We start from the raw sequence: 46,902 nt of genomic DNA, 5'->3' as shown, positions 1-46,902 counted from the left end.
CGTTGGTAATTGATGTAATTTAATAAATAAAGTATAATGTCCATGAGCAATAACCTCGTTTCTTGTTTTGTTGGTTTGGCGATTGACATTATACCAGAAAATAGGGGGGGATTGCTCTTTTTTGTTTGCAAACTCCCTAAAATAAAGGTTTTAGAACAAAAAAGAGGTAGTCTTTTGACACTACCTGATGAAAAGAGAGGAGAAGAAATATGAATGTGTATGAAATTATTGATCAGAAAAAAAGGGGTTTGGAGCTTAACCAAACAGAAATTGAGTATTTGATCAATGGATATGTAAATAATGAAATTCCTGATTATCAAATATCGGCTTGGTTGATGGCAGTTTACTTTCGGGGGATGACAGATCGTGAACTTTTGGCGTTGACAAATTGTATGACAAAATCCGGTGAAATTGTGGATTTATCAAGTATTATGGGAGTAAAAGTGGACAAGCATAGTACTGGTGGAGTTGGTGATAAAGTTACTTTAGTTGTTGCTCCAATTGTTGCAGCGTGTGGTGGAAAAGTTGCTAAAATGAGTGGTCGGGGGTTAGGATTTACGGGAGGAACGATTGATAAGTTAGAAGCAATTCCCGGCTTGAAAACTGCTTTGGCGGAAGAAGATTTTTTTAATATGGTGAATGAAATAGGATTGGCTGTTATGGGGCAATCTGCAGATATTGCACCAGCGGACAAAAAGCTATATGCGTTGAGGGATGTGACGGCTACAGTGGACAGCATTCCGCTGATAGCATCTTCTATCATGAGTAAGAAGCTGGCTGCCGGAAGCGATAAGATTGTTTTAGATGTTACTGTAGGTAGTGGTGCTTTTATGAAGGATAAAGAAAATGCAGTGCAATTGGCTGAAAAAATGGTTGCGATTGGAAATGGGGCCGGGAAGAAGACGGTTGCAATTTTGACAAATATGGATGTACCGTTAGGAAAAATGGTTGGAAATAACTTAGAAGTAGTTGAAGCAATCGAAACTCTTAAGGGAAGAGGTCCGGAGGATTTGATAGCGGTAGTTGTTGAAATAGCATCGACGATGCTTTATTTGGCACAGATAGGTACAAAAGAAGAATGTATGAAGAAAGTAAAACGAGTTATTGCAGATGGATCTGCACTTGAAAAATTAAAACTTATGGTAGAAAGACAGGGAGGAGACGGCAGTTATATTGAAAATCCGGATCAATTTGAAAAAGCAATATATCAGCATGAGATAATAGCAAATAATAGCGGATATATTGGAAAAATGAATACGGAAGAATGCGGAAAAGCTGCAGTTTTGCTTGGAGCAGGAAGAGAGGTTAAGGATGATCCAATTGATATGACGGCTGGCATTCAATTCAATAAAAAAACAGGAGATGCTGTGAAACAAGGAGATATAGTTGCAATAGCATATAGTTCCTCGAAAGAAAAACTGCAGCAGGGGGTGCAAAAAATTAGTGATATTTATGATATTGTGGACAAGAGACCGCAAGTAGTACCTGAAATTATTGGTTATATTGAGTAACATAAGCATATAAGAGGTAAAAGGCTGATCCGCACGAGATTGGGACGTTAGATGATGGTTATATTGAGTAACACTAGTATATAAGAGGTAAAAGCCCTCTGCTAGTGAGAAGTAAGAACCAAATTAATAAAACTTAGTATTTTTATAAGAGGCCTGAGTGGTTTTTATGGATTTGCCGGTTTCCATTTTATCAAAGAAAAAGATATTATGTGGACTTGTATAAAAAGAATGTCCTTCATTGGAATTGACATAACAGGCGGATATAATAGTTCCATTCTTATCGTAATCAACAAACACACAATCTTTCTTGTTCTGCGCATTTAGCAATACATTTTCTGCAATAATAATTTGTTTTATATTGTGGTGGTGTAGTGTTGCAGTATGGGAGGATGCTAATACTTCTTGGCACTTAAATTGCAGATTGGAAGTAGTATTATTGAAATTCCATGTTGTATTAATCTCGGCAGAATCAACAAAATCGATGTAGGGATTTCTAGAGCACAATTTGTATTGCTGTCCGATTTCTAGGACAGGAAGTGAGATGGAGGAACGATAAGTTTGATCGGAAATATGTTCAAATGAAGAACTTTGGAGCGAGGTAAGTGCAAACCATTTATTGTCCTGTTTTTGGTACAGTGTATAAGGAAGAGAGGAATAGACTTTGTTCGTAAAATTACCATACAATATTGCTGTTTTCGAAACACCCTTTTGAAAAAAGGCAGAGATAGGACAAATAGTATTATTGGTAATAGAGATCTTTGATAGAAATGCTGTCGCTATGGGAGAATGATCCTTATTAAGCGGCTGAATGGAAATATAGTATTTTCCATCCGGCAGACAGATATTATGGGTAGTAAAAAAGAAATTTAGTGCATTGGTCAATTGTACTTGATGAGAGGAAAATGATAGATTGACGAAGGGGATAGTTGTTGATGTGATCTGACAGCCATCCTCTTGATATAAACAGGTTCGAAAGCTTCCCTGTGAGTTATTTATTGTAGAATCAGTGTTTATATAAGAAGATATTGTGTCCGTATTTGCATACAACGATTTAATCTTTGTGGTGGGGATCTTTGATAAATTGCAGTCTATAAATAATTGTTCAGATGTACTATTATTAGGACAGAAAGAAATGGAAATTGTTTGGTAATTACTATATGACAATCGATCATCAGAGAGAGGAGAAGCAGGTGAAACTTCCAAATAATATAATTCATTAGGGGTGTAAGAAGAAAGTTTTATCTGCGATGATGTGTAGGCATCCGGCAAAGTATTATTGCAATAAATACCTTCTTTAATAGTATTTTTATACGTGATTTTGGTATAGTTTTTACGAGAAATATTCGTGTTATAAGAGAAAGTGATCATACCGTTACTGTCTGTCAGACCAGAGGTCAAGACAGTGTTAGATTCATCTTTCAGAGAAACAGAAACACCTTTCATATTTTGTTTAGCATTAGCTATTTTGCAGGAAAGACGAAGTTGCTTCTTTTTTAGAGTAATGTTTTGACATAAAACAGTTTGTGAAAGATTAAATTTTTGAGAATAGGAAGTAATATATTCGTCCTTTTGAAAAACGATGATGTATTGTCCGGAGTGAATGTCGGAAATACAGTAATGACCATTTTTATCAGTTTTTGCAGAGAATATATTTTTCATGATTTTATTTTGATCGTTGATTGAGCAAAGAGATACTGTTGTACCAAAAATAGGACGTTGCTCACTATCAAAAACAAATCCCTGTACTTTGTTTGGAGTTAGACGTTCTTTATAGTTTATGGAAAGAGGCTTAGAAAGAAAAGGTGCGGTAATTTTATAAACACCGTTTGCTGAACCATTTCCGGGACATAATTTTTCTTCACTATATTTGTCAAGCTGATATGTAATTTTTTTGCCATCAGAAGATAATGAATCGAAGTGTGCCTGTAGTTTAGGTGTGGTGGAATTTGATTTTCCGGTTAAAGTGATTTTGGAACTGCTTACTTCTTTTTGCAACAATATACGACTGCTGTATAACACAATAGAGTGATTCCATGGGTTGATTGCTGTACGAGTTTTAATAGTGGCGTTTGGCAAGAATTTGCCAGAAATTTTTGATGTTTTAGTCTGTTCGTAAATTTGGACAGATTTATGGAGTGATTTGTATTTCCTGTTTTTACTTTTAATGCGTACACGTATGGTGATTTTGCCAGATTTACGAGTGGTTAATTGCCCTGTTTTTTTGTTGATCTTGGCACGAGATGTTTTACTTAACGAATAAGATAATGTCGATTTTTTGGGACGATTTTTGACTTTTACATAATAAGATTTTCCAACAAATAATTTTTTAGAAAATGACTTGATCTGCGGTTTTTTTTGCTTTGCCTGTGCAGAAGCATTATTATGAAATGCAATAGAAAATAGCAGCAATGATAATAGAAAAAGTCGTCCTGTTTTTTTGAATAGTGTGTTCATAAAATCCTCCAATTCTGCACACTATATACAGAAAAATCTGTTTCAGTGTGCGCAGTGTTAATAATAACGGTAAATAGCAGCTTGCGTATGAAATGCAAAGTGCTAATGATGATAATGGCAGCTTGCGTATGAAGTGCAAAGTGCTAATAATGACAATAGCAGCTTGCGTATGCACAATGCTTGGTATTGATATTGTCAGTAAATAATGTTACACGTGGGGAGAGAAACTTGTAACTTTTTGATACTTGCGGGATCGACAGATGTATCCGAAAGGATAAGTGTTTGAAGTTTTGTCAGAGAGGCAAGGCAATCAATGGATGCTAATTGTTGGTTGCCTGACAAATCTAAAACTTTCAGTTGCTTTAAGTTACTGATCGGAAGAAGATCGGTGCAACTATTATCGGATATAATTAAAGTTTCCAGGGTGGTGAGGTTTTCTAATGGTTCTAAGGATGAAATTTTATTTCCACTAAGAAATAATTGTTTTGTATTAGAAAAGTCACTGAGTTCATCAACTGAAGAAAACCTGTTATTTTCACCGTAGAGGATGGACCAGTTTTGCTCTAACATCTTTTCATTACATAATTCAGCAATAGTAGATGCTTGCTTATTACTAATGTCTAAAATTTCGATGGAAGGGCCGGATGCTGTTTTTGCCGAAAAGTTATGTTCGGTTTCGGATTCCGGATATGTATTTTGTGAGGTTTGATTTCGAAAAGGATATAATAATCTGCTTCCGACAAAAAATAATAGGACAATAGCACAACAGATCGATATTCCTAGAATCTTGTGAATACAAGAAAATTTGAAAAATTGAGATTTAGGTGATCGAACCGGTCTTTGCCTTCGATGAAAGTCGAATCTTATCGGGAGAGTTATGTGTGGCTTCGCAAAATGAAATGGCGAATTAGCTGTGTTTTTGGGACAATTGGTATCCTTTAAGGACGATTTGGCTAGAGATGTGGTGCGAATATTGAAGAATGGTTCCGTAACTTTAATTAATTGGAGATGATAGGAGGAAAGTGCCAATAGAGGATGCAATAATTGTTCTAAATTATCTACAAAACTAGTAACATCGTGATAGCGTTGATGAACATCGGTGTGAAGTGCCTTTTGAAAACAAGAATATAATTCCATTGGATACGAAATTCCATGAGTTTCCATCTTTTTCTGATAATCAGCGTAATCGGAGAGAGATAAAGAGGCAATATTATCCGGAATCATTCCATTGTGAAGCAAACCAAATAGGAGAACGGCAAAGCTGTACAAATCCGATTGAATGGATGGCTTGAAAAGCTGATATTCAGGAGGTGCAAAATGTGGCGTGAAATAATTATCCCAATTGTTTTGAAAAACATATCTGGACGAGGAATAATCACCTAATACAAAAGAACCATCATAATCCACAAAGATATTATCCGGAGACACATCCAAGTGTAATATATTATGCTGGTGGAGAATTTCCAATGCAGAGCATAGTTGGTGAGCTAATGATAGGATATCCGACAAGGAAAGTGCATTTGAATGGATATAGTCTTTAAGAGGCGTGAGCATTGGAAAATAGACAAGACGCCATCCATGCTTTAACTGTATTTGTGATATTGGCAATAGATGTCTGTGCTTAATGTGGGATATGTCAAAATAAAGTTTGTGTTGAAAGTGTTCTTTGGCATATATGGATAAAACTTTAATTTCTCCAGAGTAAATATGCTGCACGGACAGCGTTGCATGACTATTAGAACAACGTATTACAGATAATATTTTCCAGTTGGAATCGAGTTTGAAGTGTATCATATCAAGTGCTCCTTTTTGAGATATTATTTGATCACATAGTTATCATATGATGGAAAAGCGTATTCCCATCTATGATTACTTCTTAGAAAGAGGAATACATAACTTTATGCTAATAACAGTTTAAGGATCAACCTTTACCGTACATGAAGAAGAATAAGATCCATCTTGAATAATAATATAAAACAATCCGGCAGAGGTTGCATACACGATACCGTCGGTGATATGAAGAGACGAGGAAGAGGGTGTAAACGAAATGGGATGATTTGGGACGGTTGTGTATATTCTTTCTGCTAATGCGATAGAAGTTCCTTTCTTGAGCCGAATATAGTGTATGGCTGGAGTAACAGGGGAAAGAGTGGTGCCGGAAGATACATATTTTTTGGAAGAGGTGGACGCATTATTCGTAGCAACCGTTTTTCCTTTTCGGGAAGAAGAGCTCTTAGTGTTTTTTTGTCGGCTGGCATTCCGGGAAGAAGAGTTATTAGCGGTTTTCTGTCGGCTGGCATTCCGGGAAGAAGAGCTCTTAGTGGTTTTCTGTCGGCTGGCATTTCGGGAAGAAGAGCTCTTAGTGCTTTTTTGCTGATGTCGCTTGTGAGAGGACGCAATATTGGTGGCGTCTTTGTGGCTTGTTTTGGGAGAAGCAGTTGTATCGGTGGTGTATCGAATATTAATAGAGCCGGAAGAACGTATATTACGCTGATTATGAATTTTTATAAAATAGCGGTTTTCTGCAATAAAAGCATTGTTCTTGAAATATAAGATATTTTTCTTTCTTGTGGTGGATATAGAGGATCCGTCGCTATTCATGACGGAGACGGAAAAATTAGAGAGATTACTAACTGTAACAGAAAGCGTATTTTTGGTGCGGGAGTAAGAGGACGGCACGGTGTAATAGGCATAAAAATGTTCATAGGCTTCTAACTGAAACTTCTTTGTGCTATTGAATGAAAGAGAAATAGAAGAAGTGAGAGAGTCACCGGCTGCATAGGCAGACATCGGAGTAAGTGCCACAAGGCAGAGTATGAGCGAGAGGTGCAATATCTTTTGAACAAAGGGACAAAGATCTAGAAGGTTGATTCGAGACAATAGTTGTTGTATATACTGCATAGAGACTCCTTTCTTGTAATGCAAGTTAATATAAATCTGTGAGTAATGAGTATTGTAATAAAATAATACGAAGTTGTCTATTGACAAACATTACAAAAAATACAACATATGTTTGTTTAAATACACAAAAAATATTAGATTAAATTTTTTCCGCATTAGCGTAGTAATCACTATGCTGTGGCTGCAAACAGCACCGCTCGAGCGCGAAAGAGTCGCAAGCGACTTTTGTTCTTGACCGAATACACAATATGTGGCTAGAACAGTAACTTTAGGTATGGGGAGCATTAGTAAGTAATATGTGACCCGATAGCAGTTTTTAATGAGTAAGATTTGAGTTAAAAAGCTCTACGCAAAATCTGCGTAGAGCTTTTGGAAATTATAGATCAATTTAGATTTCGATATCAATCGACATAGCTGACAAATACATATCCTGCCTGCTTAAACATGTGCTCTGCATGATTTAATGATACTTTGCGTTTACTATGTGTAGCAGGATCCATCCAAGTAACGGAGGAAGAATCATAGCCGATGATAAGGACGGCGTGTCCGCTGCTTTCCATCGCAATGACAGGTTTTTCACTGCTGACAAAATAGAGTATTTCATCGACAGTACATCCGGTGAGATTTACCGGAGTGTCGAGATGGGATCGCAGCATTTTCATAATGGTTGATCCTTTTAACTCGGAGACTGTTGTAGTTACTTGAGCGGCTTGCAATAACATTTGCGTGCTTGCTTTTATTGTAGAAATATTACCGGATGGATATGTGATTCCGGCAATTTCTTTGCTTAAAAATTTACCGCCACGTTCCCAGATGATATGAGAATCACTATCCATAACAACGCCCATCTGTTCATCAGCGAGAGTGATCGCTTTAGAAGCATCGGCATAGGATCCGGTAATTCCGCCATATGCGTAAATATAGTATTTCTTAGTGGCGTTTGTATCTTCTTCTTTAAGATGAAAAGTAGTATCTTCCGTGATCATTACACTCTTTGTTGCGTGAGTTTTTGGAAGAGACTGCATCACATAACCGGCTGGCAGGGAAATATATTTTTCGGTCAATGCTTTATCGGTAATACGCGTAGTTAGCTTGATCGCCTGCGCAGCTGTATTTTTCTGGTTCATGATACTATCATCAGATGCCTTTTTCCAGGCACCGGAAACACGTTTCAGTCGTTTTAGTCGGATGACATTTCCATCGACTACGGCATTTGTTACATAGGTATTTCGGGTATTATATTCGCGCAAAATGTTTCCTGTACAGTCGGAAATAACAAGCTTGTAAGCGGGACGAATAATGTCACCGGTCGTTGATTCGTGAATATCTTTGTTGCGTACAAATCCATATACGACGTTAGAGTCTATAGTTCCAAGGGCAACCAGACTTTGGCCGGAAGGAGCCTTTAACGTTAATTCTTTGGAGGAATTAAGGTCAAGAATAGTCAGCTTGCTTGCGTTACCGTTTGCCGATGCATTGGACCAGATAAAGCAGTGAGCCTGTTCCAACATTAAGAAATTATCAGCTGAGGCATTTTGTGTAAGGATATCATATCGCTTGGATGATATGTTATACGCATATACCGTGTCCTGTAACGAGAAGTAAAAGATGTTTTTGTTGTTAATATAACAAAAATCACCAAAGTCTTCTTTAAGCTGCTCGTAAGTCGTGGTGAGGGGCAGATATACACGCTCGGTAATTTGGTTATCAGCAACGCTGTAATCATAGAGGAGGATACCAACTCGGCCTTCATAATCACCACAGTTCATATAGCCATAAACGACAAAGCTGATATTTCCATCATCGTCTAAGTTTAGTATGCGAATATTATGCTGGTCGTAGTATTCGCGGATATAATCATTGTTGCCGGTTTCAAAACTAAATACATTATTCAGCTCATTTTTTTTGAGATCGTAATACCACAAAGAGCCATTGCGAACAAAAGCGAATTTTTTATTGGAGTCGCTGGAAGTAATATCCAGGTCTTCAGCAGAAGAAATACCAATTTTGACCTCACTTTTGTTGATTGAAATCAGGGAAGGATCAAAAATTGCTTCCATAGTTCGCTTGAAATATAACAAATAAATGCGTCCACCGGAATAGCGCACACGATAAAATTCCTTCACCTGATACGTCTCAGAACCGGATGCTGTTGTGGCAGACACAAAGTATGTCTGAGAGATGGCAGCAGTTTCAATGTTGAGCTCTTTGACAGTAGGCACGACATCCGTTAATTTTTTAGGTTTTAATTTTCCCCAAGTGATAAGCTTGCGGCTGGAATGAATATCAACGGATTCATAAGAAGAATCATCGTTTGTGCCACTTTCTAAATACTGCGAAAGATCCAGAGACTTACCCTGGTCAAAAGTTGCTGCATGAAATTTTGCTACAAAGTCCAATTTTTTGGACAGGAAAAAGTCATTGTCATAATATTTTATACGAGTATAAAAATGAATCTTTTTGCTATAATTGGTTATAAGTGTCATGCAGAATCCATACTCAGTACTCGTGTCCATTGCCTCTTTTAAGTGGACGGTAGCAACTTTATATTTTTTGTTTTTGTCAAAGGCAGTAATATCTCCGGTTTCAATGGATTTATTATTGGCAATATCGCGCAATTCATAAGAAAGTTTCTTGATCTTAGAATCGTTTTCGGCGATATTCACGGCAAAAGTTTTGCCGGTGTCCAGTGGTGTGATGGATTCTCGAACTGTGCTGCTGTTAAGCTCGCTGCTGTATCCGTGCAGTGGATTGATAAACGATTCTCCTACCTGCAGATAAACCATAGGAAATGTAGAATCCTGAATGCTGCTTGCAGTCGTTGTACTTACGGAAATCGATGGAATACTTTTGCTGAAAAAAGCAATCCCTATCATAAAAATAAATACTAAAGCAATAAATTTATATAAATGTTTCAATGGTATCCTCCTCAAGATTGAATGTCATAAGGAAAAGTTCCTATCACACTCAATTTTCTTAACTGAAATTCATTTTCAAAAAATATTCACTACAATAGTATAAGATGTTTGTCCATAAAAGGCAATGAACATATTCTTAAATTTTGGGGATCATAAACAAGTAAATATTGTGAAAATGTGTGTAGATCACTCAAAAAATGTGCATAACTTATCACGATTTACGAAAAATGTGCATAGGATAACTAGCAAAGAATGATTTTGGAGAATCGATCTATGCTGCATAAATATGGAAAAGGAACGATGATGACATTTCCACTGGAATTTACGGAGGTAACAGAAGAGCAAAAAGAATGGGATGATCAGTACTTAATGCCGATGGAAGCCAAAAAGATACAATTAGAAGTAATGGAGATGTGTGATCAGATGGAATATGATGGAAGTCCAATGTTTGACTGCTATCCTGATCGCATAATAATAGGGCGAATGGTGCAAAAAATCTGTGGAGAACGGTGTAATGATCCATATTACAATGCATTGGTACAGGTCATGTTGTGTAAGGAGATGAGATGCAGAAGAAATCGTCGTGATTGCCATAAAAAACGTATTCTGCACTAAGATTAAAAGTCATAATCGATCTGTGGTGATGCAAGGTATATGTGTCCGTTTTTTGTGACAGCAATATGCAGATTCTGACCAAAAGAAGACGCAGGGAAGCCAAGTTTATTTAGCTTTGTGCTATACAGATAATAGTCTGCATAATTGGTTTCTATGTGGGAGGAAAGTAATTGAAGTGAGGGATCATGAAGCAGAGTAGCAAAATAGGATCTAACCTGGGAACCTTCTGGGAATGCGTCAGAATTATTGAGTTTATTATTTGTTTTGACAGAGTCTTTCGGTGTTAGTTCATAGGTGTGTTCTGAAACAGCGTTTAAGCGGAAATTGGTATTAGAGTATACAGGGGAGTGGGATGAATAGGCGGGGACCGCAGATCCTGCGTTTGCAGAAGTATCAGATAACTGAAACAAGATGGCAGTTAAAGCGAGTATCCAACAGACACCTGCAAGCAAGCTGATCAATATATATGAATTTCGTATTCGATGTTTTTTGTCATACATGATAAAGTAACCTCCTTTAAAATAACATTTGTTACTTTATCATGTTTCCCGTTTTTACAGAATATATACTTAAGTGTCTTTATTTAATAATTGTTGATAAATTTCCCTTTTTGGGACACCGCGGTCTTTGGCTACTTGTTTCATGGCATCTTTGCGATCCATTCCTTCGGATAAATAGTGCTGCATATGTTCGTTAACGGAAAGTTGTGCCCAGGCATCACGTGATTCCTGTTCGAGATCTGCCATATTGCGTCCTTCGATGACGAGAACATATTCACCTTTTGGTGCGTTTTGCTCATAATAATAAATCGCTTCTGACAGTGTAAATTGCATTGCACTTTCGTGAATTTTTGTCAATTCACGACAGATAGTCAGTCTGCGGTCTCCGAGAGCGGCAAATAATTCCTGAAGAGTTGCACGTAAGTGATGTGGTGCTTCATAAATTATTACTGTCCGTGTTTCGGTACACAAAGAATCCAAAATTTTACGGCGTAATTTTTTGTCAGATGGCAGAAAGGCTTCAAATGCAAAACGTCTGGTCGATAAACCGGACAGAGTGAGTGCAGTAACACACGCACAGGCTCCGGGGAGAGAGGTGACGGGAATTCCCGCAGCATAAGCCTGTTTGACCAGTTCTTCTCCGGGATCCGAAATGGCAGGAGTACCCGCATCGGTAACTAAGGCAATATTTTTGCCGTTAGCAAGCTGTTCAACAAGATAGGCGGCTTTGTCCACTTTGTTGTACTCATGATAGCTTGTCATTGGAGTTTTTATTTCAAAATGATTTAATAATTTGATCGTATTGCGTGTATCTTCTGCCGCAATAACATCTACTTCCTGCAGGGTGCGAAGAACACGTAAGGTGATGTCTTCTAAATTGCCGATTGGAGTAGCACATAAATATAAAGTACCTGACATAATGAACCTCTTTTATTCTTGTAATTATTTTCTTGTCATGCCATATAATGCAAGCAGCTCGTCGGTATATGTTCCATCAGGGCGGTATACGATCAAAGGCGGCGTGATCTTTAACATCGGATTTCCATCTTTCACGCCTTCGATAAGCACCATGTTTGGTTCCTTGTCCGCAAAAGGGTACACCAGCTGCATTCGTTTTGGTTCTAATCGATAGCTATTCATGATAGCAAAGATTTCTGCAAGCCGAAATGGGCGGTGAACCATGTAAAAACGCCCTTTTGGTTTAAGAAGATTTGCGCTTTCGCGTATGACATCCTCTAAGGTGCATAGTATCTCATGTCTGGCAATCGCCATTGGCATATTGGGATTTTTGAGACCATGTCCCTGATTCATATACGGCGGATTGACGGTGACAGCATCGTAGCAATTTTTGCCAAATTGATCGGAAGCGGTTTTGACATCACCTTCGTAAATGGTAATCCTATTCGATAATTCGTTCAAAATAATGCTTCTGCGCGCCATTTCAGCACTTTCTTTTTGAACTTCTAAAGCATCAATGTGGTCAGCTTTTGTTTTGGCTGACAGCAAAATAGGCAAGATTCCGGTACCGGTACATAAATCCATAACGGTATCTTTGTTTCGCAGTGCAGCAAAAGAACTTAATAATACAGCATCCATACCAAAACAGAATTTACCGGGATGCTGTATTATTTGTAATCCTTGACACTGCAGATCATCCAGTCGTTCGCCCTCTCGTAGGAGACAATCTTTATTCTGCATCTTTGTGTTCTCTTGATTCTCTGCGTGGTTTGCGGTTGTGATATTTGCGTGTACGATCATTGCCACCATGCTCGTCACGGCGATGATCGTTATTATTTTTGTCACCACGGTTATTGTTACGATTGCCGCGGCCGCCGTTATTATTGTGGTCACGATTATTAGATTCGCGGTTATTGCTGCCGCCGTGATCGCGATTGCTATTGCCGTTACGTTCGCGATTATTTGGATATTCGTTACGGCGGTTACCGGAACTACGTCGACGGTTGTTTGATCGATTATTACGATTGCGTTTCGCCTGCTCCGGTTTATCTTCCTCATCGATCAATTCTTCTTCCTGAGAAAGTTCTTCCAGAGCGATCAGCTCCTCTTCATCCAACTTTTCATCCGGAAGAATCTGTTGCGGAATGTTTTTGCCAAAGTTTTTCTTTTGGTCAAACTGTAATTCGGCAACCGGATATTCGCGAACCTCTTTTTCACCATTGTCATTCGTAAAGACAACTTTTACGAGCTGGCGCAGTACACTGACACTCTGAACTTCTCCGGGATAGCCTTCCGGAGTTGTAGTTTTTGTTCCGATATGTGGCAGGGAACGATTGAGATATTCATAAGCTTCCTGCTCATTTTTCAGACAGCACATCAAACGTCCGCATACGCCGGAAATCTTAGCCGGGTTGAGGGATAAGTTTTGCTCTTTTGCCATTTTGATAGAAACCGGCACAAAGTCGGACAGATAAGAGTGACAGCAAAGCGGTCGACCACATATGGCAATACCGCCAAGCATTTTTGTTTCGTCACGAACGCCGATCTGTCGAAGCTCGATTCTTGTGTGGAAAACGGATGCAAGATCCTTTACCAATTCGCGAAAATCAATACGACCATCCGCTGTAAAATAAAACAATAATTTATTGCGATCAAAGGTATATTCCGAATCGATCAGTTTCATTTCCAAACCATGTTTTTTGATCTTTTCCAGACAGATTTGAAATGCCTCTTTTTCTTTCTCTTCGTTGGAAGCACATACGGCAGCATCTTCCTCGGTTGCCACGCGCATTAATGGCTTGAGTGGCTGCACGACCTGATCATCGGTTACTTCCTTGGGACCAAGAACAACAGTACCGTATTCAACACCGCGTGCTGTTTCCACAATGACGTGATCCCCTTTTTGTACCGTAAAGCCGGTTGGATCAAAGTAGTATACCTTGCCGGGCTTACGGAATTTAACGCCAATAATTTTTATCATAGAATTGTCTTGCCTTTCTTTTAGTCTATTATATTTAACACGTTTCCTTGATCACAAGCAGCATCAATTCGACGGCTAATTCAAAATTAACATTTGCGTCAAGACGAAGCTTTACTTTATTGATCGCTTCGATAATACGCTCTAATTCTTCATAGCTGCGTTTGCTTGCCTGCTTCGTGATCGTGCTGTATTCATCACGATATAAGAGCAGATTTGTGTCTTTCGTCGCCTTATACATTAAAATATCACGGTACCACAGAAGCATCAGATCTAAGTAATCGTAAAAATTACCCTTTTCTTTGGAAAAACCGTGTACAATCTCCATAATAGAAGATAATGGAAGATCATCGATCTGTTTTAATAATTGCATCACTTGATTTTTCATGATCTGAAAATCTTCCGACTGCGCAAAACGGATCGCCTGACCGATATTGCCCTGGCAAAATCCTGCAGCGATTTCGGCGACATCTTGTTCCATCTGCAATTTCTGTACCAGATAGTCAGCAATATCCTTTTCTGAAACAGGCTTCATCTGCAGTGTGATGCAACGGGATACGATCGTAGGTAGTAATGCAGATTCATTATCTGACAAAAGAATGATCACTGCGTAAGCAGGAGGTTCTTCCAACGTTTTAAGCAGTGCATTTTGAGCCTGTTCATTCATGCGGTGTGCGTCCGGGATAATATATACTTTATATTTGCTGCTATACGGTTTGATCTGAATGTCGTTATTGAGCTGTTCGCGGATCTCATCAACACGGATGTTGAACTTTTCGTGTGTAATGACACGGATATCCGGGTGGTTAGCAGAAGCAGCCTGTAGACATGATTTGCAGTGCCCGCAGGCATCGTGATCCGGAGTTGGCTGTTCACACAACAATGCTCTGGCAAAGGCTTTTGCCAGGGTATGCCGTCCGGAACCGGAATCACCGCAAAACAGGTATGCATGAGAAACATTATTTTGCGCCAATGCGGTCTGTAAATGTTTTTTAATTGGCTCCTGTCCTATAATATCATTAAAACGAATCATATCTGTCATCCTTTCTGTTGTGGTTGAAATATCAAGTGAAAATGTCCAGCAGTAATCCGCGTATCTCGTCTATTTTGCTAAGAATGGCGAGGTGATCCTGCTCTTCATTCATCAGTTCTTCGGCGAGCTCATCCAGTGCCTGATTGACCTGCTTTACAATGCCATATACGCGGTGTCTTCCGTGTTTATCCAAAAAGTTTTCACGGCTGAACTTGTGTGAATGGCTGACGATCTCGTTCATAAATTCCTGGATCAATTTGCGGTATTGTTTCATATCACGGATGTCTCTGCGTTTGCCAAGACGGTAACCCTGCTGCGTGATCTCTTCCATCATGCCGGAGAGGGCTGCCTGCAATTCGCTTTCCTCGATGTTGCTTAGCAGGGTAAAGCGAAAGCTGCCGTCTGCTTCCGGAGTCTGCGTAATGCGTTCCGGCTGACTGATCTGCTGCAGATTATGTATTTTTAAATCCATATGAATCCTCCAAGCCTTAGATCACTACGAGTACAAAGCTGATACTTGTGTCCAGATGTCATTGGCAATAGTATCTACCGGACGATTGCCGTCAACGATAAGAATACGCTCGGTGTCTTGAAATTGCTCAAACAACGATAAATACCTATCGCGTACTTTTGTAAGGCGATCTGATGTTTCGTAGCGTTCTGTGTGAAAACGACCTGCGGCCATGCGCTCCATAGCAGTGGTTGGATCTACATCAATGAATATATGACAGTCCGGGCGCAGAAGCTTAGCTGCCTGTGCATTTAATTGGACAAGCCATTCTAAAGGTACGGAGACACTTTGGTAAGCGTAGTTGGAGAAAACATAGCGGTCAGAGATGACGGATATGCCTTCTTCGATCTTGTGACATAAGCCATCTGTTTCATTCTGCAGATGATCAAGACGATCAGCTGCAAACATCGCGGAGATCGAGTATTCATCGATATTCATGCGGCCTGTCAAACATTGGCGCAGGAGAGATCCAATGGGACCATCAGTCGGCTCCTTGGTTTCCATACAGCGAACGCCCTGTTGCTCAATGCGCTTCTGTAATAGATGAATCTGCGTTGTTTTGCCACTTCCGTCGATACCCTCAAATACAAAAAAGTGTCCTCGCTTATTCATGATAATCCTCGTTTCTACTCATGCAAGAAAGCATGGCTTTTGTTGTGATCATGGAGTTCTGATATAAGAACCCAATATCCATATTATTTTACTCTTTTTTACGCTTCATTGCAAGCTGAGGGGCGTTGACTTTATAATATAATATAGATTATAATGAAAATCACAAATAGTAGAAGATAGATGGGAGCCACGAGTGTTCACAGGGTGGCATCGTGGAATGGAGTGAAAATGAAAAGATCTACCAATTTACCGGATGATATGCAGGTTATTGCTGATCTGCTTAGAAAATCCATAAGTTATAATAAATTTAATGAAAATGTGATCCAGTCAGCAAAGACGCTGGAAGATTCGCTTTCTATGTTTATCACGAATGCAGATGGGGATCTGAGTAGTAATGAATTGCTGAATCAGACGAAAGAGATCATAGTTATGAGCGAAAATCCGATTCGGACATTTCATATGATGCATAAGATCCGCAAATATGATGATGCAACTTTTATTCATAGTCTGAATGTGGCAATATTATGCAACATGTTTGGGCATTGGATCAATATGCCACAGGATGATCTGGATGTGTTGACGTTAGCGGGATTACTGCATGACGTTGGCAAGATGAAAATACCGGAAGAGATCATCAAAAAGCCCGGCATTTTGACGGAAGAGGAATATACAGAAATTAAGAATCATCCGAGACGCGGCTATAATCTATTGAAACCAATGAAGTTGGATGAGAGGATTAAAAAAGTTGCGTTGATGCATCATGAGCGTTGTGATGGAAGTGGTTATCCGGATGGCTTGCGGGGAGATCAGATTGATGAGTTTGCGAAGATCGTGCAATTGCCGATGTATATGATGCACTGACTTCTGCGAGGGTTTATCGTGGGGCATTGTGTCCGTTTGAGGTGATCAATATGGTTGTAGAACAGGATGGGGACAAGCGTTTTGATCCAAAGTATCTGCATCCGTTTTTAGAGGGTGTTGTAAAGTCCTTTATTGGATGCGAGGTAGTGCTTTCTGATGGGGAAAAGGGCACGATTGTTGCAATGCATGCGGATGAACTGGCGCGACCTTCCGTATGTGTCAGTGGGAAAGTGTTGGATCTACGCGAAATGTCCGACGTGACGATACAAATGATGTTATAATTTTATATTAAGATATTTTCAGATAGCAGTCACAGCTCGACTGCTAAAGCAAGGAATGTAAATTAGAACGAAATACAAAATAAAAAAGGATGTCGTCTTTTATTATCAGACGACATCCTTTTTATAGAGAAAATGAAATTCAATCAACCTACTTTGAGCTTAAACTTCTGAACTGCACGTTCATCGTCAACAGGAATTTTTTCAATATATCCACCTAAAGCGGCCAATTTATCTTCAAAGCATTCATAACCACGTTCAATGTAATGGATACAGTCTACGGTAGAGTAGCCTTCTGCTACTAACGCTGCAACGACCAGTGCAGCACCGGCACGAAGATCCGGTGCGCTAATAGCAGCGCCGGTAAAGCCTTCCACACCTTCTATGATTGCAACATTGCCACCCTCAACCTTGATGGAAGCACCCATACGCGATAATTCATCCACATATTTGAAACGATTCTCAAAAATGCTTTCTGTTACAATGCTTGTTCCATCGGACAAAGCCAATAATGTTGCGATCTGTGGCTGCATATCGGTAGGAAATCCCGGATAAGGTAGTGTCTTTATCTGGGTGTGTCCTAAACGATGATCACTTGTAACACGGATAGCGTCATCAAATTCCTCAACAGTAGCACCAATTTCCATCAGTTTTACAGAAATTGCCTCTAAATGCTTAGGAATTACATTTTTAATTAAAACATCACCGCGTGTTGCGGCAGCGGCAACCATAAATGTACCTGCCTCGATCTGATCCGGAATAATGGAATATTCGCTCGCATGCAGCGATGTTACACCAGTCATACGAATCTTGTCAGTACCAGCACCTTTGATATTGGCACCCATACTGTTTAAGAAGTTGGCTACGTCAACGATATGTGGTTCTTTGGCAGCATTTTCAATAACTGTTTTGCCCTCTGCCATACAGGCAGCCAGCATAATGTTGATCGTGGCACCAACAGAAACAGTATCCAAAAAGATATGGTTTCCTACTAATTCGTCAGCCGAGGTATTGATCATACCGTGTTCAATACTAACGGTAGCACCCAGTGCGCGAAATCCCTTCAAATGAAGGTCGATCGGACGACTTCCGATCTCACAGCCACCCGGCAAAGCAACCTGTGCCTTCTTGTATTTGCCAAGCAGTGCGCCAAGCAGATAATAAGATGCACGAATCTTGCGGATGGAGTCATAATCAATGGTCATATCATTGATCGTGCTGCCATTAATAGATACTACATGAGGACCGATACGCTTTACAGTAGCGCCGATGCTCTCAATTGCTGTTAACAAAACATTAATATCTCTAACATTCGGAAGATTATCGATGACAACGGTTTCATCTGCCATAATAGCAGCAGCTAAGATGCCTAACGCAGCATTTTTGGCACCGCCGATCGTCACCTCACCATTTAATGGTGTTCCTCCTTTGATTATATACTGATTTTCCATATTACACCTCACACAGTTTGTTAGGCTATTTCCAAATAAACAGAAGTCAACACATCACTATATTATAATTAAAAACGCTAACATGTCAACCAAAAAAAACGTTTATTACGAAAATTTACGAAAATTTACGAAAGTTACTTTCGGCGATTTTCGAAATACACGAAAGAGTCAATTGCATCAAAGATATCCTGAAAGGTTTCACGAGGAGCAGCATCAATGTACTTTTTGAGGATCGCCTGCTCATCACTACCATGATATCTGCCATAAAAAATGTCGAACAGATTGTGACCTCTCACATAAATTTTGATCGACTCAATATTGTCTTTGATGTCCTGCTTGCTGCGAATGCGGATGTTGAGAGTACGCTGCATTCGCTTTACGCTGTTAAGCTTAAACAGATAGTCCTTAAATTTCTTATACAATATATTGTAAAACTCTTCTTCATTTTTAATCACGCCAATCTTTGCCATAACCTTTGGATCCAAAAAATAGTTTTCAAATGAATAATATTTAAGGATCAGTACGTTTTTGGGTTCGACGCGCGGAAGATTACCAACATCTTCCGAAGAGCGTTTGCTATAATAGCTGCACAACTGCTTCTTGAGATATTTTGGATTTTTGCCATCGCTGTCACGTATCATCAAAAATTGGTCTTTTAAATACAATTTGTTGATATATTTCAAATTTGCATAAGTTTTGATGTTGGTGCAGCTATTGACGGGAACAATGGAAATACGCTGTAAATTGCCGTTTTCATCGTAAATTTCGGAGTAATATTTTTCTAAAAGAAGCGGCAGACGGTTGCTGTCCTGCTTGCCCTCCACGATAAAAACAAAGCTGACATTCATCAGATCATTCGCGGTATAGCCGAGATCGTCCAAAATCTCATCTACATCTGTTTCAGTATGAATCGTTGTGAAGTAACGCTCGTTCAAAACGACTTCCCGTATCTGCCGGGATGAAAAATTAAAAATGAGATTTGGTGAGTGTGTCGAAAAAATAACCTGATTTTTCTTGGAAAGGCGGTATAAAATTTCGCTGGCACTCTTTTGAAGCTGTGGATGGAGATAGATTTCCGGATCTTCCATCATAATAATGCTTGGAAGCGTATTTTCTTCATCAATATAGGCTTCAAGGAGGGAAAGTGCGTAAATACTGCGCAACCCTTCGCTCAGCATATTGAGTGGTCCGACGAGATTATGCCGATCCTTGTTATAAATTTGTGTGGAAACATGCAGAAGGTTGTCGGTGTCGTAATCGAGTACGTAGCGGACTTCCTGTGAAGGACTTCCGTTCGCATGGAAATAACGGTTGACTTTTTCTGCAAATTGCGTAAGGTTGGTGTGAAACAATTTGTATTGTAAGAGGCGCACAGTTTCGAAAACGGTCAGTTCCTCCGGTGTTTTTTTATTGATCAGCCCAATACACTGAAAACAGCGGTTGCAGGTACGGGCAGGGTCAAACGTACATTGATTATCTTTTAATTTCTGAAAAGATTCTTTGTCATAGAAACTGAATACATCATTCTGCAGCGCCTCGAGATTTCGGTTTTGGTCAATATGATAAATTTTGGGCAGTACTTCCGGGATATATTCGTTATGCTTTGAAAATCCATCGGAATATCGTGTTGCCATATTTGGTGTGACGATAAAAGTAAATGACAAAATACCATCCTGATAGGACGGGATCTTGCTCTGAAAATCTGCAAGCCATCGTTCATAATCTTTCACTTTGCACAATACACTCCGTGAGTGCAGCAGCATAATATCGCTTTCGGAATACTCGATATGAACCGAGATGGAGATGGGTTTGCCGGCATCTAAAAATTCATGTTCTGCACAGTTACGCATCCCCATTGCCAGTAAAATGGCATCGATTACTGCTGTTTTTCCGGTGTTATTCTTGCCGACTAAGATCAAAGCATTTTCAATATCAGTGATCTCAAGTTGTTCGATCGATTTGTAATTGCAAATCTTCAGATATGTTATTTTCATATTGCACTCCATTCTATCGCTATTTGCGATAAAGATAGGAATAAACGCTGCCTAAGCGCGACCTCCTAATACATTATATGTTCCCCAAAAAATTATGTTAATTATTTACCGTTTCTTTCGCTTTTGCTTTTTTCCGTGTGTCTTACGTACAGAATAACCAAAGTTCCCCATGGCTTTGGCTAATTCGTGGTAAGTGCCATGTGAATAGGCAAGCAGACCGGTATCATTCAAATGAAAGGTCCCTTTCTCATCAATGTAGGCATCGTCCACGTGTACGGCGGTGACTTTGGCCAAAAACATATGATGAGAACCAAGTTCGTTTATTTCTGTTACCTGACATTCAATGTTAACGGGCGATTCGGCGATCATCGGGCAGCGCACGGTATCTGCCGGGATCTTAGTTAGATGACATTCGTTCCATTTGTCAAGATCACGACCGGAACGTACCCCGCAAAAATCCGTTGCACGTGCAAGTTTTTTGGTAGTGAGATTGATCACAAATTCGCCTGTTTCGCGGATCATGGCATAGGAATATCGTTCGGGCCGCACGGAAATATAGACCATCGGTGGGTTGGTACAGATGGTACCGGTCCACGCAACGGTAAGGATATTAGACTCTTGTGCGATATCGCCGCAGCTTACCATAACCGCAGGAAGTGGGTAAAGCATATTACCCGGCTTAAAATTTATTTTGCTCAAAAAAATGCCTCCTGTATTGAAATTTGGAATCCGTTAGCCGGCGGAATTTACATGCTGGCAGACATATCCGATATAAGTAGTATTAGTATACCACATGATACCCGCCTTGGACTACACAAACTGCATGATTTGTGGTACACTTTAAATACAAAAACGATAACAAAAAGATGGGTGACTCCCAATGTTTGACGAGACCGTTAAGAAAGGTGGTAATGATATGACGGATTATTTATCGATAGAGGGGATGACAGAAGATTTAGAGGGAAAAGTAAAACAGGATCTGAAATACAAAACGGGAAATTTTCTTTGGAAGGTAAAGTTTAATGTTCCGTTGGATCCAAAAACCGTAAATAATGTAAATTTGTATGTCACAACGGAAAATCTGTCTCCGCTTAAGACAGCGATCCGATACAATTCATTAGAAAATATTATCGAAATTGAGCCACTTGAGCCATATGCACAAGATGAGACGTATGTCCTGAATATCACAACGAATGTGACATCTTTGTCTGGCAAGGCACTGCGAGAGCCACAGCAGTTACGTTTCAAAATATAATGGAGACGGAGCCGGTTCGCAGCATGGAGGATTGATGTGAAAAGCAGTTGGAGGACTAAATTATTTAAGAATATCCGATTTAGAGGGAAGATGATACTTGTCTTTGTGATAGGTGGCGTTATTCCCTTTTTTGGCGTAACTGTATATTTAAACAATAGAGCAGCCAACAGTTTGATCGAACAAAATAAGAAGGCGCAAAAACAAGAATTGCACTTGATGGCAAGTATTCTTGAAGATGCTGTGCCGGATATGGAAAAAGTTTGCGAAAACATGAATATAAATACGGTGCTGTCTAATATGATCACAAAAGATTATACCGATGAAAAGAAATGGCAGAAAGATAAGGGGAAATTGTGGGAGATTGATCGTTATATGCAGGATTATAAGCAGTCAATCTCGGATATAGTGATCTATGTCAGCAATGAAACCCTATGTTATGATCGGCCGTTTACTTATCTGGGGCCATCTGTCACACAACAGTCTTGGTATAGCGATGTATGTGATAAAAAAGGTGGATTGATCTGGTGTTATGGTGAAGACCGAGAAGAAAAGCAAAAGTGCATACAGGTCGCAAAACAGATCGTTAGTGCTGATGGGGAGCAGCTTGGCATATTGGCGGTGCAGATGAATATGGATTTGATCAATTCGGCAATTGCAGAACGGGAAGAAAATACGGTTCTTCTGTATAATGATGTAAATGTGTTGTATACGAACTATGAAGTTTCGGGAACAGAGGAGCTCGCGCTGGAAACATATTTGCGCGGTACGACAAGATGGACGGGAAATACGCGTTTTGGTGTTATCGGAAAAGACAGATTTGTTACGTATAAGAAAGTACATCCGCAAAATATGACCAATTACTACTCTCTTGTCAGTGTACAGGATTACTCCGGAATCACGGAGCAGATCAATCAGGTTACCTTTAATGCGTATTTGATCGTGGGAATTGGAATGCTAATCTCGTTTGCGATGATCATAGGATATTCGACCAGCTTTTCCAGCCGATTGAAAGAATTGCGTCATCAGATGCATTTGGTAGCAACCGGTCGTTATGATCGGGTAAAAATGGTGGGGGGAAACGACGAGATCGGGGAAATTTATGCCGAACTCGGAACGATGATGGACGATATCCAAGATCTGACAGAATCAATGGTAGAAGAAAAAGTGCAGAAAGAGAAAATGCATACACGGCAAAAGGAAGTTGAATTTAAAATGTTAGCTAGTCAGATTAACCCTCACTTCCTATACAATACATTAGAAACGATCAGAATGAAGGCGAGGGTTAATCATCAGCCGGAGATTGAAGATCTGGTCAAAATGCTTGCAAAGATCATGCGGCGGAATATACAAGTCAGTCATAAGCTGGTAAGTTTGCAATCGGAAATAGAACTGATTGATAATTATATGAAGATACAGGATTATCGCTTTGGGGATCGCATCCATTCCGAAATTATGGTAGATGATGACGTTGATATGACGCAGGAAGTGATGCCGCTCATCATTCAGCCGTTTGTGGAGAACGCTTTTATACACGGCTTGGAAAATAAACCGAAGGACGGAAGACTTGAGGTGAAAGTGTCTCAAGATGAAAAAGACATTATTATAGAAGTGATTGATAATGGAATTGGAATGAATTATTATCAATTGGGTGAATTGCGCCACTCATTGACACAAACAGATGGAAGCGGGGGGCATATTGGGATCAGCAATGTGAATCAGCGATTGATCATGCAGTATGGAAAAGAGTATGCGGTAAAGGTGGATAGCCGTTTGAATGAGGGGACGGTTGTGACAATACGGATCCCGAAGAATGCTTCGACAGCGATCGAGCAAAGTGATGAGCAGGAATTACCATAATAAATAGCGGTTATTGGCAAAAAGCGCATCCAAAACAGGACAATTATTTGGTAAAAATATGAAAAAAATATACGTGGCAAGGAATTTTTCGGGTAAATATGTCTAATAATTATGGTTTTAATATCACTTCGTTCTGCTAAAATAAGCAAGTAAGTAGTTTTGCAGGCAGCAAAACGAAAAGCAAACAAATATATTGATTAGGAGGAATGACAATGAGAAAATCAATGAGAAAAATCATTGCAATCGCTTCTGCGAGCGTAATGGCGTTAACATTTGCAGTAACATCTGCACCAAATGCAAGTGCAGGAACAATTAGCAAAGCAGCAAAGGAAGCAGCAAAGGCTGCATTCGATGCATCTGGTAAGACTACATATCATGCATACTTCGGTTTGCAGCAGTCAGAGTCTTGGATCTTTCGTGATGAATGGTATCAGAAAGAGAATGGTTTGAATGGTACAAATCTTCCAGACGGTGCTTATGAAGGTAAGTTGTATCATAGTGAAAACAATGCACTTACAGCAGTTCCGGGTGCAACAGTAACAGATGCTGAGATCAAAGGCAACGGCGTTTACACAGTTAGCGTAAAGGACTTGGGCGGCGTATTGACAAGTGCAGAGAGCAGCCAGCAGGCAAAAATGACCATGCTGTATGCAAGTACAGATATTCCGATGTCTGCATACAAAGACGGCAAGATCCAGGTAACAGACTGGAAGCTTAAGATCGATAATACATCTGTAACACTTCAGGACGACATCTTCGTTCCAACAGAGTACACAGATGAGAGTGGATTGTTCCGTCTTGATCCATTCAACTCATATCAGAAGGATCAGGGTGCTTATCCTAGTTGCCCAAGCATTAGAACACCTAATGATTCTGTAGAGATCACATTCAAGGTTAGCGGATTTGATGTTGATAACCCTGATGCAGTAGAAGCAACACCAACGCCTGCAGCAGACGCATCTTCTTCATCTTCTAGCAGCAGTAGCAGCTCTTCTTCTATCAGTGGTGGAGCAGTAGCAGCTATCGTAGTAGTTGCAGTTGTAGTGATTGCAGGTATCGTAGTAGTTGTTAAGAGAAAGAAAGACTAATGAAACGCATATCCCATTTGGGAGAGTGATCGTGTGGAGAGGTGAGACAATATTGTCTCATCTCTCCCTTTCTGTTTGATGAATTGCACAAAAATTTATATATTTTTTGTTAAAAGTGTGAAAAAATCGTGTATTTTTTCTTGAAAGATTATGGTATTTTTTAACGAATTCTTTAGGTATAATTACATGATGAAGTAACTACGTTGGTGTGATTTTGAGCAATTTTGCACTAAAAAGCACTTAGCGCACGATAAATAATACGAGGAGGTTATTTATGAAAGACAAAGAAAACAAGAAAGGAGCTGCTTCAGGACTGTACATCTGTCAGAGAATCATTACAATTCTGTTGATCGTTGGTGCATTTTTCCCGACATTTAATCCAACTAGAGTTGCTAAGATGATCAGTTCAAATGTATCCCTGTTTACATCAGCAGTATCCTACAACAGTTTGACAAGTGAGTTCGCCAGAGCGTTCCGTATGAACTGGGTCAGTGAAAGCAGCTTTGCCGTTGTAATGATTGCATCTATTATATTGGTGATCGGTATCATTTTACTCGGCGTGGGAGCTTGTATGTCCCTCGGTAATCTGAGAATGCAGAAAACAGGTGCTCAGTTTACGTTGGGTGGCGCAGTCGCTGAGACACTTGGATTAGTTGTAACTGTAGTGAGTTATATGCTGGTAAATTCTTCTACAGATCCGACAAAGGCTAACAAGATCTTACCTCAGATCCCAACAGCATTTTATGGTTATGCAGTATTAACAGCTATTATGCTTATTACAGCAATTGTTGTATTTATTTCTCTTCCTAGTGTTGACAAGGGTGAGAAGTACGAGATGGAATCAAAGTATAAGTTATTCCTTATGTTCCTTCCATTCATTGCATTAGCATTTGTATTCTGCTACCTGCCTTTGTATGGTTGGAGATATGCGTTTTTCGATTACAAATCAGGAGATACGCTTTCTATGAGCAGCTTCGTAGGATTCAAGTGGTTTACATATTTGTTCCAGAACTCAGCTACACGTACTGATATGATCAATACCATGAGAAATACATTGATCATGAGTTTCTTGGGAGTGGGTACCAGCTGGCTTCCTATGATCTTTGCAATCTTCCTTTGCGAGATGAAGAACTTGAGATTCCGTCGTTTTGTACAGACATTCACGACGATTCCTAACTTTATCAGCTGGGTACTTGTGTATGCGGTTGCATTGGCTATCTTCTCTACAGATGGTTTCATTAACACATTCTTGAAGGAGATTGGTGTTGTTGCACAGAACGCACAGGGTAAAGCGTGGTTGATGAGTTCTAAGCATACATGGCTTAAGATGTGGGCATGGGGAACATGGAAAGGTGTAGGTTGGAGTGCTATTATCTACATCGCAGGTATTTCCGGTATCGATCAGTCCTTATATGAGGCGGCAACAGTAGATGGTGCCGGTCGATTCCAAAAGATGCGTCACATTACTTTACCTGGTTTGCTTCCTACATTCTTCGTATTGCTGTTGATGGCAATCGCAGGCTGCTTGAGCAATGGTTTGGATCAGTACCTTGTATTCCGTAACCCGAACAACATGGATACGATCCGTGTATTGGATCTGTGGGTATACGACTTAGGTATTAATGGCGGCAGTATCCCGCTATCCACGGTAATTGGTATGGCAAAATCCATTGTCAGTGTAGCGTTGCTGTTTGGTGCCAATAGTGTATCTAAGGCATTGCGCGGCGAGAGTATTGTATAGGAGGTGAAATCGTATGGCTAAGACAGCACAGGAAAAGTTAGATGCTAAAAGAGAAAAAGAGTACAACAAGAAACATAAAAGAATGTACAAGAGATCTGTCGGAGACGTTGTCTTTGATGTACTCAACTATATATTCTTTACACTGTTTACATTAACATGTATCTTCCCATTCTATTACTTGTTTATCAATACGATTTCAAGTAATGATCTGGTTAAAAAGGGTATGATCAATTTCTACCCGAAGGGACTGAATATTGATAACTATTTGAAATTGCGTGAAGTTGGCGATCTGGGAAATGCGTTCTTGGTATCTGTCAGCAGAACGATTCTTGGTACTGCATTGATGGTACTTGCTTCTGCATTCGTTGGTTACTTGGTAACAAAGCAGGAAATGTGGCATAGAAGTTTATGGTATCGTTTCCTCGTTATCACAATGTATTTCAACGCTGGTTTGATCCCAACATACTTGAACTTAGTTATGTTAGGTCTTACAAATAACTACTGGGTATACATCATCCCAGGAATTGTTGCTCCGTACAACATTATCCTCGTTAAGACGTATATAGAGTCTATACCGAGCGAGTTGGAAGAGAGTGCATTTATTGATGGTGCATCATATATGGTAGTATTTCGCAAGTTGATCTGGCCTTTGAGTAAGCCGATTCTTGCTACAATCGCAATCTTCGGTGCGGTAGGTCATTGGAATTCCTTCCAGGATTCCTTGATTTACATGCAGGGTAACGCTAAGTTGTTTACATTGCAGCATAGATTGTATACCTACTTGAACACATCAAGTAACTTGGGCTCGATCATGAACTCTACATCCGGCGCACAGACATCAGATGCAGCAGCTGCTGCATTGAATACCAAGGTTATCAAGTACACGGTAGCCATGGTATCTGTTATCCCTATCCTTTGCGTATATCCTTTCATGCAGAGATATTTCGAAAAAGGTATTATGCTTGGTGCTGTAAAGGGTTAATGTATATTGGTACACTGATGGTTTAGTGAACCAAATCGTAAAGTGAATGAGTTCGAATGGTGTAATGCCATTCGAACTTAAAAATAAGAAGAATTAAAACACTTCAGAATGGAGGAAAATTATGAGAAAACTTTTTTCAAAGAAGTTACTTTCTGTACTGTTGGCTTCTAGTATGGTAATTGGTTCTGCATCTGCATTAACAGGTTGTGGAAGCAAAAAGAACGAAGTTATCAAATTGAACGTATACAGTCAGTTGGCAAACTTCTCCGGAAAGCAGATCGGTTGGTCTGCAGACATCCTTAAGAAGAAATTCAACGTAGAGTTGAATATCATTCCTGAGGGAGATGGCGTGTTTGAGACACGTATGACAAGTGGTAACTTAGGTGATATTGTTGTATGGGGTGCTGATAATGATAAGTATCCTTTGGCCGTAAAGAATAATTTATTATTCGGATGGGAAGATGACAATGTATTAGATGAGTACGGCCCATACATCAAGAAAAACATGCCGGATGCTCTTAAGAAAAACAAAGAGTTGACAAAGACGATCACAAATGGTGCCAGTGACAAGCTCTATGGTTTTGGTGCTAACGTGGCATTGAACAGTAAAGATCATGAGTCCTTCTTCTATACATGGGATACTCGTTGGGATCTTTACAAGAAACTTGGTTATCCAAAGGTTAAAAATCTTCAGGATTACCACAAAATGCTGAAGAACATGCAGAAGCTTTGCCCATCTGATGATTCCGGTAATAAGGTATACGCTGTATCCTTATGGCCAGACTGGGATGATGCAATGGTAATGTATGTTAAGGCTATGGCTACTGCATATTATGGATACGATGAGTTGGCACTTGGATTATATGATCCAACCAATGGTAAGTATCATGATGCATTGGAAGAGAATGGTCCATATCTTGAGATGTTGAAGTGGTTCAACGATCTGTATCAGGATGGATTGATCGACCCTGACTCTATGACACAGACATATGATGAGATGATCGCTAAGGTTCAGAATGGTGGTACATTGTTCTCCATCTTCAACTACAGTGGATCTCTTGGTTACAACACAAAAGAGCATACATCTGCCGGCAAGCTTATGTACTGCATGAAACCAGAAGATGCTTCACCAATCGTTTATGGTATGAATACACAGGGTGGAGATAGAGTTTGGTCTATCGGTGCTAAGACTGAGTACCCTGAGAAATGTATGGAAATTATCAACTATCTCTCTACTCCAGAGGGTCGTATGACAATGGAATATGGTCCAAAGGGTTATACTTGGGATTATGATGATCAGAAACATGCATACTTGACAGATGTCGGAGTAAAATGTCAGAACGATAAAAATACCACAATGGGTGGCGGTTATAAGGGATCTTACCATGATGGCGAGTTGCAGATCAACAACGTAACTTGGTCTCTCGATGCTTCTAACCCAGATTCTGACGGTGAGACATACAACAAAGAGAGCTGGGCAAGCTACAACGCTACTCCATCTAGCGATATCGAGAAAGATTGGCGTGATAAGACTGGTTGTACAACGATCAATGAGTACATGGAGAAAGGTAAATATACTGTAGCTCCTGGTACATCATTCTCCAAGGAGACTCAGGATACTACTCTTAAGACTACTTGGAATCAGGTTACAACTGAGATCAAGAACTCTTCTTGGAAAGCAATCTATGCTAAATCTGACAAAAAGTTTGACAGCGTTGTTGCAGGTATGAAGAAGAGCGCTAAGAAGTATGGTTATGATAAGTGCGTTGAGTGGTCACGTAACCAGGCTTCCAGAAGAAAAGCATTGGAAGATGCAATTACACGGTAAAATTTGAGTTCATATGAACTTGAAAATAATGGAACGGGCTGTTTGTTAATGCAAGCAGCCCATTCTGTATCTATGTATTAGATAAAAGTGTTAAGCGGCATTTTAACAGCTTAATCATAGAATGGAGATTAAATGCACATATAGTGTGCAGGAATGTGAAATAATATGAGTAAATTATTTAGTTTGGACAGCGGATTATATAAGTTTATGAGCCGTTTGTTTGATATGTTGAAGTTAAATGCGATGTGGATACTTTGTAGTATTCCGATCGTAACGATTGGAGCATCTACAACCGCAGCATTTACAATTACGCTGAAAATGGTGGATGAAGAGGAAGGTTATATTGCAGGACCATTTTTGAAAGAGTTTAAGGCAAATTTGTTTAAGGGAAGTGCGATCGGGCTTATACAATTGTTTGCTACGTATGCCATTTATTTAGATTTTCAGTTAGCACGTGTTAGTGAAAGGTATGGAACACTGTGCACCGTAGTCGGCGTGATCGCTATTGTAATGACCGTAATGCATTTTTTATATGCATATGCACTGTTAGCGAGATACGAAAATACGATCGTCAACACATTGCGTAATTCGTATTCAATTTGTGTAAAATATTTTTTGAAAACCTTGTTTTTGCTTGTGACATTGTTTGTAGAATATTTGGTATTCTATCAATTGCATTGGACATTATTGTTTTTTGGCATTATATTGGGACCGGCATGCTTTATATTGACGATCAGTGGTTTTGCCAGACAATTTTTCCGTAATATTGAGAGAGAAAATGATCTGCGTGAGGAAGAAAGTAAGCAGGAAAAGGCAAATGAGCGTCAGGGAATTTGGAAAGAGGCGTTTGAAGATCAAGAGGAAAGTGATCCTAAGTAATGAAAATAATGAATTGAGAATAGATGAGTCTGGCGTTAGATGAACGCCTTGTATAAAAGAGGACAGTTATACGGACAAGGAAAATTTGTTTGTATGGCTGTTTTCTTTAATTAAAAGGAAACTGCTGTTGTGTAGTGTGACATCATCGCACAGCGCTGGCTTTGCTTTTTTATTTGGACGAAGAAAGTAAATTTGTAAAAAGAAAGCGTGGATCGCGAGTTCTATTTCGTAGAGAGCATTCATAATAATAGGATAATAAAGGCTGTAGGTTATGTACCGTTATAAAGGTGCTGGCTGAGTGAATCGTTGTGGGGGATGGAAGGATGCATGGAACCAAAATTATTGTTTTGCGAATGAAAGAATTGATATATACAGCAATTTTTGCCGGTGTTGGAATTATATTACTGTTACTCATCGTATATTTGTTTGTTGGAAAAGGAAGATCAGAAGGTAAACAAGATACTGCTGACGCAAATGAAAGATATCAGGCAGGGATATATACGAAGGATATCACATTAGGGGAGAGTACTGCCAGTTTAGAGGTGGCATTAGATACGGATCATATTAAGTCTGTAAAGATTGTTCCATTAGATGAAAGTATTACAACGATGTATCCATTAATGGAGCCGGCAGTGAAAAGTGTATCCAACCAGCTCGCAGCGGGAGTTGCGCCAGAAGAGGTGGAGCTGACGAAAGAGTCCAAATACACGCAACAGATCATAGTTGATGCGGTAGAGGAAATTTTAGAGGAACAAGGTGCGGCAAACCAAACCGTAAAGTGATAGACCGCAATATTTTGAACGTGGTATACTATAAATCATGAAAGAAATAAATACGGAGGAAAATATGGGGTTACAATTTATATTAGGAAATGCCGGTGGAGGCAAAACATGGTACATAGAGCATCAGGCCGCAGCAATGGCGAGCAAAGATATGAAGAGGCAGATCTTTGTCGTTGTGCCGGAGCAGTTTACAATGCAAACACAAAGAAATCTTGTCGCATTGAGTGAGCGTCACGGTCTGTGGAATATAGAGGTGCAGAGTTTTCCGCGCCTTGCTTTTCGTGTGTTTGGCGAGACAGGTGCAGGAATGGCACCGGTTATCGATGATCTGGGTAAGACGATGATACTAAAAAAGGTATTAATGGGGCTGCAAGATCAGTTGACATATTTTGGGCGAAATATACATAAAAAGGGATATGTGGCGGAGATAAAATCATTTTTATCGGAATTAATGCAGTATGATATTGCATCGGATGGATTGGAACAGATGAAAGAATCGGCAAAATCGCACCCGGTTTTGCGGCAAAAACTGCAGGATGTAGAAGTGGCGTATGCCGCATTTTTGGATTATCTGCAGGATAACTACATTACCTCTGAAGAAATACTCACCGTATTTGCGGATGTAGCAGAGCGGTCCAATATTTTGAAAGACAGTATATTATATCTGGATGGATTTACAGGATTTACACCGGTGCAGTATAAGCTGCTGCGAAAGCTGTTGCGCGTATGTGGTCAGGTGAATGTTACAGTGACATTGGACAAGCGGGAACAGGTTTGGAAAATGGACAAGAAATATAAGCTCTTTTATTTGAGTCAGAAAACCATTTATCATTTAACAGAGATAGCAAGAGAAGAGCATTGCGACATTGCAGAACCAATTTGGACAGGTACCGTAAAAGAGGAGACGCGTTTCGCAGATAATATTGAGCTTGGATATTTGGAGCGAAATTTATTCCGTTATCCGGTCAGACCATATAAAGAAGAGGTGCAAAATATTACGGTCCATTGTTTGCGGCAGCCAGAGGACGAGGTGCATTTTATGATCGAGGAAATCATGGCACTTCGTGAACAGGAAAGCTTTCGATATCGCGACGTAGCGATCGTGACCGGAAATATGGACATATACGGGACGTTGATCAAAGGAGAAATGGAGCGCAAAGGGATGCCCTGTTTCATAGACCAAAAGAAGAGCATACTTGCAAATCCGGTTGTGGATACGATAAGCAGTATGTTAGATGTATTGCGTAAGGATTTTGATTATGAGAGTACGATCAAACTGTTAAAGAGTGGATTTATACAGCGTACAGGGTGTCCGACAAATGGGATAAAAGAGTGGGAAAATGCTGTGCAGCTTTTGGACAATTTTTTGCTGGCATCTGGAGTTCGAGGACACAAAAACTGGGAAAAAGAATGGGACACCGGATATGTTTTTCGAAGAAAGGCAGAAGATATAGCTACAGAAGCCTCGGAAACGATCAATTGGCTGAGACAGGAAACGTGGGATCGATTGTCGGATTTCTATGGACGTATTGCGCGTGGCAAGCATCGTGTGCGTGAATATGCGGAAACAATTTGTGATTTCATGGAGCGGGAGCAGATTTATTTGCAAATTCAGAAACGTATAGAGAGGTTTAAGGAAGAGGGAAATTTTGAAGCGGTCAAAGAATATGAACAGATTTATGATGTGATCATAGAAGTACTTGATCGCTTGGTGGCATTGCTGGGGGATGAAGAAATGCCTTTAGCAGAGTTTATTGAAATACTGAATACCGGATTTGATGAGGCGCGTATTGGTTTGATACCGCCTGGAGTGGATCAGATCATGGTAGGAGATCTGTCAAGAACCCGTTTGTATGGAATCAAGTATCTATTTTTGCTGGGTGTTAATGACGGAAATATTCCAATGACCGGAGATGGCGGCGGTATTTTATCCGATGCAGAACGAGAGTTTTTGGCGGGAGAAAGCTATGCATTGGCACCTACCGCAAGAGAGAAAATATATACCGAACAGTTCTATCTGTATTTATGTTTGACCAAACCATCACAGAGGCTGTATTTGACATATAGTGCAACTGCTAATGATGGAACTGCTTTACAGCCGGCGTATTTGATCGATCGGGTTCAGAATATTTTCCCAAAACTTCAGATTCAAAATGTAGCAGAGTCGCGAGGTAGATTGCGCGATATTTTGAGAGATGATTACGGCAGAGGGTATTTAATCCGAGGTCTGCGAATGGGATGGCAAGATAATGCTGCTTGGAACGAATTGTATCGACAATATCGCTTGCAGGAGCAGGAGTTAGCATGTGTCTCAAAAGACGGACAGAAGAAAGCGCTGTATCATCGTGGTGAGCTGGATCGTCTGATAGATGCTGCATTATATATCGCACCAGAGAGTAAGATCTCGAAAGAGGCTGCAACGGCATTGTATCACGAAGTGATCACCGGCAGCGTATCGCAGTTTGAAAAGTTCAGTGCCTGCCCATTTGCGTATTACATGCAGTATGGGCTGCAGCTAGAGGAGCGAATGGAACATGAAGTTCAGTTTTTTGATATTGGAAATATTGTGCATGAGGCATTGGAACGCTATACAAAGACGCTTCTTGACCGGCATATCGGGTGGGCAGATGTTGATGAAGAGCAGCAGCATATATTGGCAAATCAGTGTTTGAACCATACGGTGGAGGAATACAAAAACGGTTTATTGTACGATACGGAGAGGGATGCCAGTCTGGTAGAGCGATTGCGCCGTATTATGCTTCGGACTGTTTGGGCGATCACGGAGCAAATGAAACTGGGGAAGTTCGATACGGTAGACAGTGAGGTAAGCTTCCGGATGGACAAAGAAAAGCAGACGTATATTGGCCGCGTGGATCGTATTGATACGATGGAAACTGAGGAAAATATTTACGTTAAGATCGTGGATTACAAAACCGGCAAGAAGGATCTGTCACTGTCGGACCTTTATTATGGACTGCAATTACAGCTTATGGTGTATCTTCGGGCAGCAGTGGATAAACAGACACGTAGAAGTAAGAAAATGGTTATTCCGGCGGGTGTCCTATATTATCATATAGAAGATCCGTTTGTGACAAGCAGATTGGATTTCGAGGAGAAGAGAACATATCTGCTGAATGAACTGCTCATGCGAGGATTGGTAAATGAGGAAGATCCGGTTCTGCCATCATTAGATGCGACGTTGGCCGGAGAAGAGGGGACATTAGCGGCTTCTGCAAAATCCTTGGTCGTACCGGTCGGAACAAAAAAAGATGGAATGCTTAAGAAAAATGCGGCTACGATCACAACGGAAAATTTCAAGGAATTGATTGACTTTACAGAGCGTAAGCTGCAGGAGATCGGTGTACAGATCGGAGCAGGAGAGACGAGTGTGCATCCGTACCAAAAGGCGGACAGTATGAAATCTTGTGCCTGTGATTATTGCAATTATCATGGAATCTGTGGATTTGATGCAAAACTTGCCGGCAATTCATATCGAAAAATATGGCCAAAGACAAACGATGATGTAATTTCGGAGATACGCAGAGAGAGTGATGTTCCATCGGAGGATAGGAAAGGAAACGAAGTAAATGATGTTGTTCCATCAGAGGATAGGAAAGGGAACGAGGCATCAGGAAAGGAGGAGACGCGATGAAACCACAATGGACTGCGGATCAACAGAAAGTAATTGATTTGCGAGATAGTAACATACTAGTTTCTGCAGCGGCGGGATCCGGTAAAACAGCCGTGTTGGTAGAACGAATTATTGGGCGGATCACAGATAGGCAGGCGCCGGTTGACATTGACCGTCTTCTCGTAGTGACATTTACAAAAGCGGCTGCAGCAGAAATGCGTGGGCGAATCGGTGAGGCGTTACAGCAAAAATTAGAACAGACGCCGGATGACGATAATTTACAGCGGCAGATCGGATTGTTACATAATGCGCAGATCACGACGATTGACAGCTTTTGCCAACATATCATACGCAATTATTTTCACGTGATTGATCTAGATCCAATGTTTCAAGTAGGGGACGAGACAGATCTAAAGATTATGAAAGAGGCTGTTCTTGGTGAGGTGTTGGAGCAGAAATATGCGGATGCACGCCAAAAGGAAAATCAGGTATTTTTGGATGCGATGCAGATGTTTGCGACAGGAAGAACAGACAAAGAAATTGAATCCATAGTATTGAAGTTATACGAATTAGCACAAAGTTATCCGTTTCCGGATGAGCAATTGGAGCAATGGAAGAATTCATATGCATTGCGTTCTGTAGAGGAAATGGAACAAACGGAGTGGATGGAAAAATATATTGCAGATGTGCAGATGATTGTTGCAGAATGTGAAAAGAAAGCATTTGCGGCATATCAGATCAGTGTAGATGGGGTTGGTTTGGAAGCATATACGCCTACGATCCAGACAGAATGGCAGCAGATCAAAGAGCTGCGGGAATGCAAGACATTGCAGGAACTTTGTGATGGGATCGGAAAGATATCATTTGGAAGATTGAGTGCGATTCGCGGCAATAAGCATGATAAGGAACTTCAGGAGCAAATAAAAGCACTTCGGGCAAGCTATAGGGATAAAGGTATTGAACAGTTACAAAAAGAAATGTTAGCGGAACCCCCGGAAGAAATGCTCGCCATGATGCAGCAAATGGATGCACCTGTCCGTGAATTGGTACAGCTGACAATCGATTTTGGAAAGGCATTTGCCGAGAAAAAGAGAGAAGACGGCATCATTGATTTTGCAGATATGGAACATTTTGCACTGCAGATCCTGGTGACGAGAGACGAGGATGGAAATAGCGTGCCGAGTGCAACGGCGAAAGAATTGCAGGAGTATTATGAAGAGATCATGACGGATGAGTATCAGGATAGCAATTATGTCCAGGAAATGATACTGACCAGCATCAGCCGTGGTCCGGAGCAAAGTCCGTACTTGTTTATGGTGGGTGATGTTAAGCAGAGCATTTACCAGTTCCGCTTAGCGAGACCGGATCTGTTTATGGAGAAATACCATGCTTATGATACGGAAGAAGGCGGAAATCGTCGGATCGATCTGCGTCAGAACTTTCGAAGCCGTGCATCAGTATTGGAATCGGCCAATTATATTTTTGAGCGGATCATGCGTCAAGACTTTGGCGGCATCGCCTATGATGATGCGGCAAAATTGGTTCCGGGGGCAGTATTTGATCCATGCGAAGAGCGGACAGCGGATCAGACAGAAATTATTTTGCTTAATATGGATGCTCAGGAGGATAATGATTTTGGAAAGCGCGAATTGGAAGCGATGGCAATCGGACAGAAGATCCGCGACATGGTGCAGGGAGATCATCCGATGTATGTATCCGATAAAGGCGGGTATCGTCCGATAGAATACCGGGATATCGTCATATTGCTGCGCAGTATGAAAGGATGGACGGAAGAATTTCAAGAGACGTTGGCGGATATGGGTATTCCGGCGATGGCACCCAAAAAGACCGGATATTTTGCAACATTGGAAGTGCAGACAATGCTAAATTTGCTGCGGGTTATTGACAATCCGAGACAAGATATTCCGCTTGTGGCGGTGCTGCGATCACCGATCTATGGGCTGCAGGATGAGGAACTTGCCAAGATAGCAGCGGAGCGAAGTGGCTTGCAATACTTGGATAATATATGGGCGTATTGTGACCGACATGAGGACGTATTGTCAGAAAAACTGTCCGATTTGTTGGACACATTGCAGGAGTATCGGCGTAAAGCGGAAACAGTTTCTGTGTATGAACTGCTTCGTGAAATTTATGAAGAGACAGGGTATTACGCTTTGATGTCGGCAATGCCGGGGGGCGAGCAAAGAAGTGCAAATCTCGATATTTTGCTGCAGCAGGCAATTGAATTTGCTGAAAATGGACATCGTGGAATATTTGGATTTTGCCGGTACATTGAAATGCTCAAAAAATCAGATATTGATTTTGGTGAAGCAACCGTCGGAACGGCGGCGAATGCAGTCCAGTTAGTTAGTATTCATAAGAGCAAGGGGCTTGAGTTTCCGGTAGTGTTTGTTGCCGGTATGGGCAAACAATTTAATAAGCAGGATATGCGTAAGAAATTATTGCTGGACGTTGATTACGGAGTGGGTGCTAATTACGTGGATCTGGAGGAACGTCTGTACAAGCCTACAGTTATGAAACGTTTTATTGCAAGACAGATGTTAGAAAATTCTTTGAGTGAGGAAGTGCGCATTTTGTATGTTGCGCTGACAAGAGCCAAAGAGAAATTGATCCTTACAGGTACCGTGAAGGGGATTGAAAATAAATTGCAGAGCTGGGATCTTACGGGGGCATCGCTGCAGCATTCCGCATTGTTAGGTGCCGCGACGTATTTAGACTGGATCATGCCGGCACTGGCAGATAGACCGATCTTCGGACAGTGTATAAGTCAAGTGACAGATGGGAAAGGACAGGATCCATCGGATTTGCAGGAGAATGAAATGACGCAGGAAACGGAAGATCCGTCGGTGAAGGACCGCGTCTTATATGACAGCACAGATCAGGATCCGTTATTTCGACTGGAAGTGATCTGCGCAGGTGCGCAGATTGCCGGAGAGATGGAACAGTTAGAGCATATATTACTGCGTAGAGAAGCGTTGAAACATCAGGATATCACGAAAGAGTATGATGCAGAGCTTGCGGAACAGTTGCGTTGTCAGAGAGAATATCAATATCCATATGCAAATGAGCAGAAATTACCGGTTAAAATTTCTGTGACCGAGTTAAAACGAAGAGCGATGGAGCAGCAGAAAATGGCGGTGCGTGCGGAAGTGCCAGAGGATGAAGTTACAGAAACGGTGCCGGGTACTGCAGATCGGCAGACTGGCATAGAAGATGAGGCAGTCTACGATATTCCACAGCCAAAATTCCGACAGACGGAAGAATCTATCGGCGCTGCTGAGCGGGGTACATTATATCATTTCGTGATGGAACATTTGCCGTATGAACAAATGGGAGATCACTTTACGGCAGAGATGATGCTTGCGCAGATGCAAAAAGCAGGTTTGCTGAGGGAAGAAGAAAGAAACTGTTTAAAACCGCAAAAGTTTGATCGTTTCATGCAGTCGGTACTTGGAAAACGAATGCAGCAGGCGGCAAAACGAGGGGCATTACGCCGTGAACAGCAGTTTATGTTAGAAATACCGGTTATGGAATTGTACCCGGAGTTGGAAAGTGAAGAGACCGTTCTCGTGCAGGGAATCATTGATGCTTGTTTTGAAGAAGATGGCGAATGGGTGTTGGTGGATTATAAGACGGATTATGTCCGCTATGGTATGGAACAAACATTGGTGGACAGATACCGGGTTCAGTTAGAACAATACGCACGTGCCTTGGAGCAGCTCACAGGAATGAAAGTACGGGAACAGATCATTTATTCATTTGCACTCGATAAACATATTCCTGTCCCTGTTTGCGGACAAAAGAAATAGCGCCGACATGACGAAGTACATTTACGGCAGTGCGTGCATAACGTATCGCTAAATGGGATTCTTTGGCGTAATCTTTTGCGGTGAATTCTGCAGGGAGCGTGTCTGGGATCATGCATTGGTAATCGCCGGTACTGCCGATATAAATTTCATCGACAAGTGCTGTAGGAATACGGTCGTAGCGAGTCGATCCACGTTTGCGGTCCGTACTCCACCCGTTTAACAGTCGATACTCTTCGGCATCGATCAGGGGCAGACACAGGTGTAAATTAGGATGATTTAGAAACATTTTAATTTTGTATAATTCATAAAAAGCGTCGTAACGGCTTCCGGTCTTGGGAGACTTACGGCGTTTTGTTATTTCGCCGGTCTGCTCATCGATCCAGCAGATCCATTTGGTATGTATAATAGGATGAACGATTGTGACCGGATAATGGGATAGGAAGCAGTCCAGTTTACGGCGCATAGCATTTAGGCTGCGCGTTTGTATTTCAATAATTTCGTTGTCGCGCAAAATATCGGCAACATAATTTTCTATCGGAATTTCCTGATGAGAAGGATCCGGTTCATAGAAATTTTTTAATACAGCATGCACGGTCTTTTCGGATAAGGTACCGATGCCCTTTTGCAGGCATTGCTGCCGCATTACTTTATCGCAGGCTGCCTGAAATAACTGTTTGTCACACTCTGCTACACTCATTATAAATGCTCCCATTCTGTTCATAAATTCTGTAATCAGTATAAAGACTGTGCGAAAAAATGTCCAGCCGCGCCCAATAAAAAACCATACCAAGTATTGATTCCAAATATCGCTTTGCATAGAAGAAAGAAAATGGTAAATACTAACTTGACATAGAAAAGATGATAGCGATGAATGATCAATATGGAGGATAGCGATGCAGGGAAAGATCTTTGAAGGGGATTACAAGACGCGGTGCAAAAATATAGATTCGCTGCTGTGCGTTGGCGATACGTTTGATATGTTAAAAAGAGAGATCCGGTTAGGGAATCGCCATGCGGTATTTTACATGATCGATGGATTTTTGAAGGGGGAAGTGCTGGAAAAGATCATGGAATTTTTTTTGTCACTTGCACCGGAAGATGTTCCGGAAACCTATGAAGATTTTTTGAAAAAATGTACGCCGTATGGAGATATTGTGACGGTGACAACAGAACAGGATTTTTTGCATTATGTGCTGTCGGGTCTGACAGGCTTTGTCGTAGAAGGGTATGATGAAATACTGGTGATCGACCTAAGGGACTATCCGAGCCGAAGTGTGGAAGAGCCGGATAAGGATAAGGTGCTGCGAGGATCCAGAGATGGCTTTGTGGAGGCGATCATGCCAAATATTGCACTGATCCGGCGCCGTATTCGTGATGTGGATCTTAAGTTTGAAATTTACAGTATAGGAAGCAGTTCACGCACAGATATTTCCGTAGTATATATGAAAGACCGTGTGAATCAGAAAGCGTTATCTATTATACAAAAGCGGTTAAAAAAGATTTCTGTGGATTCCTTAACGATGAATCAGGAAAGTTTGGCAGAAGTGCTTATGCCACGCAATTGGTGGAATCCATACCCGAAGTTCAAATATACAGAGCGGCCGGATACGGCAGCAGCATGCATATTGGAAGGAAGTATTACGGTTCTGGTAGATAACTCGCCTTCTGCCATGATCATACCGACTTCTCTGTTTGATATAATAGAAGATCCAAATGATTACTATTTCCCGCCGGTCACAGGAACGTATTTGCGAATGACACGTATACTGACAAGTATAATGGCATTATTTGTCACTCCTGTGTATCTGTTATTGCTTCGCTATCCGGATTATGTCCCGGACTGGCTCGGTTTTGTTATGATCCAAGGTGAAATGAACGTCCCGCCGCTATTGCAATTGCTATTGTTAGAGCTGGCAATTGACGGACTAAGAATGGCAGCCGTCAACACGCCGAGTATGCTGACAACACCGCTCAGTGTTGTGGCAGGTATTGTGTTTGGAGATTATACCGTAAATTCGGGATGGTTTAACAGTGAGATCATGTTATATATGGCGTTTGTGGCAGTTGCCAATTATACGCAAAATAATATGGAATTGGGATATGCGATAAAGTTTCAGCGTATCATACTGTTGGTGTTGACCGGCGTGTTTGGAATATGGGGGTTTATTACGGGAATATTGTTAATGATCGTCGCTTTTTTTACCAATCGCACGATGGCGGGAAGAGGCTATTTGTATCCGCTGATCCCATGGGATGGACATCAGTTATTTAAGCGGGTTTTTCGTATTAGTCTGACACGCAATGAAAAGGTTTCCGCACAGGGACGCAATCGTTAATAAACATGCAGTGCGTCAGCTCATTTAATAATAATGTTTTCTGTATTTTGCTTGATTTTTTGGTGGATTGGATATACAATAGTTACGCCTAAAAGAGAGAGTAGGCCGTCAATAAAACAAAGGAGGCGTAATACAATGAAAAAGTTGCAAAGGGCGTTGTCGGTGTTTACAATGATGCTAACAGCGTGTTTAACACTGCCGTCCATGGCACAAGCAGCAGAAACGACAAAAAGTATAGGGGATAATTTATCGCTATTGTATTGTATTCCGTTCGCCGGAATCTTATTATGTATCGCGATCTGTCCACTTGTAGCTGGAGAATGGTGGGAAAAGAGAAAACCGATCGTTGTGGCTTTTTGGTCACTTGCATTCCTTATTCCATTTGCGATCGCGGTAGGTATGGGAACTGCTTGGGAAGAGCTTTTGGAAGCCATTATTGGTGACTATTTGACGTTTATTGTCCTATTATTTGGACTGTTCTGCGTGGCAGGAAATATATCGTTAGAGGGTGATCTGGTTGGCAAGCCGAAGTTAAATGTTTTGCTTTTGATGATCAGTACATTATTGTCAAGCTGGATCGGTACGACCGGAGCAAGTATGTTGATGATCCGTCCGATGATCCGTGCGAACAAATGGCGTAGACGTAAAGTACAGGTTATGGTATTTTTCATTTTCTTAGTATCTAATATCGGAGGATGTTTGACACCGGTTGGCGATCCACCACTTCTGATGGGATTTATGAATGGTGTGGATTTCTTCTGGAGCTTGAATTTGCTGCCGGTAATGATCCTGAATGTAGTTTTGCTGCTTGCATTGTTTTATGTGATTGACAGCAGAGCATATAAGAAAGATCTTGCAGAAGGTGCAAAACAGCCGGAAGTTGGTGGTGAGCACAAGAAACTCCGCTTAAACGGTGCACATAATATTATCTTTTTGGTAATGATCATCGTGGCAGTTATATTAAGTGGTGTTCTTCCTAAGACGGTGCCATTCTTTAAGGGATCGATTCATTTTTATGGAGAAGTAGAATTAGGATTTGCATCGATCTTGGAGATGGTTATGATCTTGGTAGCAGCGTTTTTGTCATACAAGACTACGACAAAAGAAGTGCGCGAGGCAAATCATTTTACATGGGATGCGATCCAAGAGGTTGCAACTTTGTTTATCGGAATATTTGTAACAATGATTCCGGCATTGCTTATTTTGAAAGCGAGAGGTGCTTCGCTGGGTGTAAATGAGCCATGGCAGTACTTCTGGATGACCGGACTCTTATCCAGCTTTTTGGACAACACGCCAACCTATTTGGTGTTCTTTACAACGGCAGCGTCGTCGGGACTTGCCGGAGCAAGCATGATCTCAACGGCAATCGGACAGATACCGAAGATATTCCTGATGGCGATTTCCTGTGGTGCAGTATTCATGGGCGCCAATACGTATATTGGTAATGCGCCAAACTTTATGGTGCGCTCGATTGCTGAGGAAAATGATATTAAAATGCCTTCTTTCTTTGGATATATGGGATGGTCGATCAGTTGTCTGATCCCGGTATTTATTATCGATATGCTTGTTTTCTTCATCTTTTAATTGTAGAGTATTTGAGCAAAAAGGCCGGCACACTACTTTTTCGGTGTGCCGGCTTCTCTTTTGCGATATTGATTTGGGGTACACCCATATTTTCTAAGAAAGCTTTTCGAAAAATAACTTAAATGATTAAATCCGCATGCAAGAGCAATCTCAGTAATGCTATAGGAAGTATTGCAGAGCAGATTACAGCTAATCTCCATACGGTAATCGTTGAGAAAAGAGACCGGTGATTGCTGCAAGTATGCCTGAAATATTTTACAGCATTTGCTTCGGCTGATATTGCCGGCGCTTGCAATATCATCTAATCCGATATCCTCTGCATAGTGCTCGTGAATATAAGTTACCATTTGCTTTTGCAGTGAAATATCCGGATTTTTTTGCAAATCGGCCGTCTGCAGTTCTTGCGTGCTATGCTGGTAAATACAGTGCCACAGACAGTGAAAAAGTCCATTTAACAGGCAGAGAACGCTATCTTCATGCTGCATGCGGGCAGCAAAAATCTGATCCACCAATGAAACAATCTGTTGATAATCCGCATCGCTCCAATGAAACAACCAGTATGAGATACTAGAGGAATGGATGATGGGGTAAACGCTTTCCTGGTAAATGTGCAGATTCGATTTAAAAATATTGGGATGAAACAATTCTACGCAAAATTTACAGTCTTCTTCTCCGTTAGCGTAGCCGTAATGCAGCTGACCGGAGTTGACAATAATGATGTCGCCGGCACGAAGCAATATCTGCTCGCCGTTTATTTCATAGTTCATAGATCCCTCGTATATATGGATACATTCAATGTCGGGATGCCAGTGACAAAGAGCTTTATGACCTGTAAATTGGGACAAAAGCCGTTCCTGTATGGCATAAGGAAGCTTATTGGAGTCATAGTGAATGATCTCAGAAGCGTCCTGCATAATTTCTATATCTATCATAAGTATCTCCTTGCCTATTAATTATCGCGTGTTTTCTGCGTTTGTTAAGGGTTATTATAGCAAACAAACACGATAATTACAACTTTTGTTATTTTTGTGTCAAAAAAACGGCAGAAAAATACAAAAGTTATAAAAAATCAGCTGAAAATGCTAGAGACAAAAAGAAATGTATACTATAATTATCATACAAACTATTTATAAGGAGGAGGAATTGTATCATGAAAAAGAGAGTAATGCGTTCCGTATGTGCATTTACACTTCTTTTCGCACTGCTTATGACATCGAATGGGGTTTCGAATGTTGCATCTGCAGCGGCTAAGAAGAGAGCAAAGGCACCAAAGCTTTCCGTTAAGACAGTGAAGTTAACTGCAGGAAAGAAGAAGACAGTGAAACTGAAAAACAAACCGAAGAAGGCAACAGTGAAGTGGAGCAGCAAAAACAAAAAAATTGCAACAGTTAGTAAGAAAGGTAAGATTACCGCTAAGAAGGCAGGTAAAACAAAGGTGATCTGCAAAGTTACCTACAAAAAAGGTAAGAAGAAAGTTACAAAGAAACTTTCTGTTACGGTAAAGGTTACAGCGAAGAAGAAAACTACGAAAAAACCAACCGTAACCGTTACAGCAAAACCAACAGCAACTCCTTACAATAAGGAAGCTGATATGAAGAAGAGCAATGTTACAACCGAACATAAGTCCAAGAATGGTATCGATTCTACCGATAATGGATTAATGCGTAAGAACATTTCCAACTTGGATCTGATGAAACTTATGGGCTATGGCTGGAACTTGGGAAATCAGATGGAGCAGTCCAATTACTCAGGCAAGATGACAACAATCGAGCAGTGTGAGACAAGTGCCGGTAATCCGGAAGCAACACAGAAGACATTTGATGGCTTGAAGAGCTATGGTGTAAATACTGTTCGTATTCCGGTTGCTTGGTCGAATTTTATGTCTCAGGATGGAAAGTATACGATCAATGAAGAATTGTTTGATCGTGTTGAGACAATCGTAAATTATGCATTGAACGATGAAATGTATGTCATCATCAACATCCACTGGGATGGTGGATGGTGGGGAATGTTTGGCGCAGAGGAGTATGATGCCAAAGAAACACCAATTCGTGACGAGGCTTGGAAAAAATATATTTCTATTTGGACACAGATCTCTGAGCGGTTCAAAGAGTACTCTGATCATTTGATCTTTGAGGGTGCTAACGAAGAAATCAGTGGTCGTTTGAACGATAACTACAAAGATCCGAATACAGCACAGCAGAATCAAACCGGTAAGCTTGGTAAGAAAGACCCTGAGACCGAAAAGATAGATGCTACTGAGATTTATGAGATGGCAAATGCCATTAACCAGAAGTTCGTTGATATTGTACGTGCTTCCGGTGGTAACAATGCTTATAGACATTTGTTGATCCCTGGAACCGGTAACGAGTCATGTGTTATCGAGGGAAATGAGAGTGAGACTTACGTTCAGAACGGAACTATTGATGATCGATGGAAACTTCCAAATGACCCTGCTGAGAAAGCAACGGGCGTAAAGAAGATGAGTGTTTCTGTTCATTATTATGATCCGGTTGATTACGGTTTGTCTGCAACATCGACGGCTTCTTATGGATATCGTGATAAGTGGGGCGTTGATTACACAGATGCAAACGGTAAGACATATAAAGGTCAGGATGATTATGACTTTATGGATAACATGCTTGGTAAGTTGAAGAAATTCACAGACCAGGGTTACGGTATTATTTTAGGAGAGTGTGGCGTTGTTAAGGGATATAAAGATAATATTCCAGACTTCATGACCTATCTCTTTACACAGTCTAAGAAATTAGGCATGACACCGGTATGGTGGGATGAGGGGCACTATTATAATCGTGGTGATGGTTATTTTGCTTATGATGATGTAGGACAGGTATATGCAAAACTGACAGGATCTAAACCAAATATACCTGCGAGCGCTGAGCTTGTTTATACCGGTATTAAGACAGTGCCTGCAGAAAAGAACGAGAATCCGAAAGTTGTTGCTACATGGAATGGTGAATTCCTTCGTCATACGAACGGTGACACCGCTGAAATTTTGAAAAAGGAAAGACCAGACAGCTTCGATGCCAACAACAATGGTATTGGTGTTACTAAGTCTTTGATTGATGGATCCGGTAATGTAACGGATGGAGATGTTGCCAAGTCTAACTATGACAAAATATTTGGAAAATGGTGGGAGAAAACGGAATTCTGGACGCCAGATACACACTATGGCTGGACGAATAGCACGACCGGTGTTAATGGAGAAGCACCAGATAATCTGATTGCTGAAATCGACAGAGAGTACTGGAATGTTCATCTTAATTATGACTGGTCGAAGCTGGAAAAACCTTGTATTCGCGTGACAGCCGCGGATGATCCGATAAGTCAGAGCCTTGATCTTCAGATTGGTTATCTTTCTAGCTGGACAGAGGATGATCTGAATGAAGAGGTTCAGGGAAAATTGAAACTGGAGGAGTATATTGAAAAACAGACTTCCAAAGATCCGAACTTCACAATGACAGAGCAGGAGAAGCAGGATAAGATTGCAACAGAAGGTGCAAAACAGGTTAAGAAGAACAAGAAGAAGGGTGCAGTTGTTGGTAAGACAACAGGTGAGATCCGTTTCGATGTTGACTACGATCAGGGTGTTGGTTTGTTCTGGAAAGGCAAATCCATCACAATTGATAAGTCCAAATTGACCGGTGGTTATCCATGGCTCTGGGTTACTACAAATACGTATACCGGCGCATCTATCGTTAAGATTGAGATTTGCGATGCAGCATACAATGCTGACGGTACCAAATTTGTAGAATCCGATAATCAGTAAGTAACGAATCCGCATATTCGTTCCTTATAAATAAAAGATAAAAGAGAATGACTCGGCATTGCCTTCGCCGGGTCATTTTCTTTTTGTTTAATTCAAACTTCGCACATCAAAAATTGTCATGCTGTCACGTATTGCTTATTATGTCAGAATACTAAGTATTTTGCAGCCACAACATAGCGATTTCTGCCGGCAGAGAACTATAGTAATTGCCTTGCCGCATTTACGTTTTTGATGATTTCTAGATTTTGTTGTCTCTGATGATTGATTTACATGCCCTTCGGAAACTCGAAGTCCCGGAAGCAAGGTATTCATCATTTTTGAAAGGGACTTTGCGCTCGTCGTTACTTATGTCTCGTATTTCAGAGACATTAAGTAACGTGACGTAGCGCATCGTAGCGAAAGCGTCCCGTCCAAAAATAGATGATACCTTGCTAAACCGGGACATCTCAGACATTCCTTCGGGCATGTATTCATCAGAGACTTAACAAAATAAGAAATCAACCAAAAACTCGCGTTCTGCGGCAATTATCTTAGTTCACTGCCGGCAGAACAAGTCAGCTTGTTGGCTGCAAAATAGCTATTATTTTTCTGACATAATAAGCAATACGTGATCTGGCAGTAGCTTTTGATGTGCGAAGACAATATGTAATGACCTCCACTTTGTAACTTCGTGGATTTACCTGTATACTAATGATTGTCAAAAGCAAATAGTAACAGGGATTACCGCATACAAAGGGAGGTCATC

Annotated in this window: 32 protein-coding genes and 1 pseudogene; 17 read left to right on the top strand and 16 right to left on the bottom strand. The window is 40.7% G+C overall.

Features of this window, described 5'->3' with window-relative positions:
* The first annotated feature begins 209 nt into the window (after positions 1-209).
* Positions 210-1,511 (top strand): thymidine phosphorylase, encoded by a 1,302-nt coding sequence (locus DW981_RS08060; protein WP_118507358.1) that lies wholly within the window; start codon positions 210-212, stop codon positions 1,509-1,511.
* Positions 1,512-1,634: 123 nt separating this feature from the next.
* Here DW981_RS08060 and DW981_RS08055 read toward each other — a convergent pair whose 3' ends face one another.
* The 4 genes from DW981_RS08055 to DW981_RS08040 form a co-directional block, all read right to left on the bottom strand.
* A complete protein-coding gene (locus DW981_RS08055) occupies positions 1,635-3,965 on the bottom strand; it encodes a carboxypeptidase regulatory-like domain-containing protein (protein WP_118507357.1) in 2,331 nt (776 codons plus the stop codon).
* Between the two features lie 195 nt (positions 3,966-4,160).
* A complete protein-coding gene (locus tag DW981_RS08050) occupies positions 4,161-5,759 on the bottom strand; it encodes a protein kinase (RefSeq protein WP_118507356.1) in 1,599 nt (532 codons plus the stop codon).
* Positions 5,760-5,879: 120 nt separating this feature from the next.
* Complete coding sequence (locus DW981_RS14900; protein WP_182434193.1) at positions 5,880-6,866, bottom strand: hypothetical protein; 987 nt, start codon at positions 6,864-6,866, stop codon at positions 5,880-5,882.
* A 401-nt stretch (positions 6,867-7,267) separates the two neighbouring features.
* The gene (locus DW981_RS08040) at positions 7,268-9,784 is read right to left on the bottom strand and encodes a hypothetical protein (protein ID WP_118507354.1); all 2,517 of its coding nucleotides are present in this window, start codon (positions 9,782-9,784) and stop codon (positions 7,268-7,270) included.
* Positions 9,785-10,057: 273 nt separating this feature from the next.
* Here DW981_RS08040 and DW981_RS08035 point away from each other — a divergent pair, with 273 nt between their 5' ends.
* A complete protein-coding gene (locus DW981_RS08035) occupies positions 10,058-10,399 on the top strand; it encodes a hypothetical protein (protein WP_022024729.1) in 342 nt (113 codons plus the stop codon).
* 2 nt (positions 10,400-10,401) lie between these two features.
* Here DW981_RS08035 and DW981_RS08030 read toward each other — a convergent pair whose 3' ends face one another.
* The 7 genes and pseudogenes from DW981_RS08030 to tmk all read right to left on the bottom strand — a co-directional run bounded on the left by DW981_RS08030 (position 10,402) and on the right by tmk (position 15,990).
* Complete coding sequence (locus DW981_RS08030) at positions 10,402-10,899, bottom strand: hypothetical protein (protein WP_118507353.1); 498 nt, start codon at positions 10,897-10,899, stop codon at positions 10,402-10,404.
* Positions 10,900-10,968: 69 nt separating this feature from the next.
* A complete protein-coding gene (gene rsmI, locus DW981_RS08025; RefSeq protein ID WP_118507352.1) occupies positions 10,969-11,817 on the bottom strand; it encodes a 16S rRNA (cytidine(1402)-2'-O)-methyltransferase in 849 nt (282 codons plus the stop codon).
* A 24-nt stretch (positions 11,818-11,841) separates the two neighbouring features.
* Positions 11,842-12,597, bottom strand: a complete 756-nt coding sequence (locus tag DW981_RS08020) for a tRNA1(Val) (adenine(37)-N6)-methyltransferase (protein WP_118507351.1) — start codon at positions 12,595-12,597, stop codon at positions 11,842-11,844.
* A gap of 328 nt (positions 12,598-12,925) precedes the next feature.
* Positions 12,926-13,837, bottom strand: a pseudogene (locus DW981_RS08015) (stage 0 sporulation family protein); the annotation flags it as partial.
* A 34-nt stretch (positions 13,838-13,871) separates the two neighbouring features.
* On the bottom strand, positions 13,872-14,867 hold the full coding sequence (gene holB / locus DW981_RS08010) for a DNA polymerase III subunit delta' (protein WP_022024733.1): 996 nt from the start codon (positions 14,865-14,867) through the stop codon (positions 13,872-13,874).
* Positions 14,868-14,898: 31 nt separating this feature from the next.
* Positions 14,899-15,339 (bottom strand): YaaR family protein, encoded by a 441-nt coding sequence (locus tag DW981_RS08005; RefSeq protein WP_022024734.1) that lies wholly within the window; start codon positions 15,337-15,339, stop codon positions 14,899-14,901.
* Between the two features lie 24 nt (positions 15,340-15,363).
* Positions 15,364-15,990 carry a dTMP kinase gene (tmk, locus tag DW981_RS08000; RefSeq protein WP_022024735.1) on the bottom strand — a complete coding sequence of 209 codons (627 nt, stop codon included), beginning with the start codon at positions 15,988-15,990 and terminating at the stop codon, positions 15,364-15,366.
* A 228-nt stretch (positions 15,991-16,218) separates the two neighbouring features.
* Between tmk and DW981_RS07995 the strand changes: the two genes are divergently transcribed.
* Both DW981_RS07995 and DW981_RS07990 read left to right on the top strand, forming a co-directional pair.
* Positions 16,219-16,851, top strand: a complete 633-nt coding sequence (locus DW981_RS07995; protein ID WP_182434192.1) for an HD domain-containing phosphohydrolase — start codon at positions 16,219-16,221, stop codon at positions 16,849-16,851.
* 50 nt (positions 16,852-16,901) lie between these two features.
* On the top strand, positions 16,902-17,132 hold the full coding sequence (locus tag DW981_RS07990) for a hypothetical protein (protein ID WP_118507348.1): 231 nt from the start codon (positions 16,902-16,904) through the stop codon (positions 17,130-17,132).
* Positions 17,133-17,275: 143 nt separating this feature from the next.
* Here DW981_RS07990 and DW981_RS07985 read toward each other — a convergent pair whose 3' ends face one another.
* The 3 genes from DW981_RS07985 to DW981_RS07975 all read right to left on the bottom strand — a co-directional run bounded on the left by DW981_RS07985 (position 17,276) and on the right by DW981_RS07975 (position 21,273).
* Complete coding sequence (locus DW981_RS07985) at positions 17,276-18,580, bottom strand: UDP-N-acetylglucosamine 1-carboxyvinyltransferase (protein ID WP_022024737.1); 1,305 nt, start codon at positions 18,578-18,580, stop codon at positions 17,276-17,278.
* 134 nt (positions 18,581-18,714) lie between these two features.
* Positions 18,715-20,574 (bottom strand): AAA family ATPase, encoded by a 1,860-nt coding sequence (locus tag DW981_RS07980; RefSeq protein WP_022024738.1) that lies wholly within the window; start codon positions 20,572-20,574, stop codon positions 18,715-18,717.
* Between the two features lie 105 nt (positions 20,575-20,679).
* Positions 20,680-21,273 (bottom strand): flavin reductase family protein, encoded by a 594-nt coding sequence (locus DW981_RS07975; protein ID WP_022024739.1) that lies wholly within the window; start codon positions 21,271-21,273, stop codon positions 20,680-20,682.
* Positions 21,274-21,454: 181 nt separating this feature from the next.
* Here DW981_RS07975 and DW981_RS07970 point away from each other — a divergent pair, with 181 nt between their 5' ends.
* The 10 genes from DW981_RS07970 (at position 21,455) to addA (ending at position 38,447) form a co-directional block, all read left to right on the top strand.
* Positions 21,455-21,829: an Ig-like domain-containing protein gene (locus DW981_RS07970; RefSeq protein ID WP_118507347.1), complete on the top strand. Its 375-nt coding sequence runs from the start codon at positions 21,455-21,457 to the stop codon at positions 21,827-21,829.
* A gap of 36 nt (positions 21,830-21,865) precedes the next feature.
* A complete protein-coding gene (locus tag DW981_RS07965; RefSeq protein WP_118507346.1) occupies positions 21,866-23,686 on the top strand; it encodes a sensor histidine kinase in 1,821 nt (606 codons plus the stop codon).
* A gap of 212 nt (positions 23,687-23,898) precedes the next feature.
* Positions 23,899-24,774: a hypothetical protein gene (locus DW981_RS07960; RefSeq protein WP_118507345.1), complete on the top strand. Its 876-nt coding sequence runs from the start codon at positions 23,899-23,901 to the stop codon at positions 24,772-24,774.
* A gap of 274 nt (positions 24,775-25,048) precedes the next feature.
* A complete protein-coding gene (locus DW981_RS07955) occupies positions 25,049-26,515 on the top strand; it encodes an ABC transporter permease subunit (protein ID WP_243034696.1) in 1,467 nt (488 codons plus the stop codon).
* A gap of 13 nt (positions 26,516-26,528) precedes the next feature.
* Positions 26,529-27,497 (top strand): carbohydrate ABC transporter permease, encoded by a 969-nt coding sequence (locus DW981_RS07950; RefSeq protein ID WP_118507344.1) that lies wholly within the window; start codon positions 26,529-26,531, stop codon positions 27,495-27,497.
* A 121-nt stretch (positions 27,498-27,618) separates the two neighbouring features.
* Positions 27,619-29,325, top strand: coding sequence for a hypothetical protein (locus tag DW981_RS07945; protein WP_118507343.1), 1,707 nt, complete (start codon positions 27,619-27,621; stop codon positions 29,323-29,325).
* Between the two features lie 165 nt (positions 29,326-29,490).
* On the top strand, positions 29,491-30,204 hold the full coding sequence (locus DW981_RS07940; RefSeq protein WP_118507342.1) for a DUF624 domain-containing protein: 714 nt from the start codon (positions 29,491-29,493) through the stop codon (positions 30,202-30,204).
* Positions 30,205-30,527: 323 nt separating this feature from the next.
* Entirely contained in the window at positions 30,528-30,986 is a 459-nt protein-coding gene (locus DW981_RS07935) for a hypothetical protein (RefSeq protein WP_118507341.1), read from the top strand.
* A gap of 64 nt (positions 30,987-31,050) precedes the next feature.
* Positions 31,051-34,638, top strand: a complete 3,588-nt coding sequence (addB, locus tag DW981_RS07930; RefSeq protein ID WP_182434191.1) for a helicase-exonuclease AddAB subunit AddB — start codon at positions 31,051-31,053, stop codon at positions 34,636-34,638.
* Entirely contained in the window at positions 34,635-38,447 is a 3,813-nt protein-coding gene (addA, locus tag DW981_RS07925; protein ID WP_118507339.1) for a helicase-exonuclease AddAB subunit AddA, read from the top strand. Before addB ends, addA begins: the two co-directional genes overlap by 4 nt.
* Here addA and DW981_RS07920 read toward each other — a convergent pair.
* A complete protein-coding gene (locus DW981_RS07920) occupies positions 38,386-39,144 on the bottom strand; it encodes a hypothetical protein (RefSeq protein ID WP_118507338.1) in 759 nt (252 codons plus the stop codon). The two genes, addA and DW981_RS07920, sit on opposite strands and share 62 nt — an antisense overlap.
* A gap of 196 nt (positions 39,145-39,340) precedes the next feature.
* Here DW981_RS07920 and DW981_RS07915 point away from each other — a divergent pair, with 196 nt between their 5' ends.
* Positions 39,341-40,783, top strand: coding sequence for a spore germination protein (locus tag DW981_RS07915; RefSeq protein WP_118507337.1), 1,443 nt, complete (start codon positions 39,341-39,343; stop codon positions 40,781-40,783).
* Positions 40,784-40,918: 135 nt separating this feature from the next.
* On the top strand, positions 40,919-42,367 hold the full coding sequence (locus DW981_RS07910) for a sodium:proton antiporter (protein WP_118507336.1): 1,449 nt from the start codon (positions 40,919-40,921) through the stop codon (positions 42,365-42,367).
* Positions 42,368-42,399: 32 nt separating this feature from the next.
* On the opposite strand, the gene DW981_RS07905 is transcribed toward DW981_RS07910, so the two are convergent.
* Positions 42,400-43,299 carry an AraC family transcriptional regulator gene (locus DW981_RS07905; RefSeq protein WP_118507335.1) on the bottom strand — a complete coding sequence of 300 codons (900 nt, stop codon included), beginning with the start codon at positions 43,297-43,299 and terminating at the stop codon, positions 42,400-42,402.
* 218 nt (positions 43,300-43,517) lie between these two features.
* Between DW981_RS07905 and DW981_RS07900 the strand changes: the two genes are divergently transcribed.
* Positions 43,518-46,157: a cellulase family glycosylhydrolase gene (locus tag DW981_RS07900; protein WP_118507334.1), complete on the top strand. Its 2,640-nt coding sequence runs from the start codon at positions 43,518-43,520 to the stop codon at positions 46,155-46,157.
* Positions 46,158-46,902 lie beyond the last annotated feature (745 nt).

The organism is Clostridium sp. AM49-4BH, assembly GCF_003478335.1.
GTDB lineage: Bacteria > Bacillota > Clostridia > Lachnospirales > Lachnospiraceae > Butyribacter.
The sequence above is the reverse complement of the archived record's forward strand: the minus strand, read 5'-3'. Positions and strand labels throughout refer to the sequence as shown.

What these genes read in the sequence shown, in the direction of transcription:
- DW981_RS08060 (WP_118507358.1), top strand. Translation starts at nt 210, where the DNA reads ATGAATGTGTATGAAATTATTGATCAGAAAAAAAGGGGTTTGGAGCTT.
- DW981_RS08055 (WP_118507357.1), bottom strand. Translation starts at nt 3,965, where the DNA reads ATGAACACACTATTCAAAAAAACAGGACGACTTTTTCTATTATCATTG.
- DW981_RS08050 (WP_118507356.1), bottom strand. Translation starts at nt 5,759, where the DNA reads ATGATACACTTCAAACTCGATTCCAACTGGAAAATATTATCTGTAATA.
- DW981_RS14900 (WP_182434193.1), bottom strand. Translation starts at nt 6,866, where the DNA reads ATGCAGTATATACAACAACTATTGTCTCGAATCAACCTTCTAGATCTT.
- DW981_RS08035 (WP_022024729.1), top strand. Translation starts at nt 10,058, where the DNA reads ATGCTGCATAAATATGGAAAAGGAACGATGATGACATTTCCACTGGAA.
- DW981_RS08030 (WP_118507353.1), bottom strand. Translation starts at nt 10,899, where the DNA reads ATGTATGACAAAAAACATCGAATACGAAATTCATATATATTGATCAGC.
- rsmI (WP_118507352.1), bottom strand. Translation starts at nt 11,817, where the DNA reads ATGTCAGGTACTTTATATTTATGTGCTACTCCAATCGGCAATTTAGAA.
- DW981_RS08020 (WP_118507351.1), bottom strand. Translation starts at nt 12,597, where the DNA reads ATGCAGAATAAAGATTGTCTCCTACGAGAGGGCGAACGACTGGATGAT.
- holB (WP_022024733.1), bottom strand. Translation starts at nt 14,867, where the DNA reads ATGATTCGTTTTAATGATATTATAGGACAGGAGCCAATTAAAAAACAT.
- DW981_RS08005 (WP_022024734.1), bottom strand. Translation starts at nt 15,339, where the DNA reads ATGGATTTAAAAATACATAATCTGCAGCAGATCAGTCAGCCGGAACGC.
- tmk (WP_022024735.1), bottom strand. Translation starts at nt 15,990, where the DNA reads ATGAATAAGCGAGGACACTTTTTTGTATTTGAGGGTATCGACGGAAGT.
- DW981_RS07995 (WP_182434192.1), top strand. Translation starts at nt 16,219, where the DNA reads ATGAAAAGATCTACCAATTTACCGGATGATATGCAGGTTATTGCTGAT.
- DW981_RS07990 (WP_118507348.1), top strand. Translation starts at nt 16,902, where the DNA reads ATGGTTGTAGAACAGGATGGGGACAAGCGTTTTGATCCAAAGTATCTG.
- DW981_RS07985 (WP_022024737.1), bottom strand. Translation starts at nt 18,580, where the DNA reads ATGGAAAATCAGTATATAATCAAAGGAGGAACACCATTAAATGGTGAG.
- DW981_RS07980 (WP_022024738.1), bottom strand. Translation starts at nt 20,574, where the DNA reads ATGAAAATAACATATCTGAAGATTTGCAATTACAAATCGATCGAACAA.
- DW981_RS07970 (WP_118507347.1), top strand. Translation starts at nt 21,455, where the DNA reads ATGTTTGACGAGACCGTTAAGAAAGGTGGTAATGATATGACGGATTAT.
- DW981_RS07960 (WP_118507345.1), top strand. Translation starts at nt 23,899, where the DNA reads ATGAGAAAATCAATGAGAAAAATCATTGCAATCGCTTCTGCGAGCGTA.
- DW981_RS07955 (WP_243034696.1), top strand. Translation starts at nt 25,049, where the DNA reads ATGAAAGACAAAGAAAACAAGAAAGGAGCTGCTTCAGGACTGTACATC.
- DW981_RS07950 (WP_118507344.1), top strand. Translation starts at nt 26,529, where the DNA reads ATGGCTAAGACAGCACAGGAAAAGTTAGATGCTAAAAGAGAAAAAGAG.
- DW981_RS07945 (WP_118507343.1), top strand. Translation starts at nt 27,619, where the DNA reads ATGAGAAAACTTTTTTCAAAGAAGTTACTTTCTGTACTGTTGGCTTCT.
- DW981_RS07940 (WP_118507342.1), top strand. Translation starts at nt 29,491, where the DNA reads ATGAGTAAATTATTTAGTTTGGACAGCGGATTATATAAGTTTATGAGC.
- DW981_RS07935 (WP_118507341.1), top strand. Translation starts at nt 30,528, where the DNA reads ATGCATGGAACCAAAATTATTGTTTTGCGAATGAAAGAATTGATATAT.
- addB (WP_182434191.1), top strand. Translation starts at nt 31,051, where the DNA reads ATGGGGTTACAATTTATATTAGGAAATGCCGGTGGAGGCAAAACATGG.
- addA (WP_118507339.1), top strand. Translation starts at nt 34,635, where the DNA reads ATGAAACCACAATGGACTGCGGATCAACAGAAAGTAATTGATTTGCGA.
- DW981_RS07920 (WP_118507338.1), bottom strand. Translation starts at nt 39,144, where the DNA reads ATGAGTGTAGCAGAGTGTGACAAACAGTTATTTCAGGCAGCCTGCGAT.
- DW981_RS07915 (WP_118507337.1), top strand. Translation starts at nt 39,341, where the DNA reads ATGCAGGGAAAGATCTTTGAAGGGGATTACAAGACGCGGTGCAAAAAT.
- DW981_RS07910 (WP_118507336.1), top strand. Translation starts at nt 40,919, where the DNA reads ATGAAAAAGTTGCAAAGGGCGTTGTCGGTGTTTACAATGATGCTAACA.
- DW981_RS07905 (WP_118507335.1), bottom strand. Translation starts at nt 43,299, where the DNA reads ATGATAGATATAGAAATTATGCAGGACGCTTCTGAGATCATTCACTAT.
- DW981_RS07900 (WP_118507334.1), top strand. Translation starts at nt 43,518, where the DNA reads ATGAAAAAGAGAGTAATGCGTTCCGTATGTGCATTTACACTTCTTTTC.